The organism is Saccharopolyspora shandongensis (genome assembly GCF_900106995.1).
In the GTDB taxonomy this organism is placed as follows: domain Bacteria; phylum Actinomycetota; class Actinomycetes; order Mycobacteriales; family Pseudonocardiaceae; genus Saccharopolyspora; species Saccharopolyspora shandongensis.
The window spans coordinates 1-57,671 of the sequence record NZ_FNOK01000054.1 but is presented as its reverse complement, the minus strand read 5'-3'; the positions used below and the strand labels follow the sequence as shown (position 1 = coordinate 57,671).

Annotated in this window: 46 protein-coding genes, 1 tRNA gene and 1 pseudogene (1 of these 48 running past the window's edge); 22 read left to right on the top strand and 26 right to left on the bottom strand. The window is 70.9% G+C overall.

Features of this window, described 5'->3' with window-relative positions; all coding sequences use genetic code 11:
• The 8 genes from BLW84_RS36975 to BLW84_RS36940 form a co-directional block, all read right to left on the bottom strand.
• Positions 1-385, bottom strand: partial view of a GNAT family N-acetyltransferase gene (locus BLW84_RS36975; protein ID WP_093275445.1) — the 5' portion only. The gene continues 11 nt to the left of window position 1, outside the view; only the first 385 of its 396 coding nucleotides appear in the window; it begins with the start codon at positions 383-385; the stop codon falls past the left edge of the window.
• A gap of 30 nt (positions 386-415) precedes the next feature.
• On the bottom strand, positions 416-1,057 hold the full coding sequence (locus BLW84_RS36970) for a DUF8010 domain-containing protein (RefSeq protein WP_093275444.1): 642 nt from the start codon (positions 1,055-1,057) through the stop codon (positions 416-418).
• The gene (locus tag BLW84_RS36965) at positions 1,050-1,472 is read right to left on the bottom strand and encodes an acyl-CoA thioesterase (RefSeq protein ID WP_093275441.1); all 423 of its coding nucleotides are present in this window, start codon (positions 1,470-1,472) and stop codon (positions 1,050-1,052) included. Before BLW84_RS36965 ends, BLW84_RS36970 begins: the two co-directional genes overlap by 8 nt.
• Positions 1,473-1,541: 69 nt before the next feature.
• A complete protein-coding gene (locus BLW84_RS36960; RefSeq protein ID WP_245761649.1) occupies positions 1,542-6,515 on the bottom strand; it encodes an NAD-glutamate dehydrogenase in 4,974 nt (1,657 codons plus the stop codon).
• A 285-nt stretch (positions 6,516-6,800) separates the two neighbouring features.
• Positions 6,801-9,479, bottom strand: coding sequence for a hypothetical protein (locus BLW84_RS36955; protein ID WP_143061228.1), 2,679 nt, complete (start codon positions 9,477-9,479; stop codon positions 6,801-6,803).
• Between the two features lie 89 nt (positions 9,480-9,568).
• On the bottom strand, positions 9,569-11,245 hold the full coding sequence (gene ettA, locus BLW84_RS36950; RefSeq protein WP_093275437.1) for an energy-dependent translational throttle protein EttA: 1,677 nt from the start codon (positions 11,243-11,245) through the stop codon (positions 9,569-9,571).
• Positions 11,246-11,386: 141 nt separating this feature from the next.
• Complete coding sequence (gene ssb, locus BLW84_RS36945) at positions 11,387-11,797, bottom strand: single-stranded DNA-binding protein (RefSeq protein WP_093275434.1); 411 nt, start codon at positions 11,795-11,797, stop codon at positions 11,387-11,389.
• 124 nt (positions 11,798-11,921) lie between these two features.
• The gene (locus tag BLW84_RS36940; protein WP_093275431.1) at positions 11,922-13,946 is read right to left on the bottom strand and encodes a bifunctional copper resistance protein CopD/cytochrome c oxidase assembly protein; all 2,025 of its coding nucleotides are present in this window, start codon (positions 13,944-13,946) and stop codon (positions 11,922-11,924) included.
• A gap of 94 nt (positions 13,947-14,040) precedes the next feature.
• Here BLW84_RS36940 and BLW84_RS36935 point away from each other — a divergent pair, with 94 nt between their 5' ends.
• The 3 genes from BLW84_RS36935 (at position 14,041) to BLW84_RS36925 (ending at position 15,584) form a co-directional block, all read left to right on the top strand.
• Positions 14,041-14,622, top strand: a complete 582-nt coding sequence (locus BLW84_RS36935) for a DUF3558 family protein (RefSeq protein ID WP_245761648.1) — start codon at positions 14,041-14,043, stop codon at positions 14,620-14,622.
• Positions 14,623-14,754: 132 nt separating this feature from the next.
• Positions 14,755-14,828 (top strand) — tRNA-Arg (locus BLW84_RS36930).
• A gap of 327 nt (positions 14,829-15,155) precedes the next feature.
• Positions 15,156-15,584, top strand: coding sequence for a DoxX family protein (locus BLW84_RS36925; RefSeq protein WP_245761647.1), 429 nt, complete (start codon positions 15,156-15,158; stop codon positions 15,582-15,584).
• 5 nt (positions 15,585-15,589) lie between these two features.
• On the opposite strand, the gene folE is transcribed toward BLW84_RS36925, so the two are convergent.
• On the bottom strand, positions 15,590-16,186 hold the full coding sequence (gene folE, locus BLW84_RS36920) for a GTP cyclohydrolase I FolE (protein ID WP_093275426.1): 597 nt from the start codon (positions 16,184-16,186) through the stop codon (positions 15,590-15,592).
• 153 nt (positions 16,187-16,339) lie between these two features.
• Between folE and BLW84_RS36915 the strand changes: the two genes are divergently transcribed.
• Entirely contained in the window at positions 16,340-17,044 is a 705-nt protein-coding gene (locus BLW84_RS36915) for a helix-turn-helix transcriptional regulator (RefSeq protein ID WP_093275424.1), read from the top strand.
• Between the two features lie 49 nt (positions 17,045-17,093).
• Here the strand turns inward: BLW84_RS36915 and BLW84_RS36910 are convergent, their stop codons facing one another.
• Positions 17,094-18,332 (bottom strand): sodium:proton exchanger, encoded by a 1,239-nt coding sequence (locus BLW84_RS36910; protein ID WP_093275496.1) that lies wholly within the window; start codon positions 18,330-18,332, stop codon positions 17,094-17,096.
• Between the two features lie 266 nt (positions 18,333-18,598).
• Here BLW84_RS36910 and BLW84_RS36905 point away from each other — a divergent pair, with 266 nt between their 5' ends.
• The 6 genes from BLW84_RS36905 to BLW84_RS36880 all read left to right on the top strand — a co-directional run bounded on the left by BLW84_RS36905 (position 18,599) and on the right by BLW84_RS36880 (position 23,912).
• Positions 18,599-18,976 carry an ArsR/SmtB family transcription factor gene (locus BLW84_RS36905; RefSeq protein ID WP_093275422.1) on the top strand — a complete coding sequence of 126 codons (378 nt, stop codon included), beginning with the start codon at positions 18,599-18,601 and terminating at the stop codon, positions 18,974-18,976.
• Positions 18,977-19,085: 109 nt separating this feature from the next.
• Entirely contained in the window at positions 19,086-20,411 is a 1,326-nt protein-coding gene (locus tag BLW84_RS36900; RefSeq protein WP_093275420.1) for a 2-hydroxycarboxylate transporter family protein, read from the top strand.
• Between the two features lie 14 nt (positions 20,412-20,425).
• Entirely contained in the window at positions 20,426-21,601 is a 1,176-nt protein-coding gene (locus BLW84_RS36895) for a CaiB/BaiF CoA transferase family protein (RefSeq protein ID WP_093275418.1), read from the top strand.
• On the top strand, positions 21,601-22,392 hold the full coding sequence (locus tag BLW84_RS36890) for an HpcH/HpaI aldolase/citrate lyase family protein (protein WP_093275414.1): 792 nt from the start codon (positions 21,601-21,603) through the stop codon (positions 22,390-22,392). The genes BLW84_RS36895 and BLW84_RS36890 overlap by 1 nt, the downstream gene beginning before the upstream one ends.
• A 195-nt stretch (positions 22,393-22,587) precedes the next feature.
• The gene (locus tag BLW84_RS36885) at positions 22,588-23,514 is read left to right on the top strand and encodes a LysR substrate-binding domain-containing protein (protein ID WP_093275412.1); all 927 of its coding nucleotides are present in this window, start codon (positions 22,588-22,590) and stop codon (positions 23,512-23,514) included.
• 35 nt (positions 23,515-23,549) lie between these two features.
• Complete coding sequence (locus BLW84_RS36880) at positions 23,550-23,912, top strand: hypothetical protein (RefSeq protein WP_143061227.1); 363 nt, start codon at positions 23,550-23,552, stop codon at positions 23,910-23,912.
• Between the two features lie 183 nt (positions 23,913-24,095).
• Here the strand turns inward: BLW84_RS36880 and BLW84_RS36875 are convergent, their stop codons facing one another.
• Together BLW84_RS36875 and BLW84_RS36870 are read right to left on the bottom strand one after the other, a co-directional pair.
• Positions 24,096-24,911, bottom strand: a complete 816-nt coding sequence (locus BLW84_RS36875; RefSeq protein WP_093275493.1) for an SAM-dependent methyltransferase — start codon at positions 24,909-24,911, stop codon at positions 24,096-24,098.
• A gap of 162 nt (positions 24,912-25,073) precedes the next feature.
• On the bottom strand, positions 25,074-26,021 hold the full coding sequence (locus BLW84_RS36870) for a LysR family transcriptional regulator (RefSeq protein WP_093275407.1): 948 nt from the start codon (positions 26,019-26,021) through the stop codon (positions 25,074-25,076).
• Positions 26,022-26,104: 83 nt separating this feature from the next.
• On the opposite strand from BLW84_RS36870, the gene BLW84_RS36865 reads away from it, so the two are divergent.
• Together BLW84_RS36865 and BLW84_RS47990 are read left to right on the top strand one after the other, a co-directional pair.
• Positions 26,105-26,866 carry a sulfite exporter TauE/SafE family protein gene (locus BLW84_RS36865; protein ID WP_093275405.1) on the top strand — a complete coding sequence of 254 codons (762 nt, stop codon included), beginning with the start codon at positions 26,105-26,107 and terminating at the stop codon, positions 26,864-26,866.
• Positions 26,867-27,079: 213 nt separating this feature from the next.
• On the top strand, positions 27,080-27,247 hold the full coding sequence (locus BLW84_RS47990; protein ID WP_177226889.1) for a hypothetical protein: 168 nt from the start codon (positions 27,080-27,082) through the stop codon (positions 27,245-27,247).
• Between the two features lie 211 nt (positions 27,248-27,458).
• Here the strand turns inward: BLW84_RS47990 and BLW84_RS36860 are convergent, their stop codons facing one another.
• Complete coding sequence (locus BLW84_RS36860) at positions 27,459-28,742, bottom strand: hypothetical protein (protein ID WP_143061226.1); 1,284 nt, start codon at positions 28,740-28,742, stop codon at positions 27,459-27,461.
• A gap of 276 nt (positions 28,743-29,018) precedes the next feature.
• On the opposite strand from BLW84_RS36860, the gene BLW84_RS36855 reads away from it, so the two are divergent.
• Both BLW84_RS36855 and BLW84_RS36850 read left to right on the top strand, forming a co-directional pair.
• Positions 29,019-32,780 carry a CHAT domain-containing protein gene (locus BLW84_RS36855; protein WP_245761646.1) on the top strand — a complete coding sequence of 1,254 codons (3,762 nt, stop codon included), beginning with the start codon at positions 29,019-29,021 and terminating at the stop codon, positions 32,778-32,780.
• A gap of 100 nt (positions 32,781-32,880) precedes the next feature.
• On the top strand, positions 32,881-34,485 hold the full coding sequence (locus BLW84_RS36850) for an Hsp70 family protein (RefSeq protein ID WP_093275399.1): 1,605 nt from the start codon (positions 32,881-32,883) through the stop codon (positions 34,483-34,485).
• Here BLW84_RS36850 and BLW84_RS36845 read toward each other — a convergent pair.
• The gene (locus BLW84_RS36845; protein WP_093275397.1) at positions 34,482-35,270 is read right to left on the bottom strand and encodes a serine hydrolase; all 789 of its coding nucleotides are present in this window, start codon (positions 35,268-35,270) and stop codon (positions 34,482-34,484) included. The two genes, BLW84_RS36850 and BLW84_RS36845, sit on opposite strands and share 4 nt — an antisense overlap.
• A gap of 68 nt (positions 35,271-35,338) precedes the next feature.
• Between BLW84_RS36845 and BLW84_RS36840 the strand changes: the two genes are divergently transcribed.
• The 6 genes from BLW84_RS36840 (at position 35,339) to BLW84_RS36815 (ending at position 40,006) form a co-directional block, all read left to right on the top strand.
• On the top strand, positions 35,339-36,043 hold the full coding sequence (locus tag BLW84_RS36840) for a response regulator (RefSeq protein ID WP_093275394.1): 705 nt from the start codon (positions 35,339-35,341) through the stop codon (positions 36,041-36,043).
• The gene (locus BLW84_RS36835; protein ID WP_245761645.1) at positions 36,040-37,473 is read left to right on the top strand and encodes a sensor histidine kinase; all 1,434 of its coding nucleotides are present in this window, start codon (positions 36,040-36,042) and stop codon (positions 37,471-37,473) included. The genes BLW84_RS36840 and BLW84_RS36835 overlap by 4 nt, the downstream gene beginning before the upstream one ends.
• Complete coding sequence (locus tag BLW84_RS36830; RefSeq protein WP_093275392.1) at positions 37,470-37,955, top strand: hypothetical protein; 486 nt, start codon at positions 37,470-37,472, stop codon at positions 37,953-37,955. The genes BLW84_RS36835 and BLW84_RS36830 overlap by 4 nt, the downstream gene beginning before the upstream one ends.
• Before the next feature lie 231 nt (positions 37,956-38,186).
• A complete protein-coding gene (locus BLW84_RS36825) occupies positions 38,187-38,669 on the top strand; it encodes a GNAT family N-acetyltransferase (protein ID WP_093275389.1) in 483 nt (160 codons plus the stop codon).
• Positions 38,670-38,708: 39 nt separating this feature from the next.
• Positions 38,709-39,344, top strand: a complete 636-nt coding sequence (locus BLW84_RS36820) for a hypothetical protein (protein ID WP_093275387.1) — start codon at positions 38,709-38,711, stop codon at positions 39,342-39,344.
• A gap of 8 nt (positions 39,345-39,352) precedes the next feature.
• Positions 39,353-40,006 carry an RES family NAD+ phosphorylase gene (locus BLW84_RS36815; protein WP_177226887.1) on the top strand — a complete coding sequence of 218 codons (654 nt, stop codon included), beginning with the start codon at positions 39,353-39,355 and terminating at the stop codon, positions 40,004-40,006.
• A 366-nt stretch (positions 40,007-40,372) separates the two neighbouring features.
• Here the strand turns inward: BLW84_RS36815 and BLW84_RS36810 are convergent, their stop codons facing one another.
• The 12 genes from BLW84_RS36810 to BLW84_RS36760 all read right to left on the bottom strand — a co-directional run bounded on the left by BLW84_RS36810 (position 40,373) and on the right by BLW84_RS36760 (position 56,027).
• Positions 40,373-41,485 (bottom strand): oxygenase MpaB family protein, encoded by a 1,113-nt coding sequence (locus tag BLW84_RS36810; RefSeq protein WP_093275382.1) that lies wholly within the window; start codon positions 41,483-41,485, stop codon positions 40,373-40,375.
• 145 nt (positions 41,486-41,630) lie between these two features.
• A complete protein-coding gene (locus BLW84_RS36805; protein WP_093275380.1) occupies positions 41,631-42,242 on the bottom strand; it encodes an Rv1733c family protein in 612 nt (203 codons plus the stop codon).
• 416 nt (positions 42,243-42,658) lie between these two features.
• Entirely contained in the window at positions 42,659-43,279 is a 621-nt protein-coding gene (locus BLW84_RS36800) for a vWA domain-containing protein (protein WP_093275378.1), read from the bottom strand.
• A 13-nt stretch (positions 43,280-43,292) separates the two neighbouring features.
• Positions 43,293-44,795 (bottom strand): Hsp70 family protein, encoded by a 1,503-nt coding sequence (locus tag BLW84_RS36795; protein WP_093275376.1) that lies wholly within the window; start codon positions 44,793-44,795, stop codon positions 43,293-43,295.
• The gene (locus BLW84_RS47985) at positions 44,788-44,928 is read right to left on the bottom strand and encodes a hypothetical protein (RefSeq protein ID WP_177226886.1); all 141 of its coding nucleotides are present in this window, start codon (positions 44,926-44,928) and stop codon (positions 44,788-44,790) included. The genes BLW84_RS36795 and BLW84_RS47985 overlap by 8 nt, the downstream gene beginning before the upstream one ends.
• On the bottom strand, positions 44,925-46,508 hold the full coding sequence (locus BLW84_RS36790) for a TRAFAC clade GTPase domain-containing protein (protein WP_093275373.1): 1,584 nt from the start codon (positions 46,506-46,508) through the stop codon (positions 44,925-44,927). Before BLW84_RS36790 ends, BLW84_RS47985 begins: the two co-directional genes overlap by 4 nt.
• Positions 46,508-48,910 carry a GTPase-associated protein 1-related protein gene (locus BLW84_RS36785; RefSeq protein WP_093275372.1) on the bottom strand — a complete coding sequence of 801 codons (2,403 nt, stop codon included), beginning with the start codon at positions 48,908-48,910 and terminating at the stop codon, positions 46,508-46,510. The genes BLW84_RS36790 and BLW84_RS36785 overlap by 1 nt, the downstream gene beginning before the upstream one ends.
• Positions 48,907-50,097 carry a zinc ribbon domain-containing protein gene (locus tag BLW84_RS36780; protein WP_093275369.1) on the bottom strand — a complete coding sequence of 397 codons (1,191 nt, stop codon included), beginning with the start codon at positions 50,095-50,097 and terminating at the stop codon, positions 48,907-48,909. Before BLW84_RS36780 ends, BLW84_RS36785 begins: the two co-directional genes overlap by 4 nt.
• Before the next feature lie 172 nt (positions 50,098-50,269).
• Entirely contained in the window at positions 50,270-52,630 is a 2,361-nt protein-coding gene (locus BLW84_RS36775) for a SaeA-related protein (RefSeq protein ID WP_093275367.1), read from the bottom strand.
• Positions 52,631-52,853: 223 nt separating this feature from the next.
• Positions 52,854-54,509 (bottom strand): Hsp70 family protein, encoded by a 1,656-nt coding sequence (locus BLW84_RS36770; protein WP_093275365.1) that lies wholly within the window; start codon positions 54,507-54,509, stop codon positions 52,854-52,856.
• On the bottom strand, positions 54,502-55,227 hold the full coding sequence (gene grpE, locus BLW84_RS36765; RefSeq protein WP_245761644.1) for a nucleotide exchange factor GrpE: 726 nt from the start codon (positions 55,225-55,227) through the stop codon (positions 54,502-54,504). Before grpE ends, BLW84_RS36770 begins: the two co-directional genes overlap by 8 nt.
• A gap of 248 nt (positions 55,228-55,475) precedes the next feature.
• A complete protein-coding gene (locus tag BLW84_RS36760) occupies positions 55,476-56,027 on the bottom strand; it encodes a snapalysin family zinc-dependent metalloprotease (protein ID WP_093275363.1) in 552 nt (183 codons plus the stop codon).
• A 217-nt stretch (positions 56,028-56,244) separates the two neighbouring features.
• Between BLW84_RS36760 and BLW84_RS36755 the strand changes: the two are divergent.
• Positions 56,245-56,980 (top strand): annotated as a pseudogene (locus tag BLW84_RS36755) (PIG-L deacetylase family protein).
• Between the two features lie 92 nt (positions 56,981-57,072).
• The coding region (locus BLW84_RS36750) for a DUF4158 domain-containing protein (protein WP_218157619.1) at positions 57,073-57,671 on the top strand (599 nt) is incomplete at its 3' end.

Below are 57,671 nucleotides of genomic sequence, written 5' to 3'. Positions count from 1 at the left end.
TGAGACCCGCGTTCGTCGGCTCGAATCCGCAGGCGTCGAAGTAGAACGCCCGGAGGTCTTCGTCGAAGTCGACGTGCAGCCATTCGCACCGCGCCGCCCGAGCGCCTCGGACGGCTGCGGCGACGAGTCCGACACCGATCCCGGATCGGCGCAGCTCTCCCCTGACCACGGTGTCCAGGACGAAGGCGTGGACACCACCGTCCCACGCCACGTTGACGAAGCCGACGAGTTCACCGCCGCGCCGAGCGCAAACCCAACCGAGGCTGTGGCGGTGGACCTGCGCCAGCCAGTCGATGTCCAGGACCGGGTGGTCGAAGCCCTCCGCGTGCAGCGAGTTGACGGCGGTGTTCTCGAAGTCGCCTCGCCACTCGTAGGTGATCGTCATGCCACGAGCCTAGGGGCCCGCGGCAAGCCATCAGACCAGCAGCGGGAGCAGGGCGTGGCGGCGTCGGACGACCGCGCCGTAGCGGGAGTCCAGGCGGAGCCAGGCGTCCGTCGCGCTCACCCGGACGATCTCGGACTCCGCCGGCTTCGACACCAGGAAACCCATGCCGGACAGCACGAACAGGCAGCGCAGCGGGACCTTCACCTGGTAGCCGGCGCCGCTGACCGTGAAGACCTCCTGGTCCAGCAGGGAAGCCGGCGGCGTCCCCTTCGGGCCGACGTTGTCCTTGGCCACGTCGATGCCGCGCTCCGCGACCTCGCCGACGAGCTTCGCCGGCAGGTCGTCCACCCGCTGCCAGCCCACGGCCGGCGGCAGCTCCGAACGCCACATCAGATCCCGCGGCGGGCCCGGATCCATCACCGGGGCGCCCGCCACCGTCAGCGTCGCCAGCAGTTCGTTGCCCGACACCGTCAGATCCGCCGGCTCCACCTCGCCCTCGACCGACCTGGTGGACAGGGCGTCGAACGGCGTCGCCGCCCAGACGTCGACGCGGCCGGTGCCCGGCCGGTTGCGCAGGCGCACCAGCGCCTGGCCGTCCAACCGCACCGCGCGGGCGACGAACGCGCCGAGGTCCTCGCGCTCCACCGCATCGGGCATCCGCAGTTCAGGCACGGCCCGACTCCCCATCGAGCTGCCACTCCGCCAGGAAGTCGCGCTCCTCCTCGGTCATCCGCCGAGGCCGCCCCGCCTGCAGGTCGTAGGGCACCATCAGCGTTTCCGCCGTGGCGACCGCTTCCTGCGCGTAGGCGGTGTAGTCGACGATGAACGACGCGGCCTTGAGCTCGCGCACCGACATCTGCACCTGCAGCGACTTCGACGTGTAGACCAGCGGGCTGTGGTAGTCGATCACGACCCGGGCCACCACCATGCCCTCCGCCATGCCAAGCAGGCCCTGCCGCTCCGCTTCGGTGAACAGCAGCTCGGCCCGCGCCTCCTCCAGCAGCGTGATCGTCCTGGCGTGGTTGACGTGACCGAACGCGTCCATGTCGGACCAGCGCAAGGCCACCTCGGCTACGAACGCGCCCACCGGCGAGCTTCCCTTCTGCCGTTCGGGTGGCTTGCGGCCGGTGCGACCGCAAGCCACCCGATCATGCCGTCACCGCACCATGCTGCGCAGCTGGCGGGCCGCCACCGACAGCGTGGCCAGATCCAGTCGACCGGAGCTCTTGATCTGCTCCAGCGACGAGTTGGCCCGCGCCAGTCGCGACTCGTTGGTGGATCCCCAACGAGCGATCTTCTCCTCCGGGTCGTCCTCCGGATCGCTGGTCCGCAGGACGTCGATGGTGATCGCACGCAGCGACGCGTAGAAATCATCCCGCAACGCCAGCCGGGCCAGCGAGTGCCACCGGTTCCCGCGCTCCAACTCGTTGACCGCCAGCAGCATCCGCTCGACGTCGAGGTGCTCGGCCAGCGAGTAGTAGAGGTCGGCGCTCTCCCGCGGGCTGCGCTCGGCCGCGACCCCGGCGTCGCGCTCCGCGAGCTCGGCGATCTCCCGGATGTCCAGCAGCGCGAACGAATCCAGCAGCACGCCGACGCGTTCCGCCAGGTCCTCCGGGACACCGGCCGCCGTCCAGCGGTCGATCATCTCGGTGGCGCCCTCGGCCGCCCGGCCGCGCAGCAGGCCGCGCACCGAACCGGACAGCTCCGCGATCACCGGCTGGAAGCGGGCGATCTCGGCGCCGATCGCCAGCGGCTGTGGCCGGTTGGTCAGCATCCAGCGCGCCGCCCGGTCCAGCAGGCGACGGCTTTCCAGCACCAGCTCGTCGGCCACCGAACTCGGCACCGAGCCGCCCAGCGCATCGATCTGCGCCCACAGGTCCTGCAGCCCGAAGACCTCGTCGACCACCGCGAACGCCCGCACCGCGTCGGTCGTCGAAGCGCTGATCTCCTCGGACAGCCGGTAGGCGAAGGAGATGCCACCGCCGTCGACCATCTCGTTCACCAGCAGCGTCGTGATGATCTCCCGGCGCAGCGGGTGAGCCGCGATCGCGTCGGAGTAGCTCTCCCGCAGCGGCTTCGGGAAGTACTCCGGAAGCCGGTTGCTGAACGCCTCGGTGTCCGGCAGGCCGCTGGCCAGGACGTCGCGCTTCAGCGCCAGCTTGACGTGCGCCATCAGCGTCGCAAGCTCCGGCGAGCTCAGGCCCTCGCCGGCCTTTTCCCGGTCGCGGAACTCCTTCGACGTCGGCAGCGCCTCCAGCGTGCGGTCCAGGCCGGCGTTCTTCTCCAGCGCCAGGACCTGGCGGGCGTGCACCGACACCATCGGGGCGGCGTGCGCCCGCGAGATGCCCAGCACCGCGTTCTGCGCGTGGTTGTCGGCCAGCACCAGCTCGCCGACCTCGTCGGTCATGTCCGCGAGCAGCTCGTTGCGCTGCTCACCGGTCAACCGCCCGTCGGCCACCAGGTGGTCGAGCAGGATCTTGATGTTGACCTCGTGGTCGGAGCAGTCCACCCCGGCGGAGTTGTCCAGCGCGTCGGTGTTGACCTTGCCGCCCGCGCGGGCGAACTCGATGCGGCCCAGCGACGTCAGACCGAGGTTGCCGCCCTCGCCGACGACCTTCACCCGCAGGTCGGAGCCGTTGACGCGGACCGCGTCGTTGGCCTTGTCGCCGACTTCGGCGTGCGTCTCGGTCGCGCCCTTGACGTAGGTGCCGATACCGCCGTTCCACAGCAGGTCCGTCGGGGCCAGCAGGATCCGCTTGATCAGCTCGGCCGGCGCCAGCTTGCGCACCGACTCGTCGATGCCCAGCGCCTCCCGGATCTGCGGGTTCAGCGGGATCGACTTCAGCGACCGCGACCACACGCCGCCACCGGCGCTGATCTTGCTGCGGTCGTAGTCGTCCCAGGTCGACCGCGGCAGCTCGAACAGCCTGCGGCGCTCGGCGAAGGACACCGCCGGGTCCGGGTCGGGGTCGATGAACACGTGCATGTGGTTGAACGCGGCCACCAGCCTGATGTGCTCGGACAGCAGCATGCCGTTGCCGAACACGTCGCCGGCCATGTCACCCACGCCGACCACGGTGAAGTCCTCGGACTGGGTGTCCACGTCGAACTCGCGGAAGTGCCGCTTGACGCTCTCCCACGCGCCCCTCGCGGTGATGCCCATCGCCTTGTGGTCGTAGCCCACCGAGCCGCCGGAGGCGAACGCGTCGCCCAGCCAGAAGCCGTAGGACTTGGCGACGTCGTTGGCGATGTCCGAGAACGTCGCGGTGCCCTTGTCCGCCGCGACCACCAGGTAGGTGTCGTCGCCGTCGTGGCGCACCACGTCCTTCGGCGGGGCCACCTCGCCGCCGACCAGGTTGTCGGTCAGGTCCAGCAGGCCGGAGATGAACATCCGGTAGCAGGCGATGCCCTCGTCGAGGGTGGCCTTGCGGTCGACCGCCGGGTCACCGGTGGGCGCCGGCGGGCGCTTCACCACGAAGCCGCCCTTCGCACCGACCGGCACGATCACCGCGTTCTTCACCGCCTGCGCCTTGACCAGGCCCAGGATCTCGGTGCGGAAGTCCTCCCGCCGGTCCGACCAGCGCAGACCGCCGCGGGCCACCGAGCCGAACCGCAGGTGCACGCCCTCCACCCATGGCGAGTACACGAAGATCTCGAACTGCGGGCGCGGCTCCGGCAGCCCCGGGATCTCCCTGGGCTCCAGCTTCAGCGCCAGGTAGGAGCGTTCCAGCTCCCCGTCGGCGGCGAAGTAGTTGGTGCGCAGCGTGGCGCGGATCAGGCTCAGGTAGCTGCGCAGGATCCGGTCCGCGTCCAGGCTGGTGACCTCGTCGATCAGCTTGGTGACCGCGTCGGTGAGGTCCGCCTCGCGGGCCGCCCGGTCGTCGGCCTCCAGCGCCGGGTCGAACCGCGTCTCGAACAGCCTGACCAGCGTCGTCGTGGTGAGGCGGTGCGCCAGGATGGCGTCCTCGATGTAGTCCTGGCTGTAGGCCACGCCGACCTGCCGCAGGTACTTGGCGTAGGCGCGCAGCACCGACGCCTGCCGCCAGTTCAGCCCGGCGCGCAGCACCAGCGCGTTGAACCGGTCGACCTCGGCGTCGCCGAGCCAGGCCGCGCGGAAGGCGTCTTCGAAGCGCTCCCGCAGGGTTTCCAGCAGGCCGTCGCTCGTCGCGGTGTCCAGCGTCGCCGGGTCCAGCCGCAGCCCGAAGTCGTAGATCCAGAACTGCTGGTCGGTGTCGCCGACGATGACCTCGTAGGGCCGCTCGTCGACGACCTCGACGCCCATGCTCTGCAGCACCGGCAACACCCGCGACAGGGTCACCCGGCCGCCGACGTAGAGCTTGAAGCGGCGCTGCCCCGCGCTGGCGTCGCGCGGCGCGTAGAACGACATCTTCAGGTCGCGCGGCCCCGACAACGACTCCAGCCGCCGGAGGTCGGTGAGGCCCTCGCTGGCGGTGAAGTCCTCCTTGTACGCCTCCGGGAAGCTCGACGCGTAGCGCTGGCCGAGCTGGCTGATCGCCTCCGACAGGCTGCGCCCCGCGTGACCGTCGCGGCCGCCGCCGGACTGCTCGGCGTCGACCTCCTCGATCATCTGGTCGTCCCAGGTGTGGATGGCGTCGGAGAGCCGGCGCTGGATGCGCACCAGGTCCGGCTCCACCTGGTTCTCCGGGTCGGTGTGCACCACGAAGTGCACCCGCGCCAGGGTGGATTCGCCGACCCGCGTGCTGTACTCCAGGCCGGTGCCGTTGAGCTCCTCCAGCAGGACTTCCTGCATCGCCAGCCGCGAGCTGGTGGTGTAGCGGTCCCGCGGCAGGTACACCAGGCAGGAGTAGAAGCGGCCGTAGGCGTCGCGGCGCAAGAACGGCTTGAGCTTGCGGCGCTCGGCCAGCGCCAGCACGCCGGTGATGGTGTCCTGCAGCGTGTCCGCGTCGGTGGAGAACAGCTCGGTGCGCGGGTAGTTCTGGATCTCCTCCAGCATCCGCTGGCCGGAGTAGGACTCCATCGGGAACCCGGCGCGGTGGATGATCTCCCGCACCCGCCGCTCGATGAACGGGATGTCCAGCACGTTCTCGTGCAGCGCGGTGGTGGTGAACAGCCCGAGGAAGCGGTGTTCCCCGTTGACGTTCCCGGCCTCGTCGAAGGTCTTGACGCCCACGTAGAACGGGTGCACCGGACGGTGCACTGTGGACGGTGCGCTGGCCTGGGTGAGCACCAGCAGGTCCTTGGACAGCGCGCTGGCGCGGGCGTCCGGCCCCGCGGTCAGGCTGCGCGCGGCGACGCTGTCGCTGCGCAGCACGCCCAGCCCGGAGGCCAGCACGGCCTGCAGCGCGGGCTCGGTGCCGTCGTCGACCAGCTCGTAGTGCCGGTAGCCGAGGAACGTGAAGTGACCGTCGGCCAACCACCGCAGGAGCTCGGCTCCATCGTGGACGTCGGCACCCGGCAGCGGCGGCGGGGTCCGGTCCAGCTCGCCGGCCAGCGACCGGGCGGTGGCGTGCATCCGCTCGGTGTCCTCGACGACCTCGCGCACGTCGTTGAGCACGTCGGCCAGGCCCTGCTTCAGGTCGGCGATCCGGTCGACGTCGACGACGCGGTCGACCTCGACGAACATCCAACTTTCGGCCATCGCGTCGGCGGGCGGGGCGGCCGGGTCCGCGTCCGGCAGCACCTCCAGCAGCTCGCCGGCCACGTCGCGACGCACCACGATGATGGGGTGGATGATGCGCTGCACCTCGGCGCCGTAGCGGCCGAGCTCGGCGATCACCGAATCCACCAGGTACGGCATGTCGTCGGTGACGGTCTGGACCACCGTCGCCTGGCTCCCCCAGCCGTCCTCGGCCCGATCCGGGTTGAAGATCTGCACCAGCGGACGCCCCGCGACCCGCTCGGCGGCGAGCCGGTGGTGCGAACGCAGTGCCCCGACGAGGTCGGCGGGCTCGTCGGCGACGAGCTCCTCGGCGGGCACGTGCCGGTAGTAGGCGCGCAACAGCTCGGCAAGGTCCGGTGCGGACTCAACCGCTCTGTCCAGCAGACGGCGCTTGGCCAGTTCGGGGTTCTCGGACCGCTCGCCGACCGCGTCGTCCCCATCGGCTCGCGGGCGTTCTCCGGTCTTCAACTGTCCGGGATTCGAGGTCATCTTCAGGCAGCTCCACGCTTGACGGCACCTCTTTGTGCCAACAGGTTCCACCTTAAGACTGCCAGTTCCGGCGACGGGCAGAGGGCGGTAGCGCGGTCGGGCACGTGAAAAGCGGCACAATGATCGATGACTTTGACGTTTCAGAAAGCGGTCTTGGTGACCGCGCGTACCCGGCCGCTGGTAGGCGGTGTGGAATGTCGCACGTCACGTCCGGTCAGGTCGCGGTGTGCGGGGACGCGTGCCTGGTGTTCGGACGAAGCCGTTGCGCCGCTTCGGCGAACGCCTTCAGAACAGCGGATCCACCGCCGTGGAGTCGCCCGCCGCCCGGCGGTGCCGGGGGGCCACGCCGGAGCCTCGATCGTCCGATGTGGACGAATGTGCGGAGCGGGAAACCTGGGAACGGCCGGTGACTCCGGACACACGCGCTTCGCTGTGCCGGCCCGACGGCGTGGCCTCCTCGGCCTCGGGCTGCTCGCGCCGACCGCTCTCGTAGGCCATCAGCGCCTCGGTGAGCAGCTCCGCGAGGCCGATCTTCTCCACTGCCCCCACATCCGCCGCCGGCGTTTCCACCACGGGCGGTGTTACAACGGGCAGCTCCGGGGCCTCGTGGTCACCGACCGGCTCGGGCGTTCTCACGACGGGCGGTGACGGCTGCGGCTCGACCACCGGGAGGTTCGGCTCGGTCGCCCAGTCCTGGCGGTGCCTGCCGAGCAGCTCTGCGGCGGGAGTCGGTGATGTGACCGCGGCGGCGGCCGGTTCTGGTGGTTCGATCGGTTCTGGTGGTTCTGATGGTTCTGTCGGTTCGGCGTGCCTGGCGCGGCGGCGGCCCGGGCGGGGCTCCGCGGACAGCTGGAGACCGGCGCGGATCTCGGCCAGCGACTTGCCGCGCGATCGGCGACCGCCTTCGCTCGTCCCCGCCTCCGGAGCCCCGTCCGACTCGACCACCGGATCGTCCGCAGTCGGAGTACCGGCGGTCAGGACGTCCGCCATCGGTGTCTGGATCGTCGGGGGCTCGGCCGCCGGGGCGGCTTCGCCCTCGCCGTACGTCGGTTCGAGCTGCAGCGCGTCGTCGGCCCGGTGTCCCCTCGGCCGTTCGGCGGCGGATTCGGTCGCCGTCAGGTCCTGGCCGTACTGCGAATCGAAATCGGATCGCGGCGCTTCCGGCAGCGGATCGGCCACTGGGGAATCCGCCGCAGGGCCGGTTACCGACCAGTCGTCCAGCCCGGCCGGCCCCCCGATCACCGGCATGATCGTGGTGACATCCGCGACACTCGAGTTGCTTCCGGCAGCAGCCGCCGTCCGGCGGAGGTTGTCCAACGTCGAAGCGAGCGCGCTCGTCTCGGACTGGAGACCTGCGTCACCCGGCTGGTCCTGCTGCGGCTCGTACGCCACGGGCACCTCGGGAATGGTGCGTTCGGCGCCGGACGGCTGGTCCGAGGCCTCCGAAGGCCACCAACTCGCCTGCGACGCGGCCGAAGCCTGCTCGGGCTCACCGCCGGGAACGCCCTGGTCGGCGGGCGGCGGGAAGGCAACCGTCTCGGCGTGTGCGAAGTGGCCGCCCTCGGTCTCCACCGGCTCTGCGACCGGGAACGCCTCCGCACCGGACTGGCTCGCCTCCGCCTCGGCCGGTTTGATCGTCGCTGCGTCGAGCACGACCGTCGGCTGCACCGACTCCTCGGAAATCCGGGGCTCGGGCATCTCCTTCCGACGACGCCCGCCTTCGCGCTTCCCTGCGGCCCTGCTGGTGAGCGTCTCCATCAGCCGACGCGCCGCGTCGTGCGCATCCCCGTGCTCGGGCGCCGCCTGCTCCGATTCGGCCTGCTCGGCAGCGTCCTGCTCGGGCTGGCGAGGTTCCGGCGGCCAGTACTCCGACTGCTCCACCACGACTGTTCGGGACTCGGCCGAATCGGGGCCCTGCGGCACCGGCACGGGCGGTGTGGGCCGGGATGGACCGTTCGAATGCGGAGGCACCCCGACGTCGCCCGCGAGCACCGGATACTCCGCGAGTAACTGGACCCGCGCGTTGTGGACAGCCGCACGCCAGCGCCGGTCGGCGGCGTAGGCGCCCCGCAGCGCGCGGAGCGCTTCGGGGAACTCCGCCCCCCGTTCGTGCACGTGGGACAGGGTGTTCAGCGCCTCGGCGAGCAGACCGTCCAGCTTGTGCCGCTCGGAGATGGCCGCGGTGTCGTTGAGCGTCCGCACCGCCGCACCGTGGTTGCCGTCCGGCAGGTGCACGCGAGTCGCCATCGCGAGCCCCAGCCAACCGACCGGCCCGGCCGCCGCGGCGCGAACCGGCTGCGCCAGCACGGATTCCGTCGCTTGGACGGCCTCCGGGCAGCGCCCCAGTTCCAGTAACGACTGCACCCGCTCCAGGACGAGACGGGTCCGGATCTCCCCGCTGTCCGCCGCCGGATCGCCGAGCTGCGCGAGCAGCGCGAGACCGGCGTCGGCTGCGGCGACGGCCTCGCCGAACTCACCCAGCCTGCGGTGATGCCCCGCTCGCGCGGCGCGGACCCGAGCCTTGAGCAACCGCGCGGTGTCCCGGCTGAGGCCGCACGTCTCGTACAGCCGCTCGGCCTCGTCGAGCGCCTCGGAGCGCTGACCGTCCTGCTGGTGCGCGGGCAGCGACGCCGCCAACGCCAGCAGGGCGTGCGCCCGCACTTCGGGCTCGATCCGTTCCTGCTCCAGCACCGGGTTCAGCACCCGGACCGAGACCTCGCAGTTTCCCGCGCTGCGCGCGCACCACGCCAACTCGATCCGCAGCTCCGCCACGACCTCGGCGTCGCCCGCCGCCTCCGCATCGCGGACCGCAGCGAGCGCCCGGACAGTGGCCGGGACGCCCCGACCCAGCCGGTTCGAGGCGAACAACGCCAGGGCCTCGGCTCTCAGGCGAGCCGCCTGGTCACCGGTGCGCCTGGCGAGCGCGACCGCCCGATCACTGAGCACCAATGCCAACTCGGGCACTCTCCACCGCATCTGCCGCGCGGGTTCGAGCAATCCCTGTGCCGAGCTTGTGTTCGGTGAAGCGGGCACGCTCGCCAAAGCGCCTCCGTTCAGCCCCTGGTCAGCTTGCGATGCGTCACTCGGTGCGGACGGGCCGCCTCTGCGCCCATCCTCTCGATCTTATTCGCTTCGTAGCCCTCGAAGTTGCCTTCGAACCAGAACCACTTCGCCGGGTCCTCGTCGTCGCCCTCCCAGGCGAGGATGTGCGTGGCGACGCGGTCCAGGAACCAGCGGTCGTGCGAGATCACCACAGCGCAGCCGGGGAACTGTTCGAGCGCGTTCTCCAGCGAGCTCAGCGTTTCCACGTCGAGGTCGTTCGTCGGCTCGTCCAGCAGGATCAGGTTGCCGCCCTCCTTGAGCGTCAACGCCAGGTTCAGGCGGTTGCGCTCACCACCGGAGAGCACCCCGGCCGGCTTCTGCTGGTCCGGGCCCTTGAACCCGAAGGCGCTGACGTAGGCGCGCGACGGCATCTCGACCTGGCCGACCTGGATGTAGTCCAGCCCGTCGGACACGATCTCCCAGACGTTCTTGGCGGGGTCGATGTTCGCCCGGTTCTGGTCCACGTAGGACAGCTTGACCGTGTCGCCGACCTTGACCGTGCCGGCGTCCGGCTGCTCCAGGCCCACGATGGTCTTGAACAGCGTCGTCTTGCCGACCCCGTTCGGGCCGATGACGCCCACGATGCCGTTGCGCGGCAGCGTGAACGACAGGCCGTCGATGAGGAGGTTGTCGCCGAAGCCCTTCTTCAGCTTCTCGACGTCGACGACGACGTTGCCCAGGCGCGGGCCCGGCGGGATCTGGATCTCCTCGAAGTCGAGCTTGCGAGTGCGCTCGGCCTCCGCGGCCATCTCCTCGTAGCGGCCCAGTCGGGAACGCGACTTGGTCTGGCGCGCCTTGGCGTTGGAGCGGACCCACTCCAGCTCGTCCTTCAGGCGCTTCTGCAGCTTCGCGTCGCGCTTGCCCTGCACGGCGAGGCGCTCGGCCTTCTTCTCCAGATAGGTCGAGTAGTTGCCCTCGTACGGGAAGGTGCGGCCGCGGTCCAGCTCCAGGATCCAGCCTGCGACGTTGTCCAGGAAGTACCGGTCGTGGGTGACGGCGAGGACGGCGCCCGGGTAGGTGGCAAGGTGCTGTTCCAGCCAGAGCACGCTCTCGGCGTCCAGGTGGTTGGTCGGCTCGTCGAGCAGCAACAGGTCGGGCTTGCTCAGCAGGAGCTTGCACAGGGCGACGCGGCGGCGCTCACCACCGGAGAGGTTCCTGACCTCCGCGTCCGGCGGCGGACACCGCAGGGCGTCCATCGCCTGCTCCAGCTGGGAGTCCAGTTCCCACGCGTCCGCGTGGTCCAGGTCCTCTTGGAGCCTGCCCATCTCCTCCATGAGCTCGTCGGAGTAGTCGGTCGCGAGCAGCTCGGCGATTTCGTTGAAGCGGTTGAGCTTCTGCTTGATCTCCCCGACGCCCTCCTCGACATTGCCGAGGACCGTCTTCTCCTCGTTGAGCGGAGGCTCCTGCTGCTGGATGCCGACGGTGTAGCCCGGCGTGAGGAACGCTTCACCGTTGTTCGGCTGGTCGAGTCCCGCCATGATGCGCAGCACGGTCGACTTGCCAGCCCCGTTCGGCCCGACGACGCCGATCTTGGCGCCCGGGTAGAACTGGATGGTCGCGTTGTCGAGGATGACCTTGTCACCATGCGTCTTGCGCACGTTCTTCATGGTGTAAATGAACTCGGCCATGCCATGGATCGTAGTTGCGCCCCGTGGCGGACCGCGCACGCGGTCCCCCTGCACCTCGCCGACGGCGCCCGGCCGCCCCGCACCGGCGGTTATCACCTCCTCGGAACCGAAATCCACACCGGTCAGGAAGAAAGATCGCGATCAGCCGCTGGGCAGCGAGACGAGCCCGCGATCGGTCGCCGACCGCGGCCGGGGCACGCCCGGCACCTCCGGTGGCGCGGCCCGCGCCAGGTCGAGGCCGATCGCGGTGGCCTCCAACTCGACGACGGTGCGCCACTGCCCGCCCGCCTCGTACTCGCGGGTGCGCAACCGCCCGGTCGCCACCACCGGATCGCCCTTGCACAACGCCGCGGCGACCCCGTCGGCCAGCCGCTTCCAGCAGTTCACCGTCGCGAGGAACCGGTCGCCGTCCATCCATTCCCCGGTGTCCTGGTCGAACCGGCGGGAGGTCGCCGCCACCCGGCAGCTCACCACCCGGTTTCCGTTCGGCGTCTCCCGCACGACGGGCTCGGTGATGAGGTAGCCCACCACCGTCACCTGGGTCTCGAACATCTCTGCCGCTCCTCTCGGTCCTGCGCGGCCGACTTCCGGCCCGCGAACCAAGACTGCCCGAAGATCGTCACGCAGCGCGACCGATTTACCGCGTTCCGTGACAAACTTCGGCCGATCGGCCAGGTCAACTACTCCGAGGGGTGTCCTTGTCGGAGAGCTGCTTGAGCATTTCGTTGTAGGCGGCCAGATCCGCGTCGCCGTCCGCATCGGCCTTCCGGTCGATTCTCCGGGCGGCCCGGGAATCCGCGCGGGACCACTGGATCAGCAGCGCCAGCATCACCACGACCAGCGGCACCTCGCCCGACGCCCAGGCCAGGCCGCCGCCGAGCCGCTGGTCGGCGAGCAGATCGGTCATCCAGGGCAGGCCCAGGCCGCGGTAGAAGCTCGCCCCGATGACGGTCTGCGACATCATCAGCGCGATCCCGAAGAACGCGTGGAACGGCATGGAGGCGAAGACCAGGCCGACCTTGCCCAGCGGCGGCAGCGGGCGCGGCGCCGGGTCGATGCCGATCACCGGCCAGTAGAAGATGTAGCCCACCAGCAGGAAGTGCGCGTTCATCGCCAGGTGCGCCCAGTGCTCGGTCAGCGCCACGTCGAACAGGCCGCTGAAGTACAGCGCGTAGAAGGACCCGACGAACAGGGCCAACGCGACGATCGGGTTGGTCAGCAGCCGCGTCACCGGCGAGTGCACGAAGGCCAGCAGCCACTCGCGCGGCCCCGGGGGCTGCGACTTCCCGGCGGGCTTGAACACCCGCAGCGCGAGCGAGGTCGGGCCGGCCATCACCAGGAAGACCGGCGCCAGCATGGACATCAGCATGTGCTGGCCCATGTGCACGCTGAACACGGCGGGCGCGTACTTGCCGATCCCCGCCGAGGTGGCCACCAGGATCGTCGCGCAGCCGCACAGCCAGGCGATGGTCCGGCCGACCGGCCAGGCGTCGCCGCGCTTGCGCAGTCGGTGGACGCCCACCAGGTACAGCGCGGCCAGGGTCAGCGCGAGCGTGCCGTAGACCAGGTCGAACCGGCCGTCGAACAGCAGGCGGAGGAACGTCGGCGGCTCGTCGAGCGGATAGCCGATCAGCAGCTCGGTCCGGCCGGGCACCTCCCTGGCCCCGTCCGGCGGCGGCGTGCGCCCGAGCGCGACCGCGACGCCGATCGTGGCGAACATGACCAGCACCTCGCCCGCGCCCAGCCGCAGCAGCGCGGACCTGCCGGCCCCGTCGTCCAGCCGCTGCACGACGCTGCGGCGCTGGAAGAACCCGAACACGCCGAGCGCCACCAGGCCGACGGTCTTGAGCACCAGCAGCACGCCGTAAGTGGAGGTGAACAGCTGCTCCGGCGTAACCCGGACCAGCGAGTTGATCACGCCGGACAGCGCCATGGCCGCCCAGCAGACCAGGGCGACCAGCGAGAACCGCCTGGCCACCAGCGGCAGGTGGGCGCCGCCGCGGGCGGCGTGCGCCAGCAGCGCCACCAGGCCGCCGACCCAGATGACCGCCCCGAACAGGTGGAAGAGCAGGCTGTTGGTCGCGATGTCGTGCGCGCCACCGCTGGCCGAGTGGCCGGTGGCGATCACCGGGAACAGCCCGGCGAGCCCCAGGCCGAAGGTCACCACCGCCCAGCCCCAGGACAGCACCACCCGGCAGGCCAGCGCGACCACGAACGCGAACAGCGCGGTCAGCGCCCACGCCTTGGCTTCCTCCAAGGCGTCGACGAGGCCGGACAGCACTTCGACGCTGAGCACGTCGGACACTGGGCGCCCGGTGGCGTCGGCGGCGATGAACGGCACCATCAGCGCCGCGCCCAGGCACCAGACGGCCGCCGCCCAACCGGCGGCCCGCACCGCGGCGTACCCGTCGGCGGCCAGCGCGCCCGAGCGCTTCGCCGGAATCCCGAACGCCGCCAGCAGCAACGAGCCGATGCACACCACCGCACCGGACTCCGCCAGCACCCGGACGACCGGCAACCCGTACTTCGTGATCGGCCCTGGATCGGGCAGGCCGAGCAGGGCATATGAGGCACCGGCGGAAAGCGTGGTGAGGGCGGCGGCGATCAGGGCCGCCAGCACCCCGGCGGTGACGACCAGCACGCCCACCGCGCTGGCCGTGCTGCGCCGTTCCGGTGCTGGTACGGGGGTTTCGGATGGCACACACCGAGCGTAACGGCCGACGCGTGGCGACCACGCCGCAGGATGCCGCCCGGGAACGTGGCCTGCCGCACCGGCGGGCCGCTACGGTTACCGCGTGACAATTGTCCGTCGCTGTGCGTTCCTGCTGCCGATGTTGCTGCTGTTCGCGGCGACAGCCTGCGCCGCGCAGGTTTCCGGCGAGCCGATACCGGCAGCGGGGTTCTACGACAACACGACGCCGCCCACGCAGCCGCGATCGACCGCCGTGACCCAGGTGCGCATCGCCACCCCGCGCGGCACCGAGGGAATCGACCCGTGCGGGCTGCTGACACCGGTGGATCTCGCGGAGGTCGGCGGCCCGGTCGGGCCGCCGCATCCGGACAGCCCGATCGCGGGCACCTGCGCCCACCTGCTGGCCAGCGGCACGGAGAACACCGCTGCGGCCGGCTTCTACGAGCCGTACCAGGTCGTCGTCACCCGCCAGCCGCGCGGCGCGGCGACCGACATCGAGGGACATTCGGCGTGGTTGTACTGCGAACTCGTGAACGCGCACCAGACCTGCACCGCGGCCACCGCGATCCGGACCGACCGAACGCTGGTGACCATGCTCTCCATGCAGGGCGCCTCCGCCGCCGACACCTCTGACCAGCTGTTCCGGCTCACGACGGCCGCCCTGCACAAGCTGCCGCCGGCCTGATCGGATCGCGTTCCGCAGTCGATCAGCTTGCCGTTCGGTACCGGCTCGGCAACGGTGCGGCGTCAGTCCCACACCTGCCCCCGCGTACGGCTACCCTGCTTGCTGCAGCTCAGGCGAGCCGCAACCCGATCGGCCCCCATAGCTCAGCTGGATAGAGCAAAGGACTTCTAATCCTTAGGTCGCAGGTTCGAGTCCTGCTGGGGGCGCAAAAGCGCTGGTAAACGAAGCGGGGGTTGATCTAGCTCAAGATCAACCCCCGTTCTATTCCTGTCTTTGCTTCAGCCGTCTGCTCGCAGGTTCAAGCCCCCTGCTGGGGGAATCGGCGGGGATCAGTGCGAATCGTCCCTCACCGGAAACTCCGGTGAGGGACGATTCGAGTAACGCGCACCCTCGCCGATTTCGGCGTTGTTCCTGGCAGATCCGTTGAAGTCCACCGAACGACCACCACCGGAACCGACTCGTCCGGATTGGGAACTCCGTCGCGCGGAAACGCCTAGGACGTCAGGACAACACCGTGCGAGGAGGGCAGTCGTGTGACGCACGATCATTCGGATCGACTAGGCGGGATCGCGTTGTCCGTGGTGCGGATCGTCGTGTCGTTCATGTTCATGCTGCACGGGGTGGCCGCCCTGTTCGGGGTGCTGGGCGCGCCGTACGCCGCGCCGCTGTTCGCCTGGCCGTCCTGGTGGGCGGGGATCATCCAGTTCGTCGGCGGCGGCCTGGTCCTGCTCGGGCTCTTCACCAGGCCGGCCGCGCTGGTCTGCTCGGGCGCGATGGCCTTCGCCTACTTCACCGTGCACCAGCCCCGGGGCCTGCTCCCCATCCAGAACGCCGGCGTTCCAGCCGCGCTCTACGCCTGGTTCTTCCTACTGATCGCCGCGCTCGGGGCCGGACCGTTCGCGCTCGACGCGTTGTTCCGCCGAGTCCCGCGCGCACCCGAGCACGCGGCGCGCTCGGACTGAACTCGTCAGGCGTTGACGCCGGTGAGGGCGAAGAACTCCTGCCGGGAGCGTGCGTCCTGCCGCAGGGTGCCCAGCAACGTCGAGGTCACGGTGTTGGAGCCGGTGGCCTGCACGCCGCGCAGGGTCATGCAGGTGTGCTCGGCTTCGATCACCACGCCGACGCCCTTGGGGTTGAGCTGCTCGCACAGCCAGTCGGCGACCTGCTTCGTCAGCCGCTCCTGGACCTGCGGGCGGCAGGCGAAGTGCTCGACGACCCGCGCCAGCTTGGACAGCCCGAGGATCCGGTCGCCCGGCAGGTAGCCGACGTGCGCGACGCCGACGAACGGCAGCAGGTGGTGCTCGCAGACCGAGCGCACCGGGATCGACCGCGCGAGCACGAGCTCGTCGTACTCCTCCTCGTTCGGGAAGGTCGTCAGGTCGAACGGCCGCGGCGAGAACAGCTCGGCGTACGCGCGGGCCATGCGGCCGGGCGTGCCCAGCAGGCTCTCGGAGTCCGTGGAGATCCCCAGCGCCCGCAGCAGGTCACCGGCGGCCTTCTCGGCGGCGGCGAGGTCGATCTCGCCTTCGGGCTGATGGACGACGTGCTGGGCGAGGGCGGACATCGGGCGTTCCTCCGGTCGGTGGTGCCAGGCCGGACCTGGTTTCACCAATGAACGTTAGTCTTATTCCGGAAGCCGGGTCAATGCAGCAGCAAGCCGATGTTCTGGAGCGATTTCGGACACCGCATTGGGCGCGGGAGGCGTTACCGTTAGGACATGGTGTCCAGCGACGAGCCGACGGCGGGCTCGATGGCGGCGATCGCCGTGCTGGCGGACGACCTGCGGCGCGGGATGTACGAGTTCATCCGCCGCGCCCGGCGGCCGATCGGCCGGGACGAAGCCGCCGCCGCGGTCGGCATCTCCCGCAAGCTAGCCGCCTTTCACCTGGACAAGCTCGTCGACGCGGGGCTGCTGTGCGCGCGGTTCGAGCCGGTGGGCGGCATCCGCAAGGTCGGCCGCACGCCGAAGGTCTACGAGCCCACCGATGCCCACATCGGGGTCAGCATCCCGCCGCGGCGCCCCGACCTGCTGGCCGACATCCTGCTCGACGCGGTGCTCACCGAGGGCGACCAGGAGACCGCGATCGAGGCGGCGATGCGCACCGCGCACGAACGCGGGCACCGCCTGGGCGCCGAGGAGCGCATCCGCAGCCGCCCCGGCCGGCTCGGCGCCGAACGCGCGCTGACCAGGACCGAGGACGTGCTGGCCCGCTATGGCTTCGAGCCGGACCGGGAGACACCGACCTGCGTCCGGCTGCGCAACTGCCCGTTCCACCCGCTGACCGCCAGGTCGCCGCAGCTGGTGTGCGGGCTCAACCACGCTTTCCTGCGGGGATTCCTCGCCGGCCTGGAGGCCCGGTCCGTGGAGGCGGTGCTCGAACCGCGGCCCGGGGAGTGCTGCGTCGCCCTGCGCAGCACCTGACGGTTCACCAGCGGGCGCGAGACTGGGGGTGCGCCCGCTGATGAACGGCTCAGCGCGCGGAGCCCGCGGACACCGGCTCCGTCGCAGCGGGTTCGGCGATCTCGCGCCGGAAGGGCGCGGCGAGGGTCGGCAGGATGTGCCTGCGGTTGCGGATGAGCGCGACGATCGCGAGCACGGCGTAGATGCCGCACAGGACGTAGCGAGCGGTCTGGCCGGGCAGCGCGAACTGCGCCGCGAACAGCGCGAGCAACGTCCACGCCGCCCAGCGCGGGAAGCGCAGCGCCAGCAGCGCGGCCACGCCGAGCACCGTTTGCGTCGCCGTGAGCAGGAACTCCTCCACCTGGCGGGCGTCGAGGTGCAGCGCCGTTCCGCCGCCGCCGAGCAGGTAGGCCACCGGCAGGCTGCCCACCAGCAGGGTCCACTGGTTGACCTTGCTGGAGATCAGCGTCCCGATGGCGTCGGCGCCCTTGCCGCGGACGGCGAACAGGATCGCCACGATGAACTCGGGCGCCTCCGAGGCCAGCGGCGCGAGCCACTGCACCAGCAGGAACTTGTCGATGCCCAGTTGGGTGCCCGTCTCGATCAGCGAGTGGGCGAAGGGCTCGGCGCAGGCGACGATCACCGCGGCGGAGAACACGAACAGCGCGATCACCAGCGGCCGCCGGACGTGCTTGGGCAGCCCGCCGATGATGGCCGCGGTGCCGACCAGGTCGGGCTCCTCCGCCTCGGCGCGCGAGACCTTCCACAGGTAGAACACGAAGAAACCGAGCAACGCGAACCCGAGCAGCAGGGAGATCTGGCCGGTCGCGGGCACCACGAAGGCGACCACCGAGGCGATCGCGAGGAACCCGAGCTCCACCCGGTTGCCGGACTCCAGGGTCAGCTCGCGCACGGTCTTGCCGGTACGCCTCTTGGCCAGCGCGAGCGCGACGATCACCACCAGCGACCAGCCCAGGCCGAGCAGCAGCCGGTTGGAGCCGGTCATGTTCGCCGCGGCGTAGGCGACGTAGGTGGGATCGCTGCCCGCCGTGTAGGCGAAGAAGAGGTCGACCGCGTACTCGGGCAGCACGGCGATCACGGCGAGGATGGCGATCGCCAGGCCGCCGGAGATGTCGACCTGCGCCACCTCCGCGGCCCAGGCCAGGACGAACGACGAGGCGACGACGGCCATGCCGAACAGCAGCAGGCCGAGCACCGGGCTCACCGGCAGCCCGGCGAACCGGATGATCAACGCGGGCACCGCCAGGGCTCCGCAGAGCGCGAGCGGACGCAGCAACTTGGTGGACATCGAGCACCTTCCCGGACCGCGGCCTGCCTCGGCCGGGACGTCCAGGGGTCTCGGCCAGGCACAGATCAGCTGGCCGAAGGTCTCGTCCACCCGCATCGCGGGCGCCACCGCCGGAGACGGATCTCAGCGTGTCGACGGTGGTCTTGCGGACTACTCCCCTTCGGAACGGGACCACCCTCGCAGTCATTTCGTAGTTTTCGCAACCAACGAAGTGTTTGCGCGGCGGCCACCACGGGGTTGTGCGATGCGGAAGAATCGAACTCGCCATGCCGAAAAATCCCGCGCTGCCCGCCGCAGAACCAGGCCTGCCCAGGCTGGACGCCGAACCGACCGAGGCCCAGCTGGCCGCCGCAGCGGCGACGTTCGCCCTGCTCGCGAGCCCGCCGCGGCTCCACCTCGTGTGGTTGATCACACACGGCTCGTACGACGTCGGCACGCTGGCCAAGCGGGTCGGCATCAGCATCGCGACGGTCAGCCAGCACCTGAGCAAGCTCCGGCTGGCGGGCGTCATCACGGCCCGCCGCGACGGCCGCCGCCACCTCTACACCGTCGACGACCCGCACGTGGTGGCGCTGGTGGAGCAGATCTTCGACCACATCGCCCCGGATGGAACCCTCGCCCCGGACCCGCCGCAGGAGCGCTGAGCCGGCCCCGAGCCATAAGCGCGGCTTATGCCCACCTCGGGAATCGGCCCCTACTCGGGCCCACCGGCCGGAGGTTTGATGCCTGCTATCCCTACGAGGAGGTAGCGCGATGGCATCACCCCCGGATACGGCATCGGCGGAACACGTGGTTCCCGCCGGGCGGCGGTCCACCTGGTCGGTCCGGATCGGCGTCATCCCGCTGCCGTTCTACGCGCTGCTGGTCGTCGTGCTCGCGGTGCTCGCCTGGCAGGACGACCTGAAGGCCGACATCCCGACGATGGCCGCGCTGCTCGGCGTCTGCAGCTACACCTGCTACGAGGTCGGCAGGCGCATTCCGGGCTTCCGCTCGATCGGCGGGCCCGTCATCCTGGTGACCTTCCTGCCCGCCTTCCTGGTCGCGGCGGAGTGGATTCCCGCCGATCTGGCCAAGAACATCTCGACGTTCTACAAGTCCACGAACTTCCTGTACGTGTTCATCGCCGGGATCATCGTCGGCTCCATCCTGAGCATGAACCGCACCGTGCTGATCAGGGGTTTCCTCAAGATCTTCGTGCCGCTGGCCGCGGGCTCGGTGGCCGCGCTGGTGGTCGGTTCGCTGGTCGGCTGGGCGATCACCGGCGACCTGCACCGCACCGTCTTCTTCATCGTCGTGCCGGTGATGGGCGGCGGCCTCGGCGAGGGCGCCATCCCGCTGACCCTCGGCTACTCGCAATCCGGCGCGGGACCGGCGGAAACGCTGCTGGCGCAGGTGCTTCCGGTGGTGCTGCTGGCCAACGTCTGCGCGATCGTCTTCTCCAGCGTGCTGTCCATGATCGGACAGCGCTTCCCGCGGACCACCGGCTTCGGCAAGATCCAGCCCGCCGCGGGAGACGGGCTCGACGTCGCCGAGGGCGAGCCGCCCGCGTTCGACATCCGGCAGCTGGCGGCCGCCGGGTTCATGGCCATCGCGCTGTACCTGCTCGGCGAGGCCACGCACGCGCTGTTCGGCTGGCCGGCGCCGATCGTGATGCTGGTCGCCGCGGTCGCGCTGAAGCTGACCCGCTGGCTGCCGAGCAGCCTGGAGCACCACTCCGGCCTGGTCTACGGCTTCATGTCGACCGCCGTGACCTACCCGCTGCTGTTCGCCATCGGGGTGTCGTCCACGCCGTGGAACGAGCTGCTCAAGGCGTTCACCGTCGGCACCGTGGTCACCATCATCGCCACCGTGATCACCATGATGGCCACGGCCTTCCTGGTGGGCCGGTGGATCGGCATGTACCCGGTGGACACCGCGATCGTCGTCGGCACCCACACCGGCATGGGCGGCACCGGCGACGTCGCGATCCTCAGCGCCACCCGCCGGATGTCCCTGATGCCGTTCGCGCAGATCGCGACGCGCATCGGCGGCGCGATCACGGTGACCATCGCGCTCATCGCGCACGCCAACCTGTCCTGAGAGGTGGAAAGCCAGTGCAACCGCTCCGGGGCGTGACCGTGGTGGCCCTCGAACAGGCCATCGCCGCGCCTTATGCCAGCAGGCAGCTCGCGGACCTCGGCGCGCGGGTGATCAAGGTCGAACGGCCGGGATCCGGCGACTTCGCGCGCCAGTACGACTCCCGCGTCAACGGGTTGAGCTCGCACTTCGTGTGGGTCAACCGCAGCAAGGAATCGCTGACGCTCGACATCAAGGACCCGCGCGGCATGGCGGTGCTGCGGCGGCTGCTCGGCACCGCGGACGTGTTCATCCAGAACCTCGCCCCGGGCGCGGCGGCCCGCATGGGCCTCGGCGCCGAGGAGCTGCAGGCCGACAACCCCGGGCTGGTCGTGTGCGACATCTCCGGCTACGGCAGCGGCGGCCCGTACGAGTCGATGAAGGCCTACGACCTGATGGTGCAGAGCGAGGCCGGGCTGCTGTCGGTGACCGGTTCCGGCGAGGACATGGCCAAGGTCGGGATCTCCGTCTCCGACATCTCCGCCGGGATGTACGCCTACAGCTCGATCCTCGCGGCGCTGCTGGAACGCGCGCACACCGGCAAGGGCGCGCACATCGACGTGTCGATGCTGGAATCCACGGTCGAGTGGATGGGTTTCCCGCTCTACTACACCTACGACGGCGCCCAGCCGCCGCCGCGCGCGGGCGCGGCGCACGCCACGATCTACCCGTACGGCCCGTTCACCGCGGGCGACGGCAAGGTCATCATGATGAGCATCCAGAACGAGCGGGAGTGGCGGGCGTTCTGCGACCGGTTCCTCGGCAGGCCGGAGCTCGCCGAGGATCCCGACTACGCCGGCAACGCCAACCGCAACGCCAACCGCGAGGCGCTGGGCCGGATCATCGCCGCCCGCTTCGCGGCCCTGACCGGCGACGAGGCGACCGCGCTGCTGACCGCCGTGCCGGTGGCCTGCGCCCGGGTCAACACCCTCGCCGACGTGTGGGAGCACCCGCAGCTGGCGGCGCGCGGCCGGTGGCACGAGGTGCAGACGCCGCGCGGCCCGGTGCCCGCGCTGGCGCCTCCCGGGCCGGTGAATCCCGCGCCGCGGATGGATCCGATCCCCGACGTCGGCGAGCACACCGGGAAGATCCTGGCCGAGCTCGGCCACGGGAAGTCCGATGTGGACGAACTCGTTCGAGACGGGGTGGTGTGATGGAGAACGCGGTCACCTGGCTGTTCGTGCCCGGGTCGCGTCCGGAGCGGTTCGCCAAGGCCGCCGGCGCGGGGGCGGATGCCGTCATCGTCGATCTGGAGGACGCGGTCCCGGCGGACGCCAAGGCATCGGCGCGGGAGAACCTGCGCGCCGCGTGGCCGATCGGCTCCGGTGTGGCGGTGCGCATCAATGCGCGCAGCAGCCCGGAATTCGAGGCCGACGTGCAGCTCTGCCAGGAACTCGGCCCCGACGCGATCGTCCTGCCGAAGACCGAGAGCGCGGCGGACGTGCGGGCGACGGCCGAGGCCACCGGCCGGCCGGTGCTCGGTCTCGTCGAAACCGCGCGCGGATTCGTGAACCTCGGCGAGATCTGCGCAGCTCCCGGCCTGGCCAGGCTGGTGTTCGGGAGCATCGACCTGGCGCTGGACCTCGGCGTCACGGCCGACGCGGCGCTGGACGCCTCGCGGGCGGACCTGGTCCGCTGGTCGGCGGCGTGCGGGCTGCCCGCACCGCTCGACGGTGTCACACCGTCGATCAGCGACGCCGATGCCGTCGAGCGGGACGCTCGCCGCGCCAAGGAATGGGGCTTCGGCGGGAAGCTGTGCATCCACCCCGCGCAGCTGCCGATCGTCCGCGACGCCATGCGCCCGAGCGCCGAGGAGGTCGCGTGGGCGCGACGCGTGGTCGACGCGGACGAGCAGGCGAACGGCGCGGCGGTGTCGCTGGACGGCGCGATGATCGACCGGCCCGTGGTCGAGCGCGCCCGGCGGCTGCTGCGCGCGGCGGACTAGCCGAGCGGAGATCGGTTCGGCGATTTCGCGCGAAATCGCCATCCGCCAGGCGTGCCGAGCGCCGTTTTCGCGCGAAAACGGCGTTCCCCGTGAGGGCCGGGCGCCGTTTTCTCGCGAAAACGGCGTTCCGGGACTCTGTGGGCGGGGCGTGGTTGAATCCGGGACGAGTGGACAGGCAGCTGGAACGGGGGCGACGTGGACATCGCTCACCTGCGCGACTTCATCACCGTCGTCGACTCCGGCAGCCTGACCCGCGCCGCCGCTCGGCTCTACGTCTCGCAACCGGCGCTGAGCCAGCGGATCGCCCACCTGGAGGCCGAGCTCGGCGTCCGGTTGCTGGAGCGCGGGCCGCGCGGCGTGACGCCCACCGCCGCCGGCCGCGCCCTCTACCGAGACGCGCAGCGGCTGGTGCGGCAGTTCGACCGGATCGCCGGCGACGTGCTCAGCGGCGACCAGATCCACGGCCCGGTCGCCGTCGGGCTGCCGACGACCGTCTCGGTGCGCCTGGCGCCGGCGCTGTTCTCCTGGACGAAGGCGCACCACCCGGGCATCCACCTCCAGCTGTTCGAGTCGATGAGCGGCTACATCCAGGAGCTGCTCACCCTCGGCCGCCTCGACCTGGCGGTGCTCTACCGCGACGACGACACCGTCCGGCCGGCCGAAACCCCGCTGTACTCGGAAGACCTCTTCCTCATCGGGCAGCCGAAACCGCCCGCGGCCGACGCGGACGAGATCCGGCTGGTGGATCTGCACGACACCCCGCTGGTGGTGCCCGGTGGGCGCAGCAACCTGCGGGCGCTGATCGACCGGGCGTTCGCCGCGCAGGACCTGGTGCCGTCGATCGTCGCGGACGTGGACTCGCTGGGCTCGATGATCCGCATCGCGGCCGGCGGCGAGGCGTGCACGATCCTGCCGCTGTCGAGCGTCGCGGACCAGGCGAACCACCGGGAGCTCGGCGTTCGGCGAATCCGCAACCCGGTCATCTCGCGCAGCGTCGCGATCTGCAACGCCGTCGAGTACTACCCGTCCCGGGACGCGGTGGCGGCGGTGCAGGAGGGCATCACGGTGGTGACGAGGCAGATGGCCGCCGCTGGTGAGTGGCCCGGAATCCGGCTCGCCTAGCGCTTTTCGGCGCGCCGGTCTGGCAATCTGTTCGGGTGCTGGAGATCGCGGACAAGCTGGGCTCGGTGCTGTCGGCCCTGATCGCGCTCGTCGGGCTGGCCCTGACCGTCTACGGACTTCGGCTGCAGCGCCGCGCGACGCGCCCGACCGCTCCCCCGCCTCCCCCGGCGCCGACCGTCCCGACCCGGTTGGAGGTCCCGGACCGCTCCGCCTGGGTGCCGTCGTCGGAATACCTGCCACCCGGGCAGTCCACGGGGATGGATCAGGGCGTCGGCTACCCGCCGATGCAGCAGCCGTACGTCCCGGGGCAGGCGGCGCCGCGCCGAACGGTCCTGGTCATCGGCCTGGTCCTGCTCGCCGTCGCGATCGTGCTCGGCGTCGTCACCTGGATCCTGTAGCGATTCCGGCAGATGTGCCCGGAGGCGGCTTCCCACCGGCACATCACGGCCAGGCCTGCCCCACGGGTCGTGAGTACTTTGTGCTGCTATAGCGACACAAAGTGCTCACGAGCCTGCCGCACCGAACACTCAAGGCCAGCGAGATCATCGGCGGCTGCATGGGCTTTCGCCGGCCGGCACCGTTCAGGGCTTGCGGGCTACTCCGCCGAGGAGGTTGTGCTCCGCGTCGGAGGGTTCCTTCAGGCGGGGGCCGTCAGGCCACCAGTCGAACAGGTACGTCAGGCCCGGTTCGATCATTTCGAGACCCTTGAACAGCGCTTGGATCTCGTGTCGCTTCCGGTAGAAGCAGGTGCCCATCATCGCTTTGAACGCGGCTTGGGCCTCTTCCGCCAGCCTGGCTCGGGATGTGCCGTCGTCCGGGTCGTAGAGGTGCGAGATCGCGAGGAACGAGCCCGGGGCCAGGGAGTCGACGTAGGTCGACATGATGCCGACCGGATCCCGGTCGGTCGCCACGTGGTGCATGGTGTTGCCCTGGATCAGCGCCACCGGACGGCTCAGGTCCAGGTACTTGGTCACCACCGGGTTCTGGAGGATTTCCGCGGGGTTTCGCATGTCCCCGAACTCGAAGTGCGTGTACTCGTTGTCGACCAGCAGCGCCCGGCCGTGCGCGACGACCGACGGGTCGATGTCGAAGTAGACCACCCGCGCCTCGGGGTTGATGCGCTGCGCCGCCTGGTGGGTGTTCTCCGCGCTTGGCAGGCCCGAGCCCAGGTCGAGGAACTGGTCGATGCCGGCCGGCCCCGCGAGGTAGCGGACCACCCGGATCAGCCAGCCCCGGCACTGCTTCCCGACCTGCACCGCGTCCGGGGCGATTTTCAGGATCTGCTGCAGGACCTCTCGGTCCACCTCGAAGTTGTCCTTGCCGCCGATGAAAGCGTCGTACACCCGCGCGATGCTCGGCTTGGACGTGTCGATCTGCGGCCTGTCAACAGATGCCATGGTCGAATCCACTCGGTCCTCGTGGTGTTGATCACGACAGAGTAGGCCCGTTCGGGCAATTCCCATGGCGTTTCGGGAGAAATCCTGTTCGGGGTACGACCTGGCGATTAAGACCCGGTCCATTTGCAGTCCCCCACTTGGCAAGGGCGAGGCGGCGGCCGGTCAGCCGTCGTGGCGGGGACTCCCGACGGGGTCCGCGTGTGTGCTGCGGGAGGCAGGATCGAAGAGGGCGGCGTGACGCAGGTGTTCGGCGAGTGAGGCGACGGCCGTCGAGGCTGCATGGTCCTTGACGCCCCAGGCCAGCAAATGGTGGCGGCGAGCCCAGGGGTCTTGCAGTTCGCACACCTCGAGTGGCTGGTGGGGGTCGATGGCGGGACGCGGTACGACGGCGAGCCCGACTCCGGCGGCGGCGAGCGCGACGAGGACGTTGAGATCGGCGACGGTGGTGCGGTAGCGCACCACCGGGGCGTGTGGCGCGAGGTGCTTCTCGATCCAACGGCGCAGCGAGGAGTCGGCGTTGAGTCCGATGAGAGGGTGTTCGGCGACCTCGCTGTAGGTCAGCGCGGTCCGCTCGGCGAGGATTCCGCCGGCCTGGCCGATCACGACGAGGGAGTCGTCGCCGAGGGGCTCCATGTGCAGGCCGCAGTCACGGGCCTCGTCGTCGAGGACCACGCCCAGGTCCGCCTCGCCGTCGGCGAGCATCCGCACGGTCTGCGGGGTGCGGCTCTCGGACACCGTGACGTCGACGTCCGGGTGTGCTCGGAGGAACGAGACCAGGGCCCCCGGCACGAGCCGGTGCATCGCGGAGCCGCCGCCCAGCAGGGTCAGGGGAGCGGTGGGAGACCGGGTATAGCTCGCGACGGCACTTTCGAGTCGCGCGGTCTGGGCGAGCACGTCCCGTGCGTGGCGGGCAAGTGTCGTCCCGGCTGGTGTCGGCCGCACGCCCCGCCGGCCGCGGATCAGCAGCGCCACGCCGGCCTGGCCTTCCAGCGAGCGCACTCTGGCGCTGGCCGAAGGCAGGCTCAGGTGCATCCGGCGAGCACCCGCCGTGATCGACCCCTCGGTCACGATGTGGAGGAAGAGCCGCAGGTCGTCCAGGTCATAGCGCACCGCCCCAGCCTAAGGCTCAGCCTTAGGCCGGGTACGTCGATTACGCATTGTGGAACCACTGGTCACGGGACGATGCTCGGGCTGTGATCGAAACTTTGCTCGTCCTGCTGACGGGTATCGCCGCAGGAGCGCTGAACGCCATCGGTGGTGGGGGTACGTTCGTCGCGCTGCCCGCCCTCGTCGCGTTCGGCCTGCCACCGGTGACCGCGAACGCGTTATCGCGGGTCGCCCTCGTGCCTGGGGCCGTGGCCAGCGCGTGGGTATACCGACGGGAGCTCACCCCGGTCGGGGGAGCGTCCACGAAGGCGCTGACGGCGATCAGCATGGTCGGCGGCGGGGTCGGTGCCGGCCTGCTGCTGGCACTGCCGGCATCGTCGTTCGACGCCGCGGCGCCCTGGCTGCTCGCCTCCGCCACGCTGATCCTCGCTTTCGGGCGGCGCCTCCCCCAGGCGTTGAGCGCCGTGCTGGGCCGCTCGGTCGGTATGAGTCCCCGAGCCGTCCTGATCGGTCAGTTCTTCCTCGCCATGTACGGCGGATACTTCGGCGGTGCCGTAGGCATCACGATGCTCGCGCTGTGGAGCGTCGGGCTCGGACTCGACGCCGCGGCCAGCAACCCGATGCGGGTCGTGCAGCTTGCGGCCGTCTTTCTCAGCGCGGCCGTGCTGTTCCTCTTCGCTTCGGACGTGCTGAGCGCTCCGCTCGTCCTCGCAGCCATGCTGGTCGGCGCGGTGGCCGGCGGCTGGGCCGGCGCCCACCTCGCCCGCCGTCTCCCCGCCTCGCTATTGCGGGGCAGCATCCTGGCCATCGCCGTGATCATGACTGTCATGTACTTCTTGCGCGGCTGAGCATGCGGGGAGCGAGCTACCGCACCGCGCACGGATGCGGCGTGATGGCCTGGTGAGAGCCGGCCGTTCCCGCGTAATGCCGGTCCGATCGGGGAGCACGAGCCGAAGCCCGACGGCACCACCTGTTCCCCTTGGCACCGCGCGGATTTTCGCCGGCCTGATCCCAAGTTGACGACATACCGGGAAACACTCCTGATCGCTCGGAGGAGAGAGATGGTCACACCTTCGTCCGGCACACCGTCCGATGTTGCCCGGCTGCAGCGACAGTTCGCCGTGCGCGCTTTGGCCCTCGCGCTCCTCCTCGGCATCACGGGCGAAATGCTGCTGACCATTCTCGCCGCGCTCATCGGTCTCGGACTCCTCGTGCTATCGGCCGAGTGACCCGCGGGCTACCGACCCGAATGCGGCCGCCCAAGGCGTACCCGTGCATCCGAGAGCACCAGTACCTCCACCTCGCCCGAGACCGGTTCGAAGCGGGCAGGCTGCTGATCCCGGTGCGGAGGTTGGAGTAGATCGGCGGACCGACCCGGCGATCCCCATGGCTTTTCGGGAGAGACCCGGCCCGGGAGGTTCCCAGGCCGGGTCTCACCGTTCAGCGGGGCACGCTGTAGAGCACGCGTTTTCCTGGGTGCTCCGTGACCGTCCAGACCTCGTTCTTGCCCGGCCAGTACGACAGGTCCTCCACGCCGATCGCGACGTCGCGCTCCGGACCGTCCACTGTGAGCACTCCTGCTCCCGTCGCCTTGTCCGGCAACGCAGCCTGGAGGTGGCCCGGACCGGTTGTTCCGCCGCCCGTGCTGCTGAGGTACCAGCGGCCGTCCGTCGCCGTCGCTCCTTGCACGCGCGGTTTCGGCAGGCGGAGCGCCGACTTGGCCCGCCAGATGCCGTCGCCGTCCGGGCTCGGCAGGCCCGTTGCACCGTCCAGGTTCCAGCGCGCCACTCGGCCGTTCAGGTTCGGGTCGCCCTGGTCACCGCAGTACTCGCCGGTCAGCAGCGTGTCCGGGTTGGTGCTGCGGTCCAGCGACACGTACGAGTAGCGCTGCCGTCCGCCGGCCAGGCACTTGTAGTCGGCCGGGTGGTCGACCACGCCCTCCGGGTTCGACCAGCCCGCCACCTGCGGCATCACGTAGCGGTAGCCGAAGCCGTAGTACACGTTGTTCTGGCGGCCCACCTGGTTCTGGTCGGCGGTGTCGCCGTTCGTCGCCGACTTCAGGTCGAAGATCGACCGCATGTCGAACACCCGGATGCCGCGGGCCGTGTCGACGAGGTAGAGGTAGTTGCCGTACCAGACGATCCCGCCCGCGTGGACGCTGCCGCCGTTGCCCGCCTGCGGCGTGGTGACCGCCTCGTAGGACGGGTTCCCGTTGCTGTTGATGTACGGGTAGACGAGCAGCACGTGCTGGTACTTGCTGGTCGCCGGGTCGAGGAAGGAGACCCGCACGCCCTTCGCCGGGCTGGTGTCCTTGTTGTACCAGCTGACCAGCAGGGCCTGCTTCGTTCCCCACTGCTGGTCTTCCTGCGCGTCCGCGACGGTCGTGACGCCCTGCGGAATCCACTCCGTCGTGTCGGTGTCGCCCGCGTTGAAGCAGAACTTGCGCAGCGTTGGTTCCTTCATCGTGTCCAGCGCCGGGGAGGTGCAGGCGCTTCCGGTGCTGCCCTGGCGGTTGGCCTGGTCCAGGATGTTCTGCACGCCGAGCTTCGGCAGTTGGGCGTCCAGCTTGTCGACCCTCGACTGCAGGTCACCGCTGGTGTTGTTGAGCACGAAATCGTTGAGGTTGGGCGCAGCCGCCGGGGCCGCCGCGGCGGGTGAGGCGGCCAGCGTCGTCGTCACCACGGCCGCCGATAATGCCGCGGCCAACAGGTTTCGTCTGCTCACCGGTGTCTCCTTCTGGTCGAGAGCGGCGAACATCGGGAGGCTACGCGGACAAACGCTGCGACAGAACGGAATTCACCTGTTCGCCCGCCACCGTTCGGCCGCTCGACCTGGTACCGGTGCGCCAGAACGAGCAGCACCGCAGTCCGGGCAAGGCGAGTTCAGGGTTTTGACTGGTCAGGGCCCGTGCGTACTTTTGGCTGCTATAGCGACACGAAGTACACACGGGCCACGGGCACCTATGCTGCACCGGGATCACCGATCGGCTCGGGAGGTGCGGTGACTGTCGATCCGGCGGAGCTCGACGACGCCATCGCGCAGCGGTACGGGCAGCTCACCGAGGAACTCGACGACGAAACCGCCTACCAGGTCCTGGTGGAGCTGGCGGACTTGCTGCTGTACCGCGCCGAGAGCGACGACATCGACGACGTCATCGAGCTCGCCGGGAACCTGCTCGACGCCCTCGCCGACGACTCGCCCGCGCGCGCCGCGCCGCTCTACCAGCTGGGCCTGGCGCACGCGATGCGCGCCGAGCGCGGCGCCAAGGAGGAGTTCCGCGACGCCGTCGACCACCTGCGGCGGCTGCGGCCGCTGCTGCCCGGCGATTCGGCCGAGATCGTGGCCCGGATCGGCCTGATCACCGCGCAGGCGGCGCTCGCCCTGGAGGCCTTCGAGCACGTCGACGACGCGTTGGCCGATCTCAACGCGGCGTTCGGGCGGCTGCCGGACTCGTTGCTGCGGAACCAGGTCCGCTTCCGGCGCGGGGCGATGCACCTCACCCGCTACCTGTCGATGGGCGGCGGCGAAACCGATCGCCGGACCGCCACCGAGGACCTCACCGCGACGCTCGACGCGCTGTCCGACGTGCACACCTCGGACGCCTGCCACATCGGCCTCGCCTTCCTGCTGCTGACCGCGGAAATGCCCGCCGAGCTGCGGCAGGGGCCCATCGCCGCCGACATCGCCGACCGGATCACGCTCTCGGCCCCGGCCGAGGATCTCGCCGAGGTGCGCCGCCACCTGGACGCGATCTCCCCCGGCGGAGCCGGCGACGGCTCGGTGACCACCTTGAAGGTCATCGTCAACGCGATGGGGAACCTCGACGGCTCGACCACCGAGGACTGGACGACCGCGATCGGCGAACTCGACGACGCGACCCGGTCGTGGCCCGACGAAGAACCCGGCAAGCGGGAAATCGCCGCGCTGCAAGCGGGTTTGGCCGCGAAGCTCGCCGAGGTCAGCGGCAGCTCCGAGCACGCCGACGCCGCGACCGCCCAGATCGCCGCGGCCGCCGCGGCCTTGCCCGCCGACCACCCCATGCGTTCGCTGCTGCTCACCGGGCTGCGCTTCGCCTCCAACCCGCCCGGCAGCGCCTCTCCGGACCTCGACCCGGCCAAGAACGCCGCCGTGATCCGGCGGCTGGAGCAGGCGTTGGAGCAGTTCCCGGACGACGACCCGGACCGGGCGACGGTGCTCACCCAGCTGACCTCGACGCTGTTCAGGTCCATCGCGACCGACCGCGCGAAGTCGCCCGCGTCCCTCTCCCGGATTCGGGAGCTGAGCGAACAGGCGATCCGCCGCGGCGGTGCCGACCGGGTCAACGCCGGGATCAACCACTTCCTGCTGGGCGCCGCCGAGGGCTTCCAGGTGATCAGCGACCGCGCCGAGGACAAGCTCGCGGCCTCCGTGGCGAACATGCGGCGCGCCGACGAGCTGCTGCCCGCCGACCACAAGTTGCGGCCGCTGATGATGCCGTGGCTGAGTTCGCTGCTCACCCAGCGGTTCATGGCTTTCGGCGGCCAAGAGGACCTCGACGCCGCTCGCTACTACGCGGCGGCCGGCGGCGGGAACGACCAGGTCGCGCGCTTCGCCGCGGCCGTGAGCCGGCTTTCGCCGCACCGGCTCGACGGCGCCGCGCTGGACGAAGTGGCCGCGGAGCTCGAAGAACTGGCCTCGGAGATGTCGCCGGGGGACTTCCTCCAGCCCAGGATCGTGAGCGCGCTGGGAACGGCCAGGATGCTTCGGAGCCTCCTCGACGGCGACGAGTTGAGCTTCGACGGCGCCAACACCGGCGAGGCGCGCGACGCGATGAACACGGTCCTCGACGCCGTGGCCCAGGTTCCGGACCACCACGTCGACCAGCCGAACGAGACCCTCGGCGCCGCCAACGCGCTGGTCATGCAGGGCATGACCACCCGGGATCTCGCGCTGCTCAACCGCGGCATCGGCATGATGGTCGAGGTCTGCGGGAAGGCCGACCTGTTCCCGCGCGAACGGCGGCACGCGCTGGACATGCTGGGGACCGCGTTGCGGGTCCGCTACGAGTTCACCCGCGATTCACGCGATCTCAACAACGCCATCGACCGGTTCGAGCAGGTGCTCCGCGAGTTCGAGCTGGAGCCGGGCGCGTTCGAGACCGCGAGCCTGCTGAACTCGCTGGCCGACTGCTACGCGACGCGCGGCGACGCGGTGCGCCGCGATCCGCAGCGCGCGGTGCAGAACGGACTTGAGGCGTTGCGTGAGCGAGCGCGCAACGTGCTGCTGCAATCCAGCGCCCGCCGCGCGTTGGATACCGCGAACACCGCCTCCGGCGAGGCGGTGCAGGTGAGCCGGTGGTGCCTGGCATCGGGCCAGCCGGAGACCGCGGTGCAGGCGCTGGAGCTGGGGCGCGGCATGGTGCTGCACGCCGCGACGGTCGACGCGAACATGCCGACCCTGCTGCGGGAGAACGGCCACGCGGACCTCGCCGAGCGGTGGGAATCCGAGGTGGGGCAACAACAACCGTGGGACGTCGGTGCGGTCGGCACGGCCAGCGTCGCCGATGCCGCGCTGCCCAGCGACCTGCGGTACCGGGTGCTTCGGGCCTTCGACGGCACCGCCGCCGAAGCGCACCTGCTCGCTCCGCCGCCGGTCGCGGAGATCGCCGCCGGGCTGCGCGCCGCGCGCACCCAGGCCCTCGTCTACCTGCTGCCCGGGGCCGCGGTGCTGGTCACCGCCGATGGGCGGGTCGAGCGGGTGGAGTCGCCGCAGCTCACCGAGGACGGCCCGGTCGCTCGGTTCGACCGGCTGCAGCGGGAGCGCGCCCGCGGCGACGACGTCGAGGAGCAGTGGCGCGCGGCGTTGGCGAGCGTCTGCGACTGGGCGTGGACCGCGGTGCTGAACCCGGTGCTGGACCTGATCGCCGCCGGCTCTCGCGAGCGACCGCTGCGAATCGTGCTGGTGCCGACCGGAAAGCTCGGCACCGTGCCGTGGCACGCCGCGCGGCGGCGGGTGCCCGGCGGCAAGGTCCGGCACGTCTGCCAGGACGCCGTCATCTGCTACGCCGCGTCGGCGCGGCAGTTCGTCGAGGCCGGTCGGCGCGAAACCCGTTCCTGGGCAGCCGAACCGGCGCTGGTGCGGACGCCGGACCTGCACTTCAGCCGGCACGAACTCGGCCACATCCACGAGGCGCACTACAAGCACGGCACCTACCTGGGCAAGCCGCCCGACCCGCGGCGCCGCAGGCAACGCCGCGAGCCGCCGAAGCCCGCCGAGGTGCTCGCGCTGCTGCCCACCGCATCGCTGCTGCACCTGGCCTGCCACGCGACCCCGGCCGAACTGCCGATCGAGTCCGCGCTGCTGCTCGGTTCCGGAGAAGTGCTGCCGGTGCAGGACATTCTGCGCCAGGCGCGGGACCGGCCGCGGGATGCCGCCGGGGCGCTCGTCGTGCTCGCGGCCTGCGCCAGCGACCTCACCGACCGGCAGCACGACGAGGTGCTGACGCTGTCCACCGCATTCCTCGCCGCCGGTGCCGCCGGCGTCGTGGGCACGCGCTGGGAGGTCGAGGACCTGCCCACGGCCATGTTCATGATCGTGTTCCACCACTACCTCAACGCGGGCTACGCCGATCCGGCGAGCGCGCTGCGGGCCGCGCAGCTGTGGATGCTCGACCCGCGCCGCCGCCCACTGCCCGGCCTGCCCGAGGAACTCTCGCTCTTCTTCGCCGACATCGATCCCGCCGAGCTCGCGCACTGGGCAGGATTCACCTACCAAGGCCGGTGACTTCTGCTTTCATGAGCGGCGAAGCCGCCTGCGGTGAAAGCCCTTCGAGGTTCCGCCACGCTGGCAAACCCCGAAAGCATCGCTGATCGAGAGGAGTCCCATGGCGTCGGCGACGTTCGGCATCGACCTCGGCACCACGCACTCGTGCATCGCGCACATCGACGAGGCCGCTCGCCCGGTGATCGCCAAGAGCGCCGTCGGCGAGGACACCACGCCGTCGGTGGTGTACTTCGAACGGCCCGGCGCGGCGTTGGTGGGCACGGCGGCGAAGAACTCCGCGCTGCTCGCCCCGCATCTGGTGGCGCAGCTGGTCAAGCGCGACATGGGGCGCAAGAACACCGAGTTCACCTACCACGGGAACCGCTACACGCCGGAGAAGATCTCCGCGCTGATCCTGCGCGAACTCGCCCGCGCCGCCGAGGAGAACACCGGGCACACCGTGCGCGACGTGGTCATCACGGTGCCCGCCTACTTCGGCATCGCCGAGCGCGACGCAACCCGCAAGGCCGGTGAGATCGCCGGGCTGAACGTGCTCGACGTGCTGGACGAGCCGGTCGCCGCCGCGCTGCACCACCACGCGCTGGACAACTCGTCGCAGACCCGGCACGTGCTGGTCTACGACCTCGGCGGCGGCACCTTCGACACCACCGTCATCCGCGTTTCCGGCGACGACATCAAGGTGGTGTGCACCGACGGCGACGGCCGGCTCGGCGGCGCGGACTGGGACGAGCGGATCGTCGACCACCTGCTGGCCGCGTTCCGGGACGCGCACCCGAACCTGGACCCGAGCGCGGACGAGCTGGCCATGCAGGAGTTCGCCGACCGCGCCGAAGAGGCCAAGAAGGCGTTGAGCGCCACCATGTCCCGCAACATCGCGCTGCGGGCCGCGGGTGCCGCGGTGACGGTGCCCTTCACCCGGGAACAACTGGAGGAGCTCACCGCCGACCTGCTCGACCGGACGATGGCGATCACCGAGCGCATCATCGAAACGGCCCGCGGCAAGGGCGTCGAGCGGTTCGACGAGGTCCTGCTGGCGGGCGGCATGACCCGGATGCCCGCCGTGGCCGCGGCGCTCAAGCGGCGGTTCGGGCTCGACGCCCGGCTCTCCGAACCGGACCTCGCCGTCGCCAAGGGCGCGGCGCTGTTCGCGCTGATCAGGCAGGCCAAGAAGGTCCAGGGCGCGCCGGCCGAACGGCAGCTGGGCATCAGCGCGGCCGACGTCGATGCGATGGCCAGGAAGCGGGTCGCGACGGTGGTGCCGCGGGCGTTCGGCGTCAAGGCGCTGGATCCGCGGGACCCGCTGGCGCTGACGGATCCGATGCGGGCGCGGCAGATGGTGGCGCACCTGCTGCAGGCCAACACCGAGCTGCCCGCCGACACCGGCCCGTACCCGTTCCAGACGGCCGTCGACAACCAGCGGATGGCCGAGATCGAGGTGTGGGAGCAGGCCGGATCGACGCCGTCGGACGAGCTGGCCGACAACACCAAGGTGGGGCACGGCATGCTCACCGGAATCCCGGCCCGGCCCGCCGGGTGCCGGATCGAGATCACCTTCCACATGTCCGAAACCGGCGCGCTGGCGGTGCACGCCAAGGAGTTGGAGAGCGGCAACGACGTGCGCTTCGAGCTCAAGATCGGCGGCATGGACCAGAAGGCGGTGGCCAAGGCCCGCACCGACATCGCGAGCCACCAGGTCAGCGGCTAGCTCAGCAGCGCGGACAGCTCCTCGACCTCCGCCGTCACGCGGCTTTCCGCCTTCTCCAGCGAATAGCCCTCCGGGTGGTGCGTGAGCACCACGACGATGTACCGGTCGCCGTCGCCGACCAGCCCGCTGGTGTGGGCGTCCACGCCGCCGCGCCCGGCCGCCCACGCCTGCTTGACGCCCCACTGCTCGCCGGGCAGCGCGCTGGGGATGCCGAAGTGCTGGTCGGTGCCGTCGGCGGCGATGCGCGCGGCATCGCGCAGCGGATCGAGCAGCAGGACGCGCTTCTCCGCCGGTAGCTCCAGGACGTGCTGGTACACCTTGACCACGTCGTCCGCGCTGATCAGCGTGTCGCCCCAGCGGCCCGGCGTGGCGGGCGGTTCGGTGTCCGACAGGCCGAGGCCGGCCGCGACGCGGGTGACGATCTGCGGCCCGCCACCGGAGGACCACAGTTCGTTGGCGATGTCGTCGTCGCTGTGCGAGAGCATCCGGGTCATCCGCGGGCTCGGCCGCTTCGGCGTGACGATCCCGCGGTCGACCAGGTCGACCCCAATGAGCAGCTTCACCAGCGACGCCGACCGGAACTGCTGATCGGCGTGGTCGGTGTGCAGCGTTTCCTGCTCGACGCGATCGAAGACCACCGTGCCGGAGTCGGTATCCCCGGAGGCCTGGCCGAAGCCGAACGCGATGGCCAGGACCGCCACCACGACCAGCACCGCGACGACCGGCCAGCTGTTCCGCCGCCGGGGGCGCTGTGCCCGCAGCGGCCTGGTCTTTGCTTCCAACATAGCTACAGCGTCGCGACGCGATGTCGGCGTCAGGCCTGGGTCATGTCATGGTTTCGCTACAGAACCACATGGGTGCCGCGGTGGAGATCCATAATCGGCCGGTGCCGAATGTGCTGCTGATAGAGGACGACCCGGCCGTCCGGGCGGGGCTGTGCCTGGGCCTTCGCCGGCACGGACACGTGGTGGAGCCGGCGCCGGACGGGGAAGGTGGCCTGCGGCTGCTGGGCGCCGCGGACATCGTGGTGCTGGACGTCATGCTGCCCGGGATCGACGGTTTCGAGGTGTGCCGCCGGATCCGGGCCGCTGGCAACCTGCCGATCATCATGCTCACCGCCCGCGGCGATGACATCGACGTGGTCAGCGGCCTGGAGGCGGGCGCCGACGACTACGTGGTCAAACCGGTGCAGGCCCGGGTGCTGGACGCGCGGATCAAGGCGGTGCTGCGCCGCAACGGCGGTGGCGCGGACCAGGATCGGGAGCGGCACGGCGACCTCGTGATCGACCGCGCCGCGCTGGAGGTGTCGAAGGCGGGCAAGCCGGTCGCGTTGACGCCGACCGAACTGCGGTTGCTGCTGGAGCTGTCGAGGGTGCCAGGCCACGTGCTCAGCCGCCAGCAGCTGCTGAACCTGGTGTGGGAGCACGAATTCCTGGGCGATTCGCGGCTGGTCGACGCCTGCGTGCAGCGGGTGCGCATGAAGATCGAGGAGGTGCCGGGCTCTCCCGTCTACATCCGGACCGTGCGCGGTTTCGGCTACCGGTTCGGCCCCCTGTGATCGGGCGCCTACTCGGCAAGGCGCGGGGCATCCGGCCGCGGATGGTCCTGATCGTCACGTTCGTCGCGCTGCTGGCGACGGTCGCGGCGACCGGGGCGAACTACGTCTCGGCCCGCCGCACCGTGCTCGCCACGACGCAGGACCACTTCATGCAGCAGCTGCGCGACGACGTCGACCGACTGGCCCCGGACCTCCGGCTGCCCCTCGACCAGGCCGCCCTCGACGAGCTCGCCGGCCGGCTCGGCAGGCACACCGTCGTCGTCCAAGGGAACCTGACCGCGGAGAACGCGGAGAACGCGGAGAACGCGATCTACCTGGATCTGGAGATCCCGGCCGATCTGCGGGCGACGGTGCGAGACGGTTCGCGGATCGTATTCCAGCGGGTCGAGGCCCGCCACACTGTCATGCTCGTCGTCGGCATGCCCGTGCTGACCACCGACGAGCACTTCCAGCGCCACCCGTCCGGGCTGGAGGTGTACGGCTGGTTCCCGCTCTACGACCAGCAGCGGCAGATCCAGGAGTTCGCGACGAACGGCTGGCTGACCGGTGCCGTCGCGGTGCCGTTCGCGGTGATCGTCGCCTGGCTCGCCGCCAGCGCGGTGCTCCGGCCGGTGCGCCGGCTGCGCGATGGCGCCCGCAGCCTCGCCCGCGGCGACCTGACGACGCGGCTGCCCGCCCGCGGCTCGGACGAACTCGCCGAGCTGGCGCGGACTTTCAACGACAGCGCGGCCAGCCTGGAGGCTTCGGTCGGCGAGCTCCGGCGGATGGAGGCCGACTCCCGGAGGTTCGTTGCCGACGTGTCGCACGAGCTGCGCACTCCGCTGGCCGCGATGACGGCGGTCAACGAGGTGCTCGACGAGGACGGCGCGGGGCTTCCCGGCGACGCCGGCACCGCCGCCCGATTGATCAGCTCGGAGACGAAGAAGCTCGCGCGGCTGGTGGACGACCTGATCGAGATCTCCCGGTTCGATTCCGGCACCGCGCGGCTCGACCGGCAGGAAACCGACCTCGGGGAGCTGATCACCGGGACGCTGCGCACCCGCCAGTGGGGCGACCGGGTGGAGACGGACCTGCCGTCGGGGATCGTCGCCGAGGTCGATGGCAGGCGGGTGGACGTGATCGTGGCGAACCTGGTGGGCAACGCGCTCCGGCACGGCGGGCCGCCCGTGCGGGTGCGCCTGCGCAGCGCCGGCGGACAGGCCGTCGTCGAGGTCACCGACAACGGCCCGGGACTGCCGGAAGCCGTGCTGCCGCACGTTTTCGCGCGGTTCTACAAGGCCGACGCGGCGCGCACCCGGTCGGAGGGCAGCGGGCTCGGGCTGTCGATCGCGATGAAGAACGCGGCGTTGCACGGCGGCATCATCGAGGCGGGCAACCAGCCCGGCGGTGGTGCGAAGTTCACGCTGCGGTTGCCCCTGGAGGTCTCGTGAAACGTATCGCCTTGGCGGCCGTGCTGCTGGTGCTCGCCGGTTGCGGCGTGCAGCCGACGGACGTGGTGCTCGCCGGGAAAGCGCCGGACGGCATCGCGCGGGGGCCGGTGCTGTACTTCGTGACCGGCGAGCCCGGCCAGGTCAGGCCGACGATCCGGGAAACCGGCCGGCTCGGCACCGTGACCGAGGCGCTCCGCCTGCTCGCCGCCGGGCTCACCCCCGCCGAAGGCGCGGCCGGATTCCGCACGGAACTGCCGTTCCTCACGACCGAGCAGGTGTCGGCCGGCACCCCGGACGGCGGGATCGTGACCGTGCAGCTCCCGGTGCCGCCGAGCACGTTGTCCGCTCTCGCATCGACGCAGCTGGTCTGCACGGCCGTCGGGATCAGCGCGATGGCCGGGGCGAACGCCCAGAAGCTCATGGTGCAGCTCAGCGGTTCGGGCGAGGTCGGGAAACCGGTGCTCTGCCCGGCCAACGGCTAGGCCGCGCCCAAAGCCCGACGACAGGGCCTGGTTCGAAACTCGTTCCCCACGCCGTTTTCGCGCGAAACCGCCATTCCCCGTGCGGCCAGACGCCGTTTTCGCGCGAAACCGCCATTCCCCGTGCGGCCAGACGCCGTTTTCGCGCGAAATCGCCGCCCCACGCACCTGCGCCGCCTCGGCGGCGCGGGCCTGCCCTGCCGCATCCGGAACAGCCTCTATAGCCTCGCGTTCATGGCGGACTGGGAGCTTCGGGACTCTTCGGCGGCGGACGTCGAGGCGGTGGCCGAACTGCGGGCCGTGGTGCTCCGAACGGATCTCCAGCGGCTCGGCCGGTACGACGAGCAGCGCGTGCGGCAGCGGCTGCGGGACGGGTTCGAGCCGGGGCACACCTGGGTGATCGAAGTGGGCGGCGCGTTCGCCGGCTGCGTGGCGCTGCGGCCGGCCGAAAGCGCCTGCTGGCTGGAGCACTTCTACCTGGCCCCGGACGTGCAGGGCAGGGGCATCGGATCTGCCGTGCTGGGCAGCCTGCTGGAACGGTGCGACCGGGAGGGCGCCACGGTCCGGCTGAACGTGCTGCAGGGCAGCCCGGCCCGAAAGCTGTACGAGCGGCACGGTTTCGCGGTCGAGACCGAGGATGCCGTGGACGTCTTCATGGTGCGCGCCCCGGTTTCGGCCGCGCCCGGTTCCGGCGATCCCGATCTTGGTGTTGACTGAACCGCGGACACCGGACGCTCACCGGACAGGAGGTCGACGTTGAGTCAGCAGCGAATGCTGGACGCGCTGGCGACCGCGTGGGACGACGTCGCCGACCGGCTCGACCCCGAAACGTTCACCAGGCTGGTCGCGCTGGTCGCCGAGATGCAGGGCGCGGCGGATTCGGAGACCTCCGCGCTGATCGCCGAGGACATCGCCTCGCTGCTCGGGGACGTGCTGCCGGTGACGCACCCGGTGCGCCGGGCGCTCGCCGAACCCGTGTCGCGGTTCCGCCGTCCTGAGGTGGACTGGCAGCGGTTGAGCACGGACCTGGGCGACCGGCTGGCGGATTCCGCGCCGCGCGCCGACCTGGACCGGCTGCGTGCGGCGGATTCGCTGGACGCGCACCAGGTTTCGGCTGGCGGCGGCGACCCGGCCGACCCGGACCTGATCCGGCTGCCGGGCGCCGACGGCCCCGCCCGGTGGCCCGCGTTCCAGTTCGATGCCGCGGGGGCGCCGCGCGAGTTGGTGCGCACTGTGAACCGGTACCTGCGCGCCGCCGACGACCCGTGGGGAGCCGCGGACTGGTGGCTCGGGATCAACGACTGGTTGGGCGGGGTGCCTGCCGAGCTGATCGGCCAGGTCACCGACCAGGCGTTGATCGACGCCGTACGCGAAGACTCGGCGGAGGTGTGACCATGCCGATGGCCACCCCACCGCTGGAGTTCGAGGCCACCCCGACCCGGTACGTGCTGCCCGCCGACACCACGCTGTTCCGGCTGCACGACCGCACGCGGCATGCGGCCGAGTTCAAGCCCGCCCAGGCCGGCAACGCGCCGGGCGGCCGGTTCGACGGCACGTCGGAGGACCCGTTCCCCAGCTACTACGCCGGATTGCACGTGACGACGGCGCTGGCGGAGGTCCTGCTGCGCAACCTGGGCTTCGGCTACAACGGGCAGCGGCTGATCCGCCGGGCGCAGATCGCCGAGCGACGGCTCAGCGCCGTCCGCACCGCCCGCGAGCTGACCCTGGTCAGCCTGCTGACCGGGCCGGATCTGGCCGCGGTGGCGCAGGATTCCTGGCTCGTCGACACCGAGGGCAAGGATGCCTACGAGCGCACCCGCGACTGGGCGGCGTGGATCCGGACGCAGGCGGAGTGGGCGGACGGGCTGATCTGGCCGTCAAAGCGGGACACCGGGAATCCGGCCCTGGTGCTGTTCGGCGACCGCTGCGGAGCGGACGGCCTGGACGGCGAAGAACCGGAGCTGCAGATCGACCTGGACACGCCGATCGGCGAAGCCTGGCTGGCCAAGATGCTCGCCCCCTACCACGCAGCGGTAGCCCCCAAACCGAACTGACACACCGGCAACCACAAGCCTGCGGGGCGCCGTCAAAAGGAACGAGCGAACGGCCCGTTCACCTCACCTACCGAGGCGAACAGGCCGTCCGCGAATTGGGGAGTTCGGTAGGGCGGGTCGTTGTCTCTGAAGCGGCCAAGCCACTTAGCCCACCCACGCAACTCGCACCGCCGCGCGTTCACGGTGCCCACCCCTCCGGGGTTCTCCCAGCGAGGACAGCCCCAACGTGGTGAATTGGCATTAATGAGGTCGGGGATCCCACAGCGAGAAAGCCGCAGCAACTCCCGCAAGGGCCGCCACTCGCACCGCCACGCAGAACGACCTGGAAACAGGCTCCATGGCAATCCAAGACGCTCAGGCCAGCGGTCAGGAAGGTTCCGTCAGGCCTGTGGGGACCTGCCATTCGTAGCGTCGGCCCTTGTTCGTCATACGCAGCCCTTCCTTGAGCGCCACCCGACCGAACTCGCTGGCGAGCTTTCCGGCCAATGGCACCTTGTCGCCGGTCTTGCCGTAGCCGAAGCTCAGGCCGGACTGCAGCTGGATCCCCAGGGACGTCCAGTCCGCGGGCGGCACCGCGAGGATGTCGGCGGTCCGGTCACCGGCCAGGTGGCGCATCAGGCTCGGCCCCACGCCGGCGAAGGCCGGGCCCGGGAGCACTTCGCGGATGAAGTCCAGCAGGGCCTTGGTCATTTCCCTCCCGGCTTCAGAAGGGGCCTGCTGCCGCTCGAGGATCCGGTCCTTGAGCACCACCGCGGAATCGAAGTCGGACGGGTTGAGCCGCTCGTCGACGCCCAGGACGTGGCCGATGACGCGCCAGATGTGGAAGAAGTCGTCCCGGTCTCGGGCGGGCAGTTCCACGCCCAGCCGCTGCAGGCCGAGCGGGATCACGACGGCGAAGCTCAGCAACGTCCCGGCGAGGTCTTCCTGGTTGATCGGGATGCCACCGTTGTTGTCCCAATCACCCAGGCTGGAGACGTGGTAGCGCATGGTCGCGTGCAGCAGGCGGATCTTCTGCGCGGATCGCACGCCCCGGCCGTCGGCGCCGAGCCCGCCTTCGTCGAGCACGTCGACCACGAACTGCGAGGTCTCCACCAGTCGCCGGTAGACCTGCCCGGTGAGCCGCTGCGACCGGTGCAGGACCTGCACGCCGTTGGCACAGGCGTAGCAGAGCGGGAGCGATCCGCACAGCAAAGTCGAGAGCACGTGCGGCTCGTAGCGGCCCAGCAGATCGTTGCCGCGCTCCATCCGGGCCGGATCCGCCCAGTCCGGCAGCACCGAGGACCGGTCGAAGTAGTCCCGCAGCTTCGGCGGCAGGCCGTCGGGTATCGCCTGCTCGTTCCGGCCGAACCCGAGCAGCGCCTGTCTGACCGGTTCCGCCTGCCCCGCCGCGTAAACCTCGGCGATGGCGTCGTCGGCTCCCGGGTCACCGGCACCGCGCATCCGGTCCAGCAGGTCATCGGTCCAACGGACATCCGGCATCTCGAACTCCCGTCACGTGCCGCCCGGCCCGACCTGCTGCCGGGCCGTTGCTCACACGCGGGGTCCTACCGGCAACCCGAGGAGGGCGCGCCCCACAACACCTGATCCAGCGACCGGAAGCCACCGGGGGCGGGGACGCGGGAGTTCAGCGCTGGGACCAGGTTCCGCCGTGTTGGAGGAATGCCCATTCGCGTTCCCAGGCTCGCATGCACATGCGGCGGGCCAGGTGCTGGGTTCCCGCGATCAGGGCGATGCAGGCCAGCTCGATCACCAGCAGCACCAGCAGGGCGGCGAAGATCGCCGACGCCGTGATCGCTCCTCCGTCGGCCGGGGCCGGTACCCGGTTGCCCGCCTGGTCGACCCACACCGTCACGGTGTCGCCCGGCGAGCTGTCGGCCGGGACCTGGACCGTCGCGTTCTGCGTCCGGCCCAGCCCGGCGCGCCACTCGACGACTGCGGTCGAGCTCAGGGCGTCCTGGCTGTAGGTCTCGGAGACCGGGACGCTGAGTGCGGGGCGGGTGGTCAGCACCGCTTCCACCGGCCGCGTGGTCTCCGCCGCCGTCGTCGCACGCTGTGTGAGGTCGGCGTGCAGGGACGCGCCGAACAAGCCCGACGCGGGGATCGCGATCAGGGCGACCATGAGCAGCAGTACCGAGATGCCCGCCGCGAGCCGATCGATGGGCCTGCGCAACGGGTTCCGGTTCACCCCCAGTGCGTTGACCAACCACGCTGCGTGCGCTTTCAGCGCCGCGACCATCGCCGACCTCCCGACATCCGGTGCACCAATGAGCCGCGAACGACCGTCGTCTTGTTTCGCTTCGATGGTTGTGCGCAGCATCCGCCAATACGAGTATCCTCCCCACCTGCCCCATCGTTATCACAACGTGACCAGACATACACCAACGGTGTAACAGATCACGTTATTCACAATCCGCAATCTCACCGACCGGGATACGCAAGTCGGACTTTTGGCGCACGGGAATTCAATTCCGGCAATTCGAACCGGACGCGGCAGGTGCTCGGTGGTCCCGCGACCGGCGGCCGCGGGACCACCGGGTCAGCCCTGCGTCCTCAGTGGACGGAAGAAGGCGCGCAACTCCTCCGCCGCCGAAGGCGCCGAACCGCCGGTAACCCAGGGTGCCGGTCATCAGCTCGTGCCAGAACGCGCACCGCTCACCGGCCGCGACGTGCCGACAGGCCGGTGGCCATCGAGGCGATGCCCGCCGCGACACCCGCTGCGTCGTCGATCCGCTGGTCGGCGTCCGGAATCCCGGGGCAGGCCAGCTCCGCGAGCGAATCCGCGGCGGTGGGCCCGAGGCCGCGGACGACGATGCGGATGCCCATCGCGCAGGCCTTCCGCGCCAGCTCACGAGCCTTCGCGTGATCTCCCAGCGCCCCGTCGCTGAAGATGCAGATCACGCGGTCGCCCGGGTACTTCGGCAGCACCTCGATGCCGAGCCGCAGCGCGTGCGACAACAGGGTGCCGCGCCACGCCTTCGCCTCCCGGAGCGCGGAAATCACGTCGTCCAGCCGGGCCTCCGGCGGCACGTACTGCTGCACGGCATCGGACCAGAGCACCAGCCCGCACTTGTAGTGCGCGCCGTCGGCTTCGGCGAGGAACCGCTCGCCGCCTGCGATGGCCTGCTCCAGCCGTTGCCCCTGCATCGATGCGCTCACGTCGATGCACAGCAGGACGTGCCCGCCGTACCGCTCCTGCAGCCTGGGCAGGTAGGCGCCCGGCGGCGACTGCGTCAACCCGATTCCGCCGAAGTCCCGGCGAACCCACGAACTCATCGCTCCCCCGAACTCAACACCGCACGGTCAGCCCGGCGATCGTCTCGGCCAGCCGCTCGGTCGCCGCGCCGTCCACCACACCGTCCACATAGGCCTCCAGCTCCAGCGCCGCGCCGCCGAGCGGCTCCCGCGCGGTCACCGCGAGCAGGCCGTCCGCGCTGACGCGCAACGTCAGCTCGATCACCGATCCGGCAGGCAGCGGCGGCAGCCCGCCGAACTCGCCGTCCAGCACCCGGCGGTTGTGCTCGACCTCCGCCGAAGGCACGTCGCCTGCCTGCTCGAACACCTGGATGCGGACCGACCGCTGCCGGTTCACGATGGTGGCGAACCGGGCCGTAGCGGTGGCGGGCAGCGGATCGTTGCGGTGCACGAGGTGTTCGACGAAGCTCCGCAGCGCTTCGTCGTGACTGTCCTCGACCAGCACGCCGAAGCTGCGCGGCACCACCACCGCCGACGCGCCGGCCTGCGCCGTGGCGAGCCGGTGCGCGCGCACCGCGGCCCCTGACACGACGGCCAGATCGGGATCGACGATCTTCGGCGCCCGGCCGAGATGTGCTTGCAGCGCGGCGCGAATCATCGGTGCCTTCGTGGCGCCGCCGACCAGCAGCACGTCGTCGATCCGCGACACGCCCTTCGCCGCCGCAGCGGCCAGCACCCGGTCAACGATCAGCAGGGTGCGCTGCACCAGGTCCGCGCCGAAGCCCTCCAGCGTCGCCCGGTCGATCTGGAAGCTCGCCGCGTCGCCGCCGCAGCGGAGCTTCACCCGGCGGCTGGTGACCGTGCTCAGCTGGCGTTTGAGGTGCTCGGTGACGTCCTGGAGCTGTTGCCGGAACTCCTCGTCGTCCGGGTCCGCGTCCGGGTGTTCACGAGCGAACTCCGCCGCCAGGTGCTCGGCGATGCGCTCGTTCCAGTCGGCACCGCCGAGCCTGCTGTCGCCGTCGGTGGCCACCACGTGCACCCCGTCGTCGGCGACCCGCAGCACGGTCGTGTCGAAGGTGCCGCCGCCGAGGTCGTAGACGAGCGCGGAGCCGGGCGCCGCCTGGGCGGAGTAGTGCAGCGCGGCCGCGACCGGTTCGCTCAGCACCTCCAGCACGTCGATGCCGGCCAGCCGCGCCGCCTGCAAGGTGGCTTCGCGCTCCCGGATCCCGAAGTACGCCGGAACCGTGATCACCGCGCGGACAGTCCCATGTGGACCGAAGCGGGCGACGGCGTCGTCGACGAGGCTGCGCAGGATCAGCGCCGACACCGATTCCGGCGTGTGCCGCGCGCCGTGGAACAGCAGCTCGAACTCGGTGCCCATCCGGCGCTTGATCAGCTCGACGGTGTTCTCCGGGTCGAGGTTCTCCCGCGCCGCCGCCCCGACCACGGCCGTGTCGGCGGACGCGAAGTGCACCACCGACGGCGTGGTGAGCTCGCCGAGCCGGTTGCGCACCACCTCGACCTCACCGTCCACGATGGACGCGACGGCGGAGTAGGTGGTGCCCAGGTCGATGCCGAGCACCAGGCCGTCAGTCATTGCCGGACACCACGGTCGTGAAGTCGGTGCAGCTGACCGCCGAACTCAGGATCATGAGCACCATCCCGATCGCGAGGACCGCGATCAGCAGCCAGCGGTACGCCCGGTAGTTCGCCGGGGGTCGGATGGTCATACGGCCTCCGTGGTCGGCTTCTCGTCGCGGCCGAGGGCGAAGCCGCCGCGGCCCATCAGCCAGCGGAAGGGCGCCGCCGGGGTGAGCCGGTGTCCCGGCCTGGTCCCGGTCACCGAGGACACCACGAAGTAGCGCACCTCGGCGAAGTCCCGCTCCGCGGCCAGCACCAGGTTGTCCAGGCCCGCGGTGTTCAGCCACTCCCGCACCGCCCCGGCGCACAGGTCCGCGGCCCACGGCAGGTCGGTCAGCAGGTCCGCCTTGACCACCGTGACCGCCAGGGCCCGGCGCTCGGTCTGCACCCCGAAATCGCGCAGCCGCCGGGCCGTCACCTGGTAGACCTGATCGGGGTCGCCGCTGGCCGGATGTGCTTGCGCCAGGCGGGATTCCAGCGCGCCGCCGAGCTGGTCGCGCACCCAGCCGATGGCGAACGGGTCGACCACCAGCACCAGTCCCCCGGCGTGGTCGAGGAACTCCAGCTCGCTGTTGTCGTCCCGGTCGAGGTAGAACTCGCCGGCCGCGTCGAAGAGGTGCACCAGCGCCTGGTCGCGGGCCTTCGCCGAGCCGCCGCGGGTGAACCGCACCGTGATCGCCGCGGGCAGCTGCCCGGCCGGCGTCTTCGTGGTGTCGCTACCGGTGGTGATCAGCTGCTCGCCGTGTTCGAAGGCCTGTTTGCTGGCGCCGTCGACGAAGTCGAGCACGACGCCTTCGGCGGCGGCCCGGTCCCGCAGGGTGACCAGGCCCGCGTGCACGAGCCGCGTCTTGCCCGCCGACACCGGCCCGAACACCGGCACCCGGATGTCGGTGACCGCGCCCGATCCGCCCCGCAGCGGCCGGTCGCAGCGCTGGCACAACGCCTCCAGCCGCTTGGACGCCCGCAGCACGGTCGTCGGCAGCTTCGCGCCGCACCCGCAGGTGCGCGAAGCCGCGCCCAGCGCGCCGGGCCGGATGTCGTGGTGCACCACCTGGCAGCCGTCGCAGCGGTACGCGGGAACGGCCATCACGTGGTAGCAGACCGGGCAGCTGCCGCTGGCCTTCCGCAGCCGCCGCACGACGAAGTCGTAGCCGCGCAGCAGCCCGACCAGCGAACCCCGGCCGAGCCAGCCGATGCCGAGCACGACGGCCCCGATCACCAGCACTTCCGCCGCGCCGAGCAGGGAGCCCAGCGTGACGCCCGACCAGATCAGGACGGTCAGGCCGATGCTCGCGAAGCGGAGCTTGCTGCCGGTGCCGTAGCTGAAGCCCCACTGCCAGCCGCGCACGATGAAGCCGAAGCCGTTGTGCCAGGCCGCGACGAGGTCGCGGCGCCACTGCGCGGCGAGGTAGCCCGGCCAGGCCCAGTCGTGCGGGAACGGCCCCTTGGGCTTGCGCAGCCCGGCGGTGCCGTTGACCACGTCGTTCGGCGTCACCAGCTGCGCCTGCGCGGTGCCGCGCCCCGCCAGCACCAGGCACGTCGAGACGAACGCCCACGAGCTGCCGAACACCACGAACAGCGGGAACAGCCAGGCCAGGATCCCGATCACCACCGTGGCCAGCCACAAGCCGAGGCACAGCACCAGGAGGGCCCCGATCACATAGGGCATTACTTCTCCCGTCTGCCGAACAACCGGCGCGCGAACTCGCGGGTGCGGGCCGGTTTGGGCTTCTGCTGCGCGAACTCCTTCAGCCAGTCGTGCCAGCCCGCGGCGTACTCGGCCGCCACACCACGCAGCACCTTGCTGACCCGCCGGTAGTCGGTCGGCTTGTGCTGGCCCGCCCAGCGCTCCAAGGCCTTGTCGAACGCCGTCCGCACCTGCTCCGAGGCGGCGTCCTCCCAGCCCGTCAGGAACGCCAGCACGACCGCGTGGTCGCGCCGCGACTGCGCGGCCTGCTCGTCGCTCCACACCGCGGGCAGCGCGTGCACCAGCATCTGCTGGAGCTGGTCGCCGCCGCGCACGGTCACGTCGAGCGCGGCCGGCAGGTCCATGTCGAGCAGCACGGCGATGATCTGGTCCGCACGGGCGGTGAACACCGACTCCGAGATGTCCTTCAGCGTCACGGCATCGGCTTCGGCGCCCTTGCGGGCGAAGTTGCTCAGCCAGGACCGCAGCCGGCCGTCGCCCTCCCACAGCTTGCGCAGGTCGTCCCGGTCGCCGAGGTGATGTCCCAGCATCCGCAGGACGTCCAGGTAGCGGCCGGACACCTTGGACTTCTCCAGCACCGTGAACGCCCGCTGCGCCAGGGAATCCGAGACGGCCGTCGACGGCAGCGCGGTGAGGAAGTCCTTGAGTTCGGCCATGGTGGGCGCGGAGTTCCGGTACAGCGCCTCCCACACCGCTTCGCCGGTGCCCGGCCGGTCCGGCGCGCGCAGCTGCTCGCGGAACCGGGCGGTGGTCTCCTGCCGCACCGAGCCGCCGGAGGCCACCGCGGCGGCGGCGACCGCCGCGTCCAGCGGCATGAACGGATCGCTGATCGTCGGCGCCAGCAGCCGCCACCAGCGGGCGTCGATCGCCTCGGCGACCTCGGCGGCGCCGAGGCCCGCCAGGCGGCGGGCCAGCACGTCGCGCAGCAGGTCGATCAGCTCCGGCCCGCACGTCCAGCGCGCCGGGTCGACGCCCGCGTGCGGGTGCTCCGCCCACCACTCGACGAACCGCCCGGCAGCCCCGGCGAACCGGCCCACTCGGGGCCGCACGCCGAACCTGGTCGCGGTCCGCAGCAGCAGGTCCATCCGCTCCGGGGCGACGGCGCCGGCGGCCGCCTCGACCAGGATGCAGGCCTCCTCCACCTCGTCCGGGCTCCACGGCCGCGGCGACAGCGGGGCCCGGGAATCGGCCGGGGTGCCGCGCACGATCTCGTCGATCTCGCCGCGCAGCAACGCGATCCGCACCCGGCCGGCCTGCGCCGCGTTCGCCTCGGCCAGCTTCGCCAGCACCGGCAGCGCGGGCGAGGAGGCCAACACCGCGTCCAGCACCGGTTCGATGACGTCCGATGTGGACACCGGTGGCGGGGACACCAGCCAATCCGCCAGCGCCATCGCGGAATCCTGCCCGGACACGGCCTCGTCGAGCATCAGCACCCCGGCGGCCAGCCGCTCCGCCGTGCCCGGCCGCCGGTCGTCGCGGTTGCGGGCGAACTGGTGCGACAGCTCGATGGCGTCGACCACGTCGTAGGGGTCGGCGCCGAGGAAGCGCGGCACCCAGTGCCGGGCGGCGGCGGTCGGCTCGTCCTTCCGGCGTTCCCCGGTGACCAGGTTGAACACCACGTAGTCGGAGTTGCGGTCCGGATCGGCCAGCGACCCGGCCCAGTCCGGGTGCACCGCCAGCACCTCGTGGCGGCTGTACTGCGGGTTGGTGGCGAACACCCGGAAACCCACCCGCAGCGCCCGCTCCTGGGGCAGCAGGAGCGTTCCGGCCGCGATCCAGCGCACCGCGGTCTCGGCGTCCTCGCTGACGAACACCACCCGCGACGCGTCCTCGCCGTGCAGCCGGTCCATCGCGGAATGCACTGCGAGCAGCCAGGATTCGCCGTCCTGCCGGCTCAGCACCCAGTCCCGCAACGCCTCGACGCCCAGCGGCCCTGCCTCGGGTTCCGCCGACACCGCCGCGCATTCGGTGCTCTCCGCGGGCTCCTCGACCCACCACGGCGCGGCCCACAGCTGCGCGGGCCGGATCGGCCCGTACAGGTGCGGATCGGCGGTGGCCAGCGCGTGGGTGAACTGGTTGCCCTCCCGCACCCCACCGGTCTCGGCGCCCAGGTAGATCCCGCGGGCCGTCGCGTAGACGCCGTCGTGCACGTGCACCAGCGACGGCGGGTACTGCGAGACCTCGCGCTTCTCGCGCATCCAGCCCACCGGGGCCTCGTAGAGCGCCGAGCGCTGCACCGCGGTCATCATCTCGTCCGTGGTGCCCGGCGAGACGGCCTGGAACTGGAAGCCCGCGCCGCCGCGCAGGCCCTGGCCCGGCCGGCAGTCGGTGTAGTACAGCGACTGGAACTCGCGCCCGCTCATCCTCGGCTCCGTTCGATGATCCGGAAGTGGCTGAGCAGCCACAGCAGTGGTTCGTCCACGCGGAACGGCCGGACCCCGGCCGGGTCGATCTGCTTGCGGCCATAGTCCGGTTCCGCGCCGAGCGAGGAAACCGCGAAATAGCGGAACGTCTGGTAGTGAGCGCGCAGGTGCCCGTCGATGTCGTCGGCACCAAGGTCGGCCAGCAGCGCCCGCAGGTGCTCGTCGGTGTCCTGGCCGCCCGCCTCGTCGTACTGCGGGCCGGTGGCCGGCGGCCGGAGCAGCGGGTGGTTCTCGCCGAGCATCCCGAAGAACGCGTCGATCTTGGAGAACACCACGGCGATCGGGGTCTCGACCTTCCTGCGGTCGCTGAGCCCGACGCTGGTGCGCAGCATCTCGGTGACCCGGGTGAGCACGTTGATCGGCGGCTCGGTCCCCTGGCGGCTGGCGTCGGGCACCGCGATCCGGTCCGCCGCGCCCGGCAGCTGGAACGGGTCGAGCAGCACGATCAGCCCGTCCGCGGCGGTCAGGTACGCCTGGCTGTTGACGAATTCCTGAGTCGTCATGTCCTCGCCGGCGGCGTCGTAGAACGACAGCGTCGTGGTGTTGTGCACCTCGCGGCCGAACTGGACGCGCGGCTGCCGCCACTGCATGACGAGCGGGACGCGGATGCCATCGGCGGAACCGGCGGTCGACTCGAACAGCGACCGGTCGTCGAACAGGGCGTGCTCGTAGTCCGCCAGCCACTGCGCGGTGCCGACCCCGGCCTGCTCGCCTGCGAAGGAGATGTCGGCGCCGAAGCGGCGCCGGATGTTGTTCCGCAGCTCGTGCACCAACACCGTGGTGTAGACGGTCTTCCCGGCGTCCTTGCCGCCCACCACCCCGATCAGCGGGCTGCGGCCCTCGGCGAAGTTGGCGGGCAGCGGCGTGTGGCACACCGGGCATGCGCGGATGCCGCTGACCGTGCCGCAGTCCGGGCATGGTGCCCTGCGCGGCGTGCGCCCGAACCGCGACTGTGCGGGCGCGAAGGTCGGCCAGGACGCGGGCGCGTAGCCGGTGAGCCGCTGCCGCTCGGCGTCGACGGCCTTGCGGCACTTCTCGCGGCCGGGCGCGGGCCGGCCAGTGCACTGGAACCGCAGGCTGCCCGCGGGGAACCGGTGGTAGCAGTAGGGACAAGCGACCTTGGCCATCAGCAGCCCCTCCCAGGCTTCGGAGCAGTGTCCCGGCGGTGCGCGGGCCGTGCGTACTTTGTGCTGCTATAGCGACACAAAGTACGCACGGCCCCATGACCAGCGGAACCGTGGATCTGTGCCGGCTTCCGTGGTAATCGGCACTGTTTCGGCGTCGCGTCGGGGATGGGCATCAGGACACCTTCAGCTGGGAGATCGGCGGGTCGATCAGCTGGACGCCGGGGGCGTTGACGAAGCACCGCAGCCAGTAGGGCTTGCGGCGCGGCAGCTCGACGGTCAGCTCCAGCGGATCGCCGAGGTCGTGGACGTCGCGGTGCACGACCTGGCCGTCGTCGGGCTTGAGCGGCATGACGCGCCCGGGCGCGACGACCACCAGCACCGTGCAGTGCGGGACGGGCTGGTCGGCGGTCACCACGATGCGCGCGGTGCTCGTGCCGAAGAGCCGGTTCTGCCGTTCGATCCGGTAGCTGACCTGCGGTGGCGCCCCGGGCAGCACCAGCGCGACGGGGTCGGACCGGCTTTCGCCGTTGTCGGCGGACGCGATCGCGGACACCTGCACGCGCACGTCGCCCGGTCCGGCGTCGATCCGGCAGCCGCCGCCGGCCTGGTACTGCTGCCGGGTCAGCCGCACCCGCCCGGCCTCCGCGTCGGCCGCCGGATCAGCCCAGGTCACCTCGGCCATCCGGACGCCGCCCGGCCACACCCAGGACAGCACCAGCTCGCGGCCGAAGCGGCGCGCATCGAGCGAGGTGACCGGCGGCAGCGTCGCGGCCACCCGGGCGGTGTGCCGCACCGGCACGGTCTCGGCGGCGACCTCGCTGCCGTCCGGGCGGCGGTAGCGAGCGGTCAGCAGGTAGGTGTAGTCGCCGTCGACGTCCACAGTGGAGTCGCGAAAGGCGGTGCTGCCGTTGGCGGGAACGACGACGTCGTCGGATTCCCCGTCCCGGCGCCGCCGCACGTCGACGCCGACGACGTCCCGGTGGACGACCCAACTGCCCTCGACCGCCCCGGTGCGAACGGCCAGCCGGGCCTTGTGCACGGGAGGCACGACGTCGACCACCGCCCCGGCGGGCCGCGACCACGCACCGCCCGCCCCGGCGGCGAAAACCGCGTACCCGACGCTCCCGCCCGCCGCCACGGCGGCGTCCACGACCACCGTCTCCGCGCCTTCGGCGACCACGTCGCCGTCGTCGGCGTCGCCGGGCGTCCGCCCGGCTCGCCGCACCACCCGGTACCGGGTGGCGTCGTCGTGGTCGGGCTTCGCCCGCCACGACACCCGCACCCCGACGCCTTCCGGCTGCGCCGTCACGGCGTCGACCGGGCTCAGCGGGATACGCCGCAGCTCCGCCGCTATCGCGTCGTCGTCGGCGGCGAGCCGCGCGGCTTCGCCGAGCTGGCGCCTGGCTTCGGCTTCGGCTCCGCTGCGCAGCGCGCGGTCCGCCGCTTCGCGGAGGTCCCGCACCTGCTGCGCGTGCCGGTCGACGGCCGCTTTCGCGGCCGCGGCCTCGTCGGTGTCAGTGATCGCGGCCAGGGTTTGCTGGGCGGCGATGAGGTTTCCGGCGGCGAGGAGTTCGGTGACCTTCTGCAGGCCGGTGACCGCTGGCGCGGCGGAGCCGGTTTCGCTGAGCACGCTGATCACCGCCAGCCGTGCTTCGTCCGCGTCCAGGCTGCTGCGGCCGAGCACCCGCAGCAGCGCGCCGGCCGGTGCGCCGTTCTCACGGAGCCGTCGCACGTCGTCGAGCAGGTGGTAGAGCGCGAGCAGCCGGAGGTCTGCGCCTTCCTTACCCGCGGCGGTGTTGAGCAGGCCGAGCGCTTCGCGGGCGGGCTGGTTGCCGGAGCGCCGGTTCTCCCGCTCGATCGCCTGCTGAACGGCTTTGGCGGTGAGTCCGGCGGGTTTGGGCGGGCTGCTCTCGAAGTCAGCCAGGAGCTTGTAGCTGTCGAGCTTTCCGTGCAGGAGCTCGGGAATCCCGGTGATCTCGGCATCGCCCAGCAGTGCTTTCAGGCGGCGGAAGAGGGTGTCGGGCAGCCCGCTGGTCTTCGGCAGTTCCGTCGGCGGCGCGGTCCGCACCCCGGCCTTGGTCAGGGCCCGGTCGACCTCGGCGGGCGCCAGCTGGCCGAACGTCTCGCGCATCGCCTCCAGCTGGCCGGGCGTGATCAGGCCGAGTTCGCCGAAGTTCGCCTTCAGCATCACGACGAGTTCGTCGACCTGCGCCTGGCTGGCGCCGGCCCTGGCGTCGTTGCGGCTGCGCCACCAGGACATGCTGGACATCTCGTTGCCGGGCGCGCGCCGCAGCTCCTCGTCCTCGCGCAGGAAGGCCTTGTAGACGCTGGTGGTGAAGCTGGACTTCGCGGTGGACTGGGCGCTCTTGTTCCAGTGCGAGCGGATCTGGGTGAGCCGCTGCGCCAGCTCCGCGTCCGAGAAGCCCGGCTCGACCGCGTACCTGGTCAGCAGGTCGTCGGGTAATCGGCCGCTGCGCCCCCGCAGCGGCCGGACCACCTCGCGCTCGTAGACCTTGGGATCGAAGGGTTGCATCGGAGCCCGTCTCTGACCTCTGGTCGATCTTTGTCTTTGAAGCGGCGCAGCCGCTTAGCCCACCTACGCAACTTGCACCGCCGCAGGTTCTCAGGGGTCTTCTCGCGAAGACAGCCCCGACGTGGTGAATTGGCATTCATGATGTCGGGGATCCCACAGCGAGAAGACCCCTGAGGTTCCGCCACCCGCACCGCTATGCAGAACGAGCCTGGAAACAGGCACTTCAGCCGGAGACCGTGATCCCGGCGACCACCTTCTTGGCCTCCGCGACCTCCTCGTCGCTGCGGACGCTCACCCGGACCTTGATGTCCAGGGATTGCCCGGTGGACGGTTCGGTGGCGGTCAGCTCCAGCAGGCCCTCGTCGTCGACGGTCATCCGGATGTTCACCGGCGATCCGACCGGCAGCGGCGGCAGCCCGTCGATGAGGCCCTTGCCCTCGTTGATCGGCTTGTTCTCGGCGAGGTCCGGCCCGGCGACCACGCCGGACTGCTCGAACAGCTCGATCATCACCCCGGTCTGGCCCTCTTCGACGGTGGCCGCCTCCAGGACCCGCTCCGCGGTGGGCAGCGAGTCGTTGGCGTGCACGAGGTGCTTGACGAAGTGCTGCGTCGGCTTCTGGTGCCAGTCCGGGTCGCTGGTGTCCACCAGCTTCACGCCGAAGGCCTTGGGCAGCACGTTGCGGGTCTTCTTGGCGGCGAGGTTCTCCAGCGCCTTGACCGAAATACCGGTCTGCTGAGCCACGTTCTGCACGGCCTCGGCGACGCCGGTGGCACCCTGCCCGGCGGCGTCGGTCATCTCGCGGTGCACCACGCGGCCCAGCGCGTACAGCGCGGCGCCCTTGGCCACCGCCAGGTCCGGGTCGTGCAGCTTCGGCTCCCAGCCGAAGTCCGCGCGCAGCCGCTCGGCGACCGCCGGCATCTTCGTCGACCCGCCGACCAGCAGCACGTCGTCGATCTGCGCGCCGGGCTGCTTCTCCTGCAGCGTCGCCAGGGTGCGCTTGAGGATGTCGACGGTCTTGTCCAGCAGGTCCTGGGTTTCGGCCTCGAACTGCGCGCGGGTCACCTCGACGCGCGCGCTGACGCCGGCGCCGCGCAGCGCCACCGCCCGGGATTCCGCCTTGGAGAGCTGCTTCTTGGTGTCCTCGGCGGTGGTCGCCAGCGACTGCAGGAACTCCTCGTCGTCCTCGACCTCGGTGCCTTCCGGCGCCTGCTCCAGGAACTTCGCCAGCAGGTGGTTGCGCAGCCGCAGGTCCCAGTCCGCGCCGCCGAGGTGGTCGTCGCCGTCGGTGCAGACCACCACGATCTCGTCCTTCGACACCCGGATCACCGTGGTGTCGAAGGTGCCGCCACCGAGGTCGTAGACGAGGATCGTCTTGTCCTCGGCGTCGGTGGTCGCCTCGTAGTGCAGCGCCGCGGCCACCGGCTCGGGCACGATGCCGATCACGTCCAGCCCGGCGATCTGCCCGGCGTTCTTGGTCGCGCTGCGCTCCAGCATGCCGAAGTAGGCGGGCACGGTGATCACGGCGCGGCTCGCCTCGCCGCCGGTGTGCGCGGCCGCGTCCTGGGCGAGCTGCTTGAGGATCAGCGCTGAGATCGATTCCGGCGTGTAGGTGGTGCCGTCGAACTCGAACTCGGCATCGCTGCCCATCTGCCGCTTGATCAGCGACACCACCCGGTCCGGGTCGATGATCGCGGAGTTCTTGGCCACCGAACCGACGACCACGTTGGACGCGTTCTCGAAGAACACCACCGAGGGCGTGGTCTCGCTGCTGTCGGTGTTGCGGCAGACGGTCGGGCGGCCGGTCTCGTCGACGTACGAGATGGCCGAGTAGGTGGTGCCCAGGTCGATGCCGAACACCTTCAGGTCGCTGTCAGACATCTGCGCTCATCCCCTCTGCTCGCGGGTCGTTCTCGGTGGCGGGCGCGGTTTCGGCGCTCCAGCGGTACACGTGCACCCGCGCGGGGACGGTCACGCGATCGGTCGTGGTGTCCAGGTATCCGTCGGAGACGACGGCGGCGATCCGCTCGTGCCGGCCGGGGTCGTCGGCCGGGAGGACCTTGATGGCGCGATGCTCGCGCGCCGAGAACTCGGCGCCGATCTCGGGCCGGATCGGCGCGCTGCCGCAGCGTTCCAGGGCCTGTTCCGCGCTCAGCGCAAAGGATTCGAGGAGGTCCGCGACCTGTTGCCGGCCAAGCTCCGCAGGCAGCGTGCGGGCCTGGTGCAGCAGGTCCTTGCGAAGGTTCTGCAGGTCCGTGGTGATCGGGCGCAGCACGAGGTTCTGCTCCCCGGCGCGCAGCCGCTCCACCTCGCCGTGCAGCTTGTCGATGACGCGCTCGCGGGCGGCGGCTCGCTCGTGGTGCTCGCGAACCTGCTCGGTGAGCGCCGCAACAGCCTCGGTCAGCGGCGTGAGCGGGTCCGGCTCGGGTAACGGCTCGGCGGATTCCGCAAGCGGCTCAACCGGTTCCGGCGCCTGGTCCGCCTCCGGTGCCGCTGGTTCGGGTACGCCGACGACCGCGTCGACCGGCTCCCCGGTGTCCGCCCGCCGGTCGCCATGCCCTGGCTCGTCGCGCATGAACTCGCCCGCCTCGCTGCTCACCGCTGCCGCGGAGTGACCAGTAGATGATCACCAAGCCTAGTATTCTCCCGCACCGTTCAAGCGGGATTCGCGGACTTTGACGGCAGCACGGCGGAAGCGGTTCCCGGCGGCGATTGCTCCGAACCGGTGAGTCACGACCCGTGAGCACTTTGTGCTGTTATAGCGGCACAAAGTGCTCACGGCTGGTGACCAGCGGAAATGAAGTGGGTGGCGGCGCATCGGGGCGCGGACCGCCGCCACCCGCGCACTCACCGGGTGGCGAGCACGTCCTCGCGGAACACCTGCGGCGCGATCAGCACGCCACCGGCGAAGTTCCGCTCGACCTCGGCGATCTCGTCCGGGTTCGGCTTGGGGTTGTCGCAGTCCGGCCCGGCGCTGGCGCCCGACATCAGGTCCTCGCACAGCCCGGTCCGGTCGTCCGGCAGGCCGAGGATGTGCCCGAGCTCGTGCGCCGCGATGCGGATGGTGTCGTGACCCTCGTTCACGGCCTGGCGCCCCATCCAGACCCGGCCCTTGCCGAGCCCGATCACCTCGGCGCGCGGCCAGCCGTCGTCGGCGAGCACCACCACGTCGGCGGCGCCGCCGGAGGCCGGTTCCAGCCGGACGTTCTGCACGTTCTCGTTCCAGACCTGCGCACCGGCGTCCACTGCATCGCGGAATTCGGCCGCCTGGCTGGCGTCGTAGGTGACGACCCGGACGTTCTCCGGGACCGCCGCGCCGGCCGCGGCCGGGACGACGAGTGCGACCAGGAATGCGATGAGCAAACCGACGACGGGTCTTATCGTTCGGGGCAGGTTCATCTGCGGACCTCCTAAACGAACCGGATCACGGTGCCCTCGAACGTATTGCCCCCACCAGCGCCGCACGGTCTCCTGGCGTAGATGTGCCACAACGCGAATTTCCCGGAATAGCGCCGACCGGTTGCTTTTCCCGCGAAATACCGGAAATTGCGTGGCCGCCGGATCTGCGCAACAGCAGAATGAACTAGCGCCACCGGAACTTTGGGAGGACAACGAGATGACCGGCGAACTCAGGCCCATGCCGCAGGACTGGCAGCGCGCGCTGGCCATCGTCGCGCACCCCGACGACCTCGAGTACGGCTGCGCGGGCGCGGTGGCCGCCTGGACCGCGAGCGGCCGGGAGGTCTCCTACCTGCTGGTGACGCGCGGCGAGGCGGGCATCGACGGGGTCGCCCCGGAGCAGGCGGCGCCGCTGCGCGAAGCCGAGCAGATCGCCGGCGCCGCCGAGGTGGGCGTGCATTCGGTGGAGTTCCTCGACCACCGCGACGGCGTGATCGAGTACGGCCTGGCGCTGCGCCGGGACCTGGCGCAGCGCCATCCGCGAGCACCGGCCGGGGCTGGTGATCACGCTCAACCACCACGACAGCTGGGGGCCGGGCAGCTGGAACAGCGCCGACCACCGGGCGGTGGGCCGGGCGGCGCTGGACGCGGTGGCGGACGCCGGGAACCGCTGGATCTTCCCGGATCTCGTCGATCACGGCTACGAACCGTGGGCGGGGGTGCGCTGGGTCGCGGTGGCCGGTTCGCCTTACCCGACGCACGCCGTGGACATCACCGACACCCTGGACCGGGCGGTGGCGTCGCTGGCGGCGCACCGCACCTACCTGGAGGCGCTGAGCGACGAGCCGGCCGAGCAGCACGCCCGGAGCTTCCTGGAGGAAGCGGCCCGCGAGCACGCCGACCGCTTCGGCGGCCGCACATGCGCCGCGTTCGAGCTGATCGGCGAGGCCTGATGGGGTCCCCGTAGTACTCAGGAAATTTCGGGCGGATATGCCTGAGTAAGCTTCTGAGCTGGGGATCTTCGGGGTGCTGGCTGGAGGCGTGGGTGGCGCAGGTGTTCGCGGACGAGGAGTTGGAGCGCCTGCGGGGCTTCCCGGAGATCGGCCGGGACGAGCTGTTCCGGTTCTTCACCCTCACCCCTGCGGACGTCGCCTTCGTGGACCCGGGTCGGGGCCGAGGTCCGGCGGACCGACTGGGCCTTGCGGTGGCGCTGTGCACGCTGCCGTGGCTGGGATTCGTGCCGGACAAGGTGTCTACCGCACCGCCGGTAGCGGTGGCCCGGCTGGCCGACCAGTTGGGTATCGACCCCGTCGAGCTGCGGTCCTACGGCCGGCGGGCGAAGACCCGCACCGAGCACCTGCGGCTGGCCGCGCAGTACCTGGGTTGGCACCCGCTGTCGACGCTGGAGCTCAAGGAGCTCGACGAGTTCCTGCTTGCGCAAGCGATGGAGCACGACTCGCCCACGCTGCTGTACGGCCGAGCAGAAGATGCGCGACGCGCTGACCGAGCGCGGGAAGTCCGGAGAGGACCGCCAGGCCCTGCTCGACGAACTCCTGGACATCATCTTCGACCTGGGGCTCGACGACGAGCGGATCGGCGGGTTGATCCGGGGCGAGCGGATCGGGTGGCCCCGCCTACGGTCAG

Coding starts and splice junctions, on each gene's coding strand:
- BLW84_RS36910 (WP_093275496.1), bottom strand. CDS start 18,332: ATGTCCACCAAGTTGCTGCGTCCGCTCGCGCTCTGCGGAGCCCTGGCG.
- BLW84_RS36790 (WP_093275373.1), bottom strand. CDS start 46,508: ATGCCCTATGTGATCGGGGCCCTCCTGGTGCTGTGCCTCGGCTTGTGG.
- ssb (WP_093275434.1), bottom strand. CDS start 11,797: ATGTTCGAGACCCAGGTGACGGTGGTGGGCTACCTCATCACCGAGCCC.
- folE (WP_093275426.1), bottom strand. CDS start 16,186: ATGTCCGCCCTCGCCCAGCACGTCGTCCATCAGCCCGAAGGCGAGATC.
- BLW84_RS36810 (WP_093275382.1), bottom strand. CDS start 41,485: ATGCCGGATGTCCGTTGGACCGATGACCTGCTGGACCGGATGCGCGGT.
- BLW84_RS47990 (WP_177226889.1), top strand. CDS start 27,080: ATGGTCACACCTTCGTCCGGCACACCGTCCGATGTTGCCCGGCTGCAG.
- BLW84_RS36850 (WP_093275399.1), top strand. CDS start 32,881: ATGGCGTCGGCGACGTTCGGCATCGACCTCGGCACCACGCACTCGTGC.
- BLW84_RS36890 (WP_093275414.1), top strand. CDS start 21,601: ATGGAGAACGCGGTCACCTGGCTGTTCGTGCCCGGGTCGCGTCCGGAG.
- BLW84_RS36825 (WP_093275389.1), top strand. CDS start 38,187: ATGGCGGACTGGGAGCTTCGGGACTCTTCGGCGGCGGACGTCGAGGCG.
- BLW84_RS36960 (WP_245761649.1), bottom strand. CDS start 6,515: ATGACCTCGAATCCCGGACAGTTGAAGACCGGAGAACGCCCGCGAGCC.
- BLW84_RS36840 (WP_093275394.1), top strand. CDS start 35,339: ATGGGTGCCGCGGTGGAGATCCATAATCGGCCGGTGCCGAATGTGCTG.
- BLW84_RS36760 (WP_093275363.1), bottom strand. CDS start 56,027: ATGAACCTGCCCCGAACGATAAGACCCGTCGTCGGTTTGCTCATCGCA.
- ettA (WP_093275437.1), bottom strand. CDS start 11,245: ATGGCCGAGTTCATTTACACCATGAAGAACGTGCGCAAGACGCATGGT.
- BLW84_RS36805 (WP_093275380.1), bottom strand. CDS start 42,242: ATGGTCGCGGCGCTGAAAGCGCACGCAGCGTGGTTGGTCAACGCACTG.
- BLW84_RS36900 (WP_093275420.1), top strand. CDS start 19,086: ATGGCATCACCCCCGGATACGGCATCGGCGGAACACGTGGTTCCCGCC.
- BLW84_RS36815 (WP_177226887.1), top strand. CDS start 39,353: ATGGCCACCCCACCGCTGGAGTTCGAGGCCACCCCGACCCGGTACGTG.
- BLW84_RS36915 (WP_093275424.1), top strand. CDS start 16,340: ATGGTGTCCAGCGACGAGCCGACGGCGGGCTCGATGGCGGCGATCGCC.
- BLW84_RS36875 (WP_093275493.1), bottom strand. CDS start 24,911: ATGGCATCTGTTGACAGGCCGCAGATCGACACGTCCAAGCCGAGCATC.
- BLW84_RS36905 (WP_093275422.1), top strand. CDS start 18,599: ATGCCGAAAAATCCCGCGCTGCCCGCCGCAGAACCAGGCCTGCCCAGG.
- BLW84_RS36770 (WP_093275365.1), bottom strand. CDS start 54,509: ATGTCTGACAGCGACCTGAAGGTGTTCGGCATCGACCTGGGCACCACC.
- BLW84_RS36845 (WP_093275397.1), bottom strand. CDS start 35,270: ATGTTGGAAGCAAAGACCAGGCCGCTGCGGGCACAGCGCCCCCGGCGG.
- BLW84_RS36785 (WP_093275372.1), bottom strand. CDS start 48,910: ATGAGCGGGCGCGAGTTCCAGTCGCTGTACTACACCGACTGCCGGCCG.
- BLW84_RS36795 (WP_093275376.1), bottom strand. CDS start 44,795: ATGACTGACGGCCTGGTGCTCGGCATCGACCTGGGCACCACCTACTCC.
- BLW84_RS36800 (WP_093275378.1), bottom strand. CDS start 43,279: ATGAGTTCGTGGGTTCGCCGGGACTTCGGCGGAATCGGGTTGACGCAG.
- BLW84_RS47985 (WP_177226886.1), bottom strand. CDS start 44,928: ATGACCATCCGACCCCCGGCGAACTACCGGGCGTACCGCTGGCTGCTG.
- BLW84_RS36775 (WP_093275367.1), bottom strand. CDS start 52,630: ATGCAACCCTTCGATCCCAAGGTCTACGAGCGCGAGGTGGTCCGGCCG.
- BLW84_RS36780 (WP_093275369.1), bottom strand. CDS start 50,097: ATGGCCAAGGTCGCTTGTCCCTACTGCTACCACCGGTTCCCCGCGGGC.